The sequence below is a fragment of the Ochrobactrum sp. Q0168 genome (assembly GCF_016427605.1).
In the GTDB taxonomy this organism is placed as follows: Bacteria; Pseudomonadota; Alphaproteobacteria; order Rhizobiales; family Rhizobiaceae; genus Brucella.
Genome location: NZ_JAELXQ010000013.1, coordinates 1 through 56,055, shown reverse-complemented (window position 1 = coordinate 56,055; position 56,055 = coordinate 1). Strand labels below are relative to the sequence as shown.

Here is a 56,055-nt window from a genome sequence, read left to right as displayed (position 1 = left end):
CCAGACAGGAACCAGACCATGCCCGAAACGCCCAGCATCAGCGGCAGACTGATGCGCGCCAGCAGAAGCAGGATCGGCGTCAGGACCAGCATGACGGCGTACATTGACAGGATGTTGTTATAGCCGAGCTGATGACCCAGCGTGACCAGACCGAACAGGGCCTCGACCGGCTGCTTGAGCAGCGGCTCGATATTGATTTCCTTGAGCAGTTCGGAACGCTTCAGGAAGATCGCAGCGGAAGCGAAGATGGCGATCGTCGCCATGGTCGTCATGATGTGGGTGGTATAAAGCACGCCCGCGCGACGCCACATCTTCAATGTCAGCAGAAGACGGTTACCGGGGCCGAATTTGCTGCCATAGGCCAGTGCCACGGCCATGCCGGAAATCAGCACAAAGCCTTCCGCCGAATCGGAAAAACCGAGATTCTTGTGGGTGAAATGCTCGTAGATGGTGCCCGGCACATGGTTGATGAAAATGGTCAGCAGGGCAAGCGCACGAAACACGTCAATGCGCGTGTCGCGCACTTTTGTGGTCGGTGCGGGCATCGCCTCTTTCGCAGTCGCAATCGTCATTTACCAGCCTGTCTGTCTTGCTGGAAAGCACCGGCGCTTGGGACCGCGACACTCTCCAATCGCTGAAGTTGCAGCTCTCCGAATGGGAGATCGGATGAAAGCCACATGTTTCATCGGGGCGTTTATTGCCCGACGTTTGATGGGCCTTATATACGCAATAATCCCGGCAGAACGGGGTTGGTTCCGATCAACTTTCGTTCCAGTGGATAACATAATGCTAAGCGACTATCGGATTTCTCCGACGCTGCTGCCGCGCGCGCAGGCTTGCTCTTGGCCAGTTAGATCGCTTAGAGCCTGTTCCAAAAGTCGCCCTATGTGGCCCAAATGGCAATTTTCTCCATTCCGTGCTCACGTCCCTTAAGTACGCTCCGCTCCGGTACTCGAAAATCACCATTTTTCGCACACACATGCCGCTTTTGGATTCAGGCTCTTACGCGCAGTAGAACAATTCGATAGAGCGCGGCTTCCGTTTCGGATAAACAGAACTTCACTCTTGCCCGAATTCCATCATGTTTTTCTCGTTAGGCTTCGCCCCATGAACAAGTCCGCTCCCAAGACCGAACCCGAACGCTGCCGCATCGTGCTGGTCGCCCCGCCGATTGCCGATAGCGCGGTTTTGGCCGGGCTTTTGACGGAAGCGCTTTCCGGCGGTGATGTTGCTAGCGTGATTCTCGACACCGGCGATCTGGATGAAGCAACCTTTCAGGCTGTCGCTGCCAAGGCCGTGCCGCTCATCCAGGAAAAGGGCGCAGCAGCCCTCATCTTGAACGATACGCGCATTGCTGGCCGCGTCGGCGCCGATGGCGTGCATATTGAAGGCAAGGCAGCCGAGCTTGCCGACGCCATTGAAAAGCACACGCCGAAAATGATCATCGGCACGGGCAATCTGCGCGACCGCCACGGCGCGATGGAAATCGGCGAATTGCAGCCGGACTATATTTTCTTCGGCAAGATCGGCGCGGACAACAAGCCGGATGCGCATCCGCGCAATCTGGCACTGGCCGAATGGTGGGCGCAGATGGTCGAGATTCCTTCCATCGCACAGGCTGGGAACACGCTGGAAAGCATCATCCCCGCAGCCGAGACCGGCGCGGATTTCGTGGCGCTCGGTCGCGCCGTTTTTGAAGCGGAAGATCCGGCGAAAGCGGTTGCCGAAGCCAATCGGCTTCTCGACGAACACGCGCCGCGTTTTGAAAACTGATCCTTCAGATTTGGTTCCCAAGGTCTTGTTGATGCCCATGAAGAGCAAACTTCTTCTCGCTGCCGCTTTGACATTCGCGCTGCCGGCCCTGCCGGCGGTCGCCGCTGGCGAGCCAGCGAAGAGCCAGAGCGACAGCAGTGCCAAGGGCCCCCACAAGGACAAGAAGAGCGATAAACCTGCCAAACAGCCCGCAAAGCAGCCGGTCATGCTACCGCAGCCCGCCACAACTGCACCGATGCCGCCCATCGATCTAAGCCGTTTCGGCGACAAGCCTGCCGACGAGGCCTTCGGTGCTTTTCAGCGTGGGCTTTATCTGACTGCCTTCAATCTCGCGAAACCGCAGGCCGAGAAAGGCGATCCGGCATCACAGGCGCTGATCGCTGAAATCTATGCGCGCGGCATGGGTATCCCTGCGGATCAGAAACTTGCAGCCGAATGGTATGGCAAAGCTGCCGATAATGGCATTACGGAAGCGCAGTTCCGTTATGCGGCTCTGTTGCTCCAGGGCACTTACGTCAAGAAGGATCAGGCCAAGGCCGAATCCCTGATGGAAAAAGCGGCGGAAGGCGGTAACGCCATGGCGCAGTTCAACTGGGGCCAGATGCTGATGGTAAAGCATCCGGGAAAATCCGGCCTCGACCTCGCCTTTCCCTGGTTTGAGAAGGCCGCTGACGCCAAGCTCGCCGACGCCCAGTATGCATTGAGCCAGATCTATGCCAACGGCACAGAAAAAATCGCCCGCGACGACAAGAAGGCGCGTTTCTATCTGATCCTTGCAGCGCGCAAGGGCTATGATACCGCCCAGTTCGACCTTGGGCGCTGGCTGGTGGAAGGCCGGGGCGGCGACAAGGATTATGAACAGGGCTTCCGCTGGATGCAGCTTGCCGCCCGGCGCGGCATGGTCATGGCGCAGGTATGGCTCGCCCGGCTTTACCGCGACGGGATCGGCACGGATGGCGATACGGTGAAGGCTGCGGCATGGTATATCATTGCCCAGCGCGCCGGTTTTCGCTCTCCAGACCTCAACGATCTGATGGACGGACTGGCCGACGACCAGATCAAACAGGCCATCGAGACGGCGAACGATCTCCGCGTTCGCTAGCAATTCTGACGATTCTGCGTCTCCAAAAGATTCTCTTTTCGTGCTCAGGCTTGCACAAAGCGCCGTTTTGTGGTCTTGGAGACGCGATTATCGCGGTTCGAGTATAGACGCCTGCGCAATCCCTCGACAAAGCGGGCGATTGCCCGTTCGCTGTCATGTGACGAACCGCAATTTGTTTCAATTCATTCCGGATCAAGCTCATGAAGATCAATGGTAACGAAATCCGTCCCGGCAACGTCATCGAACATGACGGCGGGCTCTGGGTTGCCGTCAAGACCAACGCCGTCAAGCCCGGCAAGGGCGGCGCCTATAATCAGGTCGAACTGAAGAACCTCATCAACGGCACCAAGCTGAACGAACGTTTCCGCGCTGCTGAAACCGTCGAGCGCGTGCGCCTCGAGCAGAAGGACTTCTCGTTCCTCTATGAACAGGGCGAAGCGCTGATTTTCATGGATACGGAATCCTACGAACAGCTCGAACTCCAGAAGGACTTCGTCGGCGACCGCGCCGCCTTCCTTCAGGACGGCATGATGGTCACGGTTGAACTCTACGAAGAAAAGCCGATCGGCATTCGCCTGCCGGATCAGGTCACGCTGGCAATCACCGAAGCCGATCCGGTCGTCAAGGGCCAGACTGCTGCTTCGTCCTACAAGCCTGCAGTGCTCGAAAACGGCATCCGTATCCTCGTTCCGCCATTCATCGCTTCCGGTGAACGCGTGATCGTCGACACCAACGAACTGACCTACGTCAGCCGCGCTTAATCCAGCGCCCGACTTTTGCGATGCCCCAGCGGGCATCGCAGCTTGTCGCGATTGAACCGCGACTGTTCTTTCTCAGATTGCTCAATTCCTCGAAAGCCTGTGCGCCTCCATGTGTTTTGCATATGGGCCGGCTTTTCAAGGATCTGTTTAACTGCATGATCCAGGCCCCTATCCACGCTTTATCGAACAGCCGTGGGATCATGCCAAAAAGGATAAAGAAATGGCCCGCTCAGCCCTTCTTAACGTTATGGTACAGGCCGCTATGAAAGCTGGCCGTAACCTGGCCCGCGACTTCGGCGAAGTCCAGAATCTTCAGGTATCCCTCAAGGGCCCCGGCGACTATGTCAGCCAGGCGGACCGCAAGGCCGAACAGATCATCTACACGGAATTGAGCCGCGCCCGCCCGGATTTCGGCTTCCTGATGGAAGAATCCGGCGAGGTGGAAGCCAAGGACGGACAGCATCGCTGGCTGATCGATCCGCTCGACGGCACGACAAATTTCCTGCACGGCATCCCGGTTTTCGCGGTCTCCATCGCCCTTGAGCGTCAGGGGCAGATCGTGGCTGGCGTCATCTACAACCCGGCCATGGACGAGCTTTACACCGCCGAACGCGGCGGCGGTGCTTTCCTCAATGATCGCCGTCTGCGTGTTGCAGCCCGCAACAAGCTGGTCGACACCGTGATCGGCACCGGCATCCCGCATCTTGGCCGCGGCCATCATGGCCATTATCTGGTTGAACTGCGCAACGTCATGGCCGAAACAGCTGGCGTTCGCCGCCTGGGCGCTGCCGCGCTCGACCTTGCCTATGTCGCCGCCGGTCGCCTTGACGGCTTCTGGGAAGAAGGCGTCAACCCATGGGATATCGGCGCAGGCATGCTGATGATCCGCGAAGCTGGCGGTTTTGTTTCCGATAAGGATGGCGGACAGGACATGTTCGATAAGAAGAGCATCGTTGCTGGCAACGAAGCTATTCAGGCAGCACTTCTCAAGACGCTGAAGAAGCCGATCTGATCTGGATCGGATCCAGTTTTATGACAGCCCATTCAGCGCGCCATTGGCGCGCTGATGTTTTTTACAGCTCATTTTTTCCTGCTCAGGCGATTCCGCTTCCCCAATTTATGAAGTAGGCTCCCCTTCAAACAGCCGACGATGGAGCGGAACGCATGAGTGACTATAGGGAAACGAGAACACGTCTGGATGAGGGACGCGATTATGACCCCTATCGCCTGAGCAGCCCGCGTATCGTTATATTATCCATGGTAATTTTCCTCATCATCGTTGCCTTTCTGGCAGCGGTTCTGATGCGGCAGATTCATACTTTCTTCGTCACCAATCCCGGCCTTAACGGTCTCATTCTCGGCGTTCTGCTGGTCGGCATCCTTTTGGCTTTCGGGCAGGTCCTGCGCCTTTTGCCGGAAATACGCTGGGTCAATTCCTTCCGCGACGGTGATCGCGACGGCACCACACGCCCGCCGGTTCTGCTTGCACCGATGCGCGCGCTGATCGGGCGTCGCCAGTCCATGGCGCTGACCACCACGTCGATGCGCTCGATCCTCGATTCCATCGCGACCCGTCTCGATGAAAGCCGCGACATCTCGCGCTATCTCATCGGGCTCCTGGTATTCCTCGGCCTGCTCGGCACGTTCTGGGGCTTGCTGGAAACGGTTGGCTCGATCGGGCGCACCATCCAGACGCTTGATCCGAGCTCCGGCAGCACCGGCGATGTGCTGGATGCGCTGAAGGCCGGTTTGCAGGCGCCGCTGTCCGGCATGGGCACCGCCTTCTCGTCCTCGCTGTTCGGTCTGTCGGGTTCGCTCATTCTGGGCTTCCTAGATCTGCAGGCGGGCCGCGCCCAGAACCGCTTCTATACAGAGCTGGAAAACTGGCTTTCCTCCGTGACCGATCTTGGCTCCGACCTCAACGCCGAAAATGGTCAGGCAGGCGAACTCCATGCGCTGGCCGACCGCCTGAAGACACAAGGTGGTGATTCCAACCAGCGCACCACCGCAGCACTCGCCAATCTGGCCGAGGGTATTCAAGGCCTGGTGAAAAGCATGCGTAGCGAACAACAGATCATGCGCGACTGGGTGGAAAAACAAGCCGATGAGCAAAAGGCCATTCGCCAGACGCTCGACCGGCTTTCCAAGGCTATCGGCACGCCGTCCCATGAGCGTGCGCACGACCGCAAGCCGCCTCATCACGACGACAAGGCGGAGTGAGGCTCATGGCTCTTGCCCGCAACCGCCGCCAGCAAAGGCATGTCGATTACTGGCCGGGCTTCGTCGATGCGCTGACCACGCTGCTTCTCGCCATCATGTTCCTGCTGACCGTCTTCGTGCTGGCGCAGTTTCTGCTCAGCCGCGAGGTCAATAATAAGGACAGCGTGCTGGCCCGCCTCAACAGCCAGATTCAGGAACTGACGCAGCTTCTGTCGCTGGAGAAAAGCAATTCGCAGGATATGCAGGACACGATTGCCAATCTGCAAGCCTCGCTCTCCTCTGCCGAAAGCGAGCGTTCACGCCTGCAAACGCTGTTGAACGAAGGCAGCGGCGCGGGTGCCGCTGCCGAAAAACGCGCCGGAGAACTGTCCGTAAGCCTTGATGCGGAAAAACAGGTCAGCGCCCGTGCGCTCAGCCAGGTGGAACTGCTGAACCAGCAGATTTCCGCCTTGCGTCGGCAGATTGCCGCTCTCGAAGATGCGCTCAACGCATCCGAGAACCGCGACCGCGAGTCCAACGCCAAGATTGCCGATCTCGGCAAGCGTCTCAATGTGGCGCTGGCGCAGCGCGTGCAGGAACTGAACCGCTATCGCTCCGACTTCTTCGGGCGCTTGCGTGAAATTCTCTCCGACAAGGACAATATCCGCATTGTCGGCGACCGTTTCGTCTTCCAGTCGGAAGTGCTGTTCCCGACAGGATCGTCGGACATCAATCCGGCTGGCGAAGTGGAAATGAAGAAGCTCGCCGACGCCGTCATCGAGCTGAACAAGGAAATCCCGGACGATATCAACTGGGTGCTGCGTGTGGACGGCCACACCGACAATGTACCGCTCGCCGGTACGGGACGCTTCCGCGACAATTGGGAGCTTTCCTCGGCCCGCGCCACGGCGGTCGTCAAATTCCTGATCGCCAATGGCGTTCCGGCCAACCGCCTCGTTGCGGCAGGCTTCGGCGAGTACCAGCCGCTTGAAGCCTCGGATTCGCCCGATGCCCGCGCCCGAAACCGGCGTATCGAGCTGAAACTGACCGAGAGATAGAAAAGGGGCGCTAAAACGCCCCTTTCTTTCGAGCCCGGCTCAGTAGACCCCAGCCCCGGCCTCGAATTGCAGCTTGGCCAGACGCGCATAGATGCCGCCGCGTTCCACAAGGCTTTGGTGGGTACCTTCTTCGGCGATCTTGCCCTTGTCGAGCACAAGAATGCGGTCGGCCTTCAGCACCGTTGCAAGACGATGCGCGACCACCAGCGTCGTGCGTCCCTGCATCAAACCATCAAGCGCCTTCTGCACCAGCATTTCGCTTTCCGCATCGAGCGCCGAGGTGGCCTCATCCAGCAACAGGATCGGCGCGGCGCGCAGGATGGCGCGGGCAATGGCAATGCGCTGGCGCTGGCCGCCGGACAAGGTCACGCCGCGCTCACCGACCTCAGTATCGTAGCCATTGGCGAGCGCCATGATGAAATCATGCGCCAGTGCTGCTTTGGCCGCAGCCTCGATTTCCGCATCGCTTGCGCCCGGTCTGCCGAAACCGATATTGTCGCGGATCGACGTGGCAAAGATCGCCACATCCTGCGGGACCATGGCCACACGCCCGCGCACCGCTGCCGGATCTGCTTCCGGCAAGGCAACGCCGTCCATCAGCACCTTTCCGGACTGCGGATCGTAATAGCGCATCACCAGCGAAAACACCGTGCTCTTTCCTGCACCGGACGGGCCGACAATGGCGACGGTTTCGCCGGGCTTGACCGCAAAGCTCACGCCATTCAGCGACGGCGCATCGGGACGCGTCGGATAAGAGAAATAAACGTCATCGAAGACGATCTCACCACGCGCCGAGTCCGGCAAGGCGACCGGATTGCGCGGCGCGGAAATGCCGGGATCTTCATCCAGAATTTCAGCCAGACGTTCCGTTGCACCGGCAGCCTGCGCCAGTTCGCCACCAACTTCCGACAGGGCGCCGAAGGCACTGGCCGCGAACACTGCATAGAGCACGAACTGACCGAGCGTGCCGGGCGACATGGTGCCGGACAAAACATCGCGCGAACCAAACCACAGCACCGCAACCACGCTGGAAAAAATCAGGAAGATGGCGAAGGCCGTCAGCACCGCGCGCGCCTTGATGGACGAGCGCGCCGCCAGATAGGCATTTTCCACCGCACGGGCAAAACGCCCGACCACCATGTTTTCATTGGTGAAGGCCTGCAAGGTGCGCATCGCGCCAATCTGCTCGCTGGCATAGGCATTGGCATTGGCGAGCATGTCCTGCGTGAGGCGCGAACGACGCCGCACGGAGCGCCCGAAAGCGATCAGCGGCACGACGATCACCGGAATGGCTGCAATCACCAACACGGAGAGTTTCGGGCTGGTGACGACCATCATGGCCAGCGCACCGACGCCCAGAATGACATTGCGCAGCGCCACCGAGGCGGTGGCACCCACCACCGACTTGATCTGCGTCGTATCGGCGGAAAGCCGCGAGACGATTTCACCGGACTGCGAGCGGTCGAAGAATTCCGGTGAAAGCGCCGTCACATGCGCGAAGACTGCATTGCGCAGATCGGCCACGACCCGCTCACCCAGCGAGATCACGAAGAAATAGCGCAGCCCCGACGCGACAGCCAGAACCAGCGCCAGTAGCACCAGCATTCCGAAATAGTTGTTCACGAAAACGGCGTTGGCGCCGGTAAAGCCGTGATCAATCATGCGGCGCAGCGCGACAGGCACTGCAAGCGTTGTGACCGCAGCCAGAACCAGCGAAAAAAGAGCGCCGATAACCAGCAGCTTATAGCGGGCGACAAACGGAACCATGCGCCGCAGAGGCTTGAGGGAGCGGCGCTTGCGCGCCTCGTCAGCATTCGATTCCGGATTCACACCCGTTGGATTATTATGATCGGCCATTCTTGAGATTGTGCCCTTGTTATTGCCGTGCGCCTGATGTATAGGCTCGGCAACCCTTTTGGAAGCCGTCGCTTGCGGGTGATGGGTCTTCATAAATGCCATTGGGCGAAAGTGCCGCAGTTTTGACATTCAGGCTGCGCTTTTCTTCCAGACTTTCAGGCCAGACTATCAGGATTGAGAAGATGAAAGCCAATATCCATCCCGACTACCACACCATCAAGGTCGTGATGACCGATGGCACCGAATACCAGACCCGTTCGACCTGGGGCAAAGAAGGCGATACGATGAACCTCGATATCGACCCGACCACCCATCCGGCCTGGACTGGCGGTTCGCAGACCCTGCTCGATCGCGGCGGTCGCGTCACGAAGTTCAAGAACCGTTTCGGCAACCTCGGCATCTAATACCGGGTTTACCTGGAGCATTTCCAGCAAAAGTGCGAAGCGGTTTTGCGTAGGATAATGCGACAAACGAATAGAAAGCCCCGCTTCAGCGGGGTTTTTTGTTGCCTGCTTTTTGCCAGAAGCGGGCATAAAAAAACTCCCGGACAAACTTGGGGTTTGGCCGGGAGTTTCGAAAATCCATGAGCGTTGAAAATCAGGCGCTCAGCTTTTCCATCACTTCATCGCTGACTTCGAAGTTGGTGTAGACGTTCTGCACGTCGTCATCGTCTTCAAGCGTGTTGAGAAGCTTGAGAACGGAGCGGGCCTTTTCTTCGTCCAGCTCGGTATTGGTCTGTGGCTTCCAGATCGTCTTGATCGATTCGGCTTCGCCAAGGGCTGCTTCAAGCGCCTTCGACACTTCGCCGATATCTTCGAAAGCGCAGATGATGACGTGCTCTTCTTCGCCCGACTGCACATCTTCGGCGCCCGCTTCGATAGCCGCTTCCATGACCTTGTCGGCATCGCCGACCGAGGACTTGTAGACGATTTCGCCAACGCGATCGAACATGAAGGAAACCGAACCGGTTTCGCCCAGCGCGCCGCCAGACTTGGTGAAGGCTGCGCGGACGTTGGAGGCGGTGCGGTTGCGATTGTCGGTCAGCGCTTCAACGATAACCGAAACGCCACCGGGGCCGCGGCCCTCATAGCGCACTTCATCATAGTTTTCACCGTCATTGCCAGCGGCCTTCTTGATGGCGCGCTCGATATTATCCTTGGGCATCGACTGCGCCTTGGCGTTCTGGATCGCCAGACGCAGGCGCGGATTCATCGTCGGGTCAGGCAGACCCTGCTTGGCGGCGACGGTAATTTCGCGTCCGAGCTTGGAAAACATTTTCGACCGCACGGCGTCCTGACGGCCCTTGCGGTGCATGATGTTCTTAAACTGTGAATGGCCAGCCATGGCACCCCTGTTCTGTTCTAATCGACGCGCACGGAAAAGCGTTACGCATGAACAGACAATCTCACGCAGAGAGTATCACGCAGGCGGGGCCGCAAGTCCGGCCACAATGCTTTCCGTGCAGAATGGCGGCGTTATAAGGAATTGAGCCTCATTCGTCCAGCAAAAGCGCCGAACGAGGCCCTTACCTGTCAAAAAATTCAATAATGCTCGACCGGGGCGTCAAAGCAGCTTATCGATAAATTCATGAATCAACGCCCGCAAGACCCGTCCCCAAAAGCCCGGAACGAGACCATCGCTGCCCGCATCAGCCGGGTTCTGGCCGACCGTATCATCGAAGGGGAAATCGAGCCGGGCACCAAATTGCGGCAGGATCACATCGCCGAGGAGTTCCAGACCAGCCATGTGCCGGTGCGCGAAGCGTTTCGGCGGCTGGAAGCGCAAGGGCTGGCCGTTTCGGAACCGCGCCGAGGCGTGCGCGTCGCCTCCTTCGATATCAGCGAGATTCGCGAAGTGGCGGAAATGCGCGCAGCACTTGAGGTGCTGGCTTTACGGCATGCGGCTCCGCACATCACCCGCGCCACGCTTGATGCTGCCGAGCGCGCCACGCTCGACGGTGACAAGTCACGCGATGTCAGAAGCTGGGAAGACGCCAACCGGCGCTTTCACCGGCTCATTCTGGAACCATGCCGGATGCCGCGTCTGCTTGCCGCCATTGACGATCTGCATGCTGCCAGCGCGCGGTTTCTGTTTGCGACCTGGCGGTCGGAATGGGAAACGCGCACCGATCATGATCACCGGGCGATTCTGGACGCCCTGCGCAAGAACGACATCGACCACGCCGCCGCCATTCTCGCCCGCCACGTGCAATGGATCGGACACCGCCCGGTCAGAACAGCCTCCGGCAAGGTGCGCGATTCTTTTGCGATTGTGGGTTAAAGCATGTCTCCCGAAAGTGGGAACCGGTTTCGGGATAAAGACATGCGTAAAAACAAAAACTTAAAGCGTGTCGCCTGAATATAATGGACGCGATACGCCTTAACGCCAGAATTCGGGAATGGTTTCTTCCAGACGTGCACCGATGCGCAGAGGGGCTGCCTTTTCGGCAAGGCCGGTGCGGTCGGAAATTTCAATACCGACGCCGCAGATAGTCGCCGGACCGTTGGCCGCTTCGAAACGCCCCTTCGGCACCTTGGACAGAAAGCGGTTCAGCGGCTCTTCCTTGTCCATGCCGAGCGACGAATCGTAATCGCCGCACATGCCCGCATCCGACATATAGGCAGTTCCGTTGCGCAGAATCTGGCAATCGGCGGTCGGCACATGCGTATGCGTTCCGACGACAGCGCTGGCACGGCCATCGACGAAATGGCCAAAACACTGCTTCTCGCTGGTCGCTTCCGCATGGAAATCGAAGAACACGGCATCCGCCTGCTCGCCGAGCGGACAGGCTTCCAGAATCTTCTCCGCCGCGATGAACGGATCATCCAGATCGGGATGCATGAAGACGCGCCCCATGATATTGGACACGAGCACGCGGGCTCCGTTTTTGGCGATGTAAAGCCCCTCGCCCTTGCCTGCCGTTCCTTTCGGGAAATTGGCAGGACGCAGGAAGCGGTCCTCGCGCTTGGAAAAATCGAGCGCCTCGCGCTGATCCCAGACGTGATTGCCGGTGGTCACGACATCCGCGCCAGCGCGGATCGTGTCGTGGAAAATCTCTTCGGTAATGCCAAAACCGCCCGCGGCGTTCTCGCCGTTGACGATCACGAAGTCCAGCTTCAGATCGGAAATCAGCCCCGGCAGCTTTTCATAAACTGCTGTGCGCCCCGACCGGCCCACCATGTCACCAAGAAAAAGCAATCTCATGAGATGAGCCTTATAAGCCTGCGCCCAGCGAACGCAAGCCGCTCTCCGTCAGTATCTGGTTGAGTGCGATATCGTGCGGCTCGTCGGGCACATGCTCCACTTGCTGACAGTCATAGGCCATGCCGATGAGCAGCGGCTGCAGGTCGCGCTCGGCAAAGCGCGCCAGCGCGCGATCATAATGACCGGCGCCATAACCAAGGCGATGTCCGCGCCGGTCGAAGCCGGCAAGCGGCATCAGCATGATGACCGGGTCCACCAGCGGCGCACGTGCATCGGGACCCATGGTGCCAAAGCCTGTCTGCACAAGCTGCGCATCGGGTAAAAACTCACGAAAGGCAATCGTTTCCTTGTCCAGCACGACCGGCAGGCAGAGCCTTGCGCCCTTGCCGCGCAGGACGGACAGAAGCGGACGCGGATCGATTTCAGAGCGGATCGGCCAATAGCCCGCGACCAGCGTTCCCCTGGGGATGACCAGCGCCTCTTCACCATGTTTTGCCGCCGCAAGCGACGCCTCATACTGGTAACGGGGGTCGAGCGCATCGCGACGGGCAAGCACGGAACGCCTTAGCGCCTGTTTTTCCTGACTGCCATCCGGGGCCGCTGCTGCCATCCCAAAACCTCTCCGCTTGCATAATCCGACTATAACAGTGGAACCGCAATGAGACGATCCGTCAAGTGATGGATCAGACAGCCTCCGCAATCCGCTCCGATCGGTCACGGATGACCTTCAGCACAACGCCATGAAAATCGTTGAGAAACACCTTGCCCCACAGGTCGCAATAGAAGTCGATCGGCGTCGCGATGCGATAATGCGTGGTCAGCGTCAGGCGAGTGCGGCCATCGGGCAAAGGCTCCAGCCGATAGTCGCCATTGGCCAGTTGCAGATAGCTGCTGTTCACCTTGATATGGGCTTCGACGGCAGAGGGAATGGAGCCCGGCGCGAAACGGAAATCCCAGGCCAGCAGGCGGTTTTCTTCCCACTGCGTCACGATCTCCTGAAAATTCACCCCGCGCGTCCATTGCAACTGACGCACGGCGCCGACACCCTCGCCTTCAATACGCGCATCGACCGGCTGCGGGACACCCAGAACGCCGTGACTAAACGTCCAGGACAGTTCATCGGCGCGCACATTACGGATTTCGACGGTCTGCTTCCACACCACTTCCGGCGGTGCGGCAATGTCGATCACGGTCGTGACCGACCTGTCATGCGGGGCATAGGAAACGTGAAGTTCGGCTGGAAAGACGGCCAGCGGCAGGGCGACCACCAGCATTGTGGAACGGCGCGAGCGGAGCCTGCGGATGATCCAGAGCGTCAATGTCGAGCCCAGTGTCGAAAACACAATGAAGAAGGGCGCAGCCATCGCCACGCAGATGCCCGCTTCATGGAACAGCACCATGCTGACAACGACCAGCCCGCCGATGATGGCCCAGCCCATGCGGACGTGCCGCCACAGGTCTTTTTCGGCACGCGGGTCGGCCAGACTGGATGTGAGGCTCGCCACCGCCATCGGCAGCAGCATGAGACCGGCAAAGAACGGCATCGCATCGTCGGCCACGCCGGACCAGATCAGCATGTACAGAATCAGGCCATAGATGAAAGCCACCGGCACGGCGACCGACAGTCTCTCAAACGGGCGAGGTGTATGGGGAGGCGTGGCTTGGGGCGTTTCCATCAGAACATGCGAATAATTGAATGTTATCGCATGTTTACGGGCAATGCGCAGAGTAGATCAAGTCTTGGGAACTTAATTTGCATTAGCATTGCAAGATGAAAGGAAAGCGGCGACCACGACAACCGATGGTAGTGATTGATCCCGGGAACCTACAACGTAGGTGGGCACCATATGCGAAAGCCCGCAAGCCTTCACAGGGACAGTTCCCTTAGAGATCAATAAGGCCCCGGGGATGCTGTTACACCTGTCGGGAAGCGCAGTACGCCGCTGATGAATATAGTCGCTCGCAACGGGCTGCGCCAGAGGCTGCGGGGCTTTCACCGCGAAATCTTTTCAGAAAATTCAGAAAGCTCTTACGAGCTTGCCCGCGGCGCAATGCGCGATGCCACCTGTTCCAGACGCGATGCCACATCCGACAGCATGCCGGTCAGCGCCGCATCGTTGCTGTCGGCACGGCCCAGCGCTTCATCACGGGCACGGCGCAGCGTCTCGACTTCGCTCTCCAGGCCGTTGATGCGCTTCTGCATCTCGGCCATCTCGTCCATCACCATGATGCCGGCCATGACGGTCAGGCGCAGATCGCCGATCTCTCCGAAGGACGATTTGAGATGGGTGACATATTGATCGAAACGGTCGGCAAGTCCGCTGAGGTGCTCTTCCTGCCCCTCATCGCACGCCATGCGATAAGCCTTGCCATCGATGGTTACGGTAACGGTCGCTATGATAGCCTCCTATCGATCCAGAACGGCGCGGATGGTTTCCATCGCCGTGACAAGGCGCCGCGACACTTCGCGGTTGGCAGCTTCAAGCCGTTCAGCACGGGCTTCGGACTGGTCGAGTTCCTGAGCGAGACGGCTGCGGTCAGCATTCATGCGCTGCACCTCTTCCTCGGCTTCGGCGAAATCGCCTTCCTTGTCCAGCCGCAGATCAACCGCGCTTTCGAGCGTGTTGAGTGCTTTTTCCAGCCGTTCCAGAACTTGCCTGAGGGTCGCTTCGGGTGCCATCCATGTCCTTTCTGATGCCTCATTAACGGCATCGAATCGCGTCTGCCGGACAGGCCTCTTTGAAAAGATTGTAATAATCGACCGCCGGATAAGCAACAAATGAGGTGTTCATGTGAGCTTTCATGCACCGTTAATCGGTGCAAAAATGGCTTTTGAGCGATTACGACGCTGCTTTCCACAGAACTCAATCGATTAGTCGCAGACAGTTTATTACCCAAAAGTCACGCATTTATTGACTCCTCATACGCAGGTGCTATGTGTCCCGGTGCCTTCTGAAGTACGGACCCGAAAAACGCAGGACGCTTTTCGGCGCCATTCGTGCCCAGCCAAAAGGCATCGCCGCAACCCCGTTAAACCCTCCCATGGAAAGACGGCTGAGACCATGAGCAATTCCGACAAACAAAACCAGTTGGCCAACGCCATCCGCTTCCTCTCGATGGACGCGGTTGAGAAAGCCAATTCCGGCCATCCCGGCCTGCCGATGGGCGCAGCTGACATAGCGACGACGCTTTATACCCGCTTCCTTTCGCACGACCCGCAGAATCCGCATTGGCCGGATCGCGACCGTTTCGTGCTGTCCGCCGGTCACGGCTCGATGCTGCTTTATTCGCTGCTCTATCTTTCGGGCTACGAAGACATCACCATTGATGAAATCAAGAATTTCCGCCAGCTCGGCTCGCGTACCGCCGGTCACCCGGAATACGGCCATGCTGCCGGTATCGAAACGACGACCGGCCCGCTCGGTCAGGGCATTGCCAATGCCGTTGGCATGGCGCTCTCCGAACGCATCCTGAACGCACAGTTCGGCGACAGCCTCGTCAACCACTACACCTATGTCCTCGTCGGGGACGGCTGCCTCATGGAAGGCATCAGCCAGGAAGCCATCTCGCTGGCCGGTCACCTCAAGCTCAACAAGCTGATCGCCTTCTGGGACGACAACAACATTTCCATCGACGGCCCGATCTCGATTACCGACAACACCAACCAGCCTGCCCGTTTCGCCGCTTCCGGCTGGAACACGCTGGCCGTTGACGGCCACGATCAGGACGCCATCGCCAAGGCGATCGAGCTGGCCAAGGTTTCCGACAAGCCGACCCTGATCGCCTGCAAGACGACCATCGGTTTTGGCGCACCGAACAAGGCTGGCACCAACAAGGTGCATGGCTCTCCGCTCGGCGCTGAAGAAATCGCAGCCACCCGCAAGGCGCTTGGCTGGTCGGCAGAACCTTTCGTCGTTCCGGCTGAAGTTCTGGACGCATGGCGCGTGGCTGGCCTCAACGCCGCCAAGAAGCGCCAGGAATGGGAAAAGCGCTTCGCCGCCGCCGATCCGGAAACCCGCGCCGAATTCGAACGCCGCATGCGTGGCGATCTGCCTGCTGGTTTCGATGCGGCCATCGTCGAATACAAAAAGAAGCTTTCTGCTGAAAAGCCGAAGGTCGCCACCCGTAAGTCTTCGGAAATGGCGCTGGAAGTCATCAACGGCGTCGTACCGGAAACCATTGGCGGCTCTGCCGATCTCACCGGTTCGAATAACACCAAGACCAGCCAGACCAAGGCAGTGACGCCGGAAAACTACGGCGGCCGTTATGTCCATTACGGCATCCGCGAACTCGGCATGTCGGCTGCCATGAACGGTATTACGCTGCATGGCGGCCTGATCCCTTATTCCGGCACCTTCCTGACCTTCTCGGATTATGCGCGTCCGGCCATGCGTCTGTCCTCGCTGATGGGCATCCGCGTCATCTATGTCATGACGCATGATTCCATCGGTCTGGGTGAAGATGGTCCGACCCACCAGCCGGTTGAGCATCTGGCGGCACTGCGCGCCATTCCGAACCACAATGTCTTCCGCCCGGCTGACGCTGTGGAAACGGCGGAGTGCTGGCAGATCGCACTACATTCGACCAAGACCCCGTCCACGCTGGCTCTGACCCGTCAGAACCTGCCGGTGGTTCGCACCGAGCATCGTGACGAAAACCTCTCCGCCTACGGCGCTTACGAACTGGCGACCGCCAGCGACGACGCCAAGGTGACGATCTTCGCCACCGGCTCTGAAGTGGAAATCGCGCTCAAGGCCCGCGACCTTCTCGAAGGCAAGGGCATTGCCACGCGCGTCGTTTCGGTGCCGTGCTTCGAACTGTTCGAAGGCCAGAGCGACGCCTACAAGCAGGCAACCATCGGCAACGCGCCGGTCAAGCTTGCCATCGAAGCGGCAATCTCGCTCGGCTGGGAACGCTTCATCGGCGAAGACGGCATATTCATCGGCATGAAGGGCTTCGGTGCTTCCGGCGAGATCAACGATCTCTACAAGCATTTCGGCATCACGGCGGAACACGCCGCTGAAGCCGCGGAAAAGAAGCTCAACGCCGCAGCATGATTTTTGAACGCCGGCGTCTGAAAAACGCCGGCGTTTATGTTTCCAGTCTCAACTATTCAGGCCGGTAGCCCTCACCGGCTGAATTATGAAGCACTGCAAGTGCGCTATCCTATCGGGAGATTTACAGAAAATGGCAGTCCGCGTCGCAATCAACGGTTTTGGCCGCATTGGCCGCAATGTTCTCCGCGCCATCGTGGAATCGGGCCGCACCGACATTCAGGTCGTCGCGATCAACGATCTCGGCCCGGTGGAAACCAATGCGCATCTTCTGCGCTATGACAGCGTCCATGGCCGTTTCCCCAAGGAAGTCAAGGTCGCGGGCGACACTATCGATGTGGGCTATGGTCCGATCAAGGTGCACGCCGTTCGCAACCCGACCGAACTGCCGTGGAAGGAAGAAGGCGTCGACATCGCGCTCGAATGCACCGGCATCTTCACCGCGCGTGACAAGGCAGCAATGCATCTGGAAGCTGGTGCCAAGCGCGTCATCGTTTCGGCTCCTGCCGACGGCGCCGACCTGACGGTCGTTTATGGCGTCAACCACGACAAGCTCACCAAGGACCATCAGGTCATCTCCAACGCGTCATGCACCACCAACTGCCTTGCGCCGGTGGCACAGGTCCTCAACGATGCCATCGGCATCGAAAAGGGCTTCATGACCACGATCCACTCCTATACGGGCGACCAGCCGACGCTGGACACCATGCACAAGGATCTCTACCGCGCCCGCGCGGCAGCGCTCTCCATGATCCCGACCTCGACGGGCGCCGCCAAGGCTGTGGGTCTCGTTCTGCCGGAACTGAAGGGCAAGCTGGACGGCGTCGCCATCCGCGTGCCGACCCCGAATGTCTCGGTCGTTGACCTGACCTTCATTGCCAAGCGTTCGACCACCGTGCAGGAAATCAACGACGCGATCCGCGCTGCCGCCAATGGCCGCCTGAACGGCATCCTCGGCTACACGGACGAGCCGCTGGTTTCGCACGACTTCAACCACGATCCGCATTCCTCGGTCTTCCACATGGACCAGACCAAGGTCATGGACGGCACCATGGTTCGTATCCTGTCGTGGTACGACAATGAATGGGGCTTCTCCAACCGTATGGGCGACACCGCCGTCGCTCTCGGCAAGCTGATCTAAGTACGGACAACGCCTCTCCAAAGTGGAGAGGCGTTTTCATTTCCCGAGAAAAACCGAGAGAAGATACATGGCTTTCCGTACCCTTGATGATGCCGACGTCAAATCCAAACGCGTTCTGGTCCGCGTCGACCTCAATGTGCCGATGGCCGACGGACAGGTGACCGACCTCACCCGCATCGAGCGCATCGTTCCAACGATTGCCGAACTGTCGAAGAAGGGTGCCAAGGTCATTCTGCTCGCCCATTTCGGTCGTCCGAAAGGCGTTGCGTCCGACGAAAATTCGCTGAAGCATGTCGTGAAGCCGCTCGCCAAGGTGCTCGGTCACAACGTTCACTTCGCGGAAGACAGCATCGGCGATAAGGCCAAGGCCGCTGTGGATGCGCTAAACGACGGTGACGTTCTGCTGCTGGAAAACACCCGTTTCCACAAGGGCGAAGAAAAGAACGATCCGGAATTCGTCAAGGCGCTGGCCGCCAATGGCGATCTCTATGTCAATGACGCCTTCTCGGCTGCCCACCGCGCCCATGCTTCGACCGAAGGTCTGGCCCATGTGCTGCCCGCCTTTGCCGGTCGCGCCATGCAGGCTGAACTTGAAGCACTGGAAAAAGGCCTCGGCAATCCGGCCCGTCCGGTTGTCGCCATTGTCGGCGGCGCCAAGGTTTCGACCAAGCTCGACCTCCTGTCGAATCTCATCGAAAAAGTCGATGCGCTGGTGATCGGCGGCGGCATGGCCAACACCTTCCTCGCCGCACAGGGCCACGATGTCGGCAAATCGCTCTGCGAACATGATCTCGCCCATACGGCGCGTGAAATCATGGCCAAGGCCGAAACCACCAAATGCGCCATCATCCTGCCGGTCGATGCGGTTGTGGGCTGGCATTTTGCCGCCGATACGCCAAACAAGACCTATGGAGTCGATGCCGTGCCAAGCGACGGCATGATCCTTGATGCAGGCGCATTGTCGACCGATTTGATCGCTTCGGCCATCGACGATGCGGCAACGCTGATCTGGAACGGCCCGCTCGGCGCTTTCGAGCTGCGCCCGTTCGACACCGCGACAGTCAAGACCGCAAAACACGTCGCGGCCCGCACCAAGGCTGGCAAGCTTGTTTCGGTCGGCGGCGGCGGCGATACGGTCGCAGCGCTGAACCATGCCGGTGTGGCCGACGACTTCACCTATATCTCGACCGCAGGCGGCGCTTTCCTCGAATGGATGGAAGGCAAGCCACTTCCGGGCGTCGACGTGTTGAAGAAATAAATCAAAGGCCCCGGAAACGGGGCCTTTTCATTTTAAGTTTTCGGCGTCAATTTCAGAAGGCGTCCGGGATTATCATCTTCGATCAGCCAGATCGCGCCATCTGGACCAACGGCCACATCGCGGATGCGATTGCCCATATCGAAGCGCTCGGCTTCATCCGGCTGGCCTTTGCCATCGATTGTAACCCGCACCAGAGCCATGGATGAAAGACCGGCAATCAGGGCCGAACCGTTCCACTGCTTGAACAAGTCGCCCTTGTAAAACGCCAGACCGCCCGGTGAGATCACCGGCGTCCAGTAAAGCAGCGGCGCTTCGAATTCCGGGCGGGTGCTGTGGCGCGGGATCGGCCTGCCGCTATAATTGTCGCCGTTGGAAACCAGCGGCCAGCCATAACTGAGGCCGGGCTTGATCAGATTGAACTCATCGCCGCCGCGCGGCCCCATCTCGTGTTCCCACAGCTTGCCATCGGGCGCGAAGGCCAGCCCATAAGGATTGCGGTGACCGGTCGTCCAGGTCAGGCCGCGAATGCCGCCCTCATTCGCATAGGGATTGTCCTGCGGCACGGACCCATCCAGATTCATGCGCAGAATCTTGCCCATCGGGGCCTTGTCATTCTGTGCGGTCGCAGGCTGCATACGATCGCCGACCGAAAGGAACAGATGCTTGCCGTCCGGCGCAAAGGCAATCTTGCCACCCGGCTGACCGCCCTTGCCGACCACGTCCTGCTTCCACAGCATGGTCACGTCTTCAAGCGTAGCGTTGCCGCCGCTTTGCGCCAGTCTCGCCCGCGCCAGCACCACGCTGCTGCCGCCTTCTGCAGGTTCGTTATAGGTGAAATAAAGCCCCTTGCTCTTCGCGAAATCCGGCGCAGGCTCTATGTCGAGCAGACCGTTCTGTCCGCCAAAGGCAACCTTCGGCACGCCCGCCACTTCGGTCTTTTTACCTGTCTGGGTGACAATGAAAATCTCTCCGGGTTTTTCCGTCACGACGAGACGGCCATCAGATAGGAAGGCGATTGCCCATGGCGTGTTGAATTCGGCAATGCTTGTGACGGTGAAAGGCGCCTCAGCCTTGGCTTCGCGGTCGCCCGCATTAATGCTGGCGGACCAGGCGGAATGCACCGGAACAGATGCCACCGATGCGGCGAGAGCAAATAGCAGGTAGAGAGGGGCGCGCATGTCTTCTCCTCGGAGGCGTTGGGCGATGAGAACGGCAGGTTATTGTTACATGGGGTCTTGTCGCCGAGATGAAACCCCTCACCGTAAAAACAAGAACCAGCGTGTTTCGACTGGCGAGAAGAAAACTTGTTCAGTCTAAATCGTTTAAAAAAATTTCAATCGTTTCAAGCAGTTGCCCCTGCCATCTTTTTACCGGACACTTCTGCCATCGGCGATAAGTCATCAATTTCCGATGCCGACTGAGACCAACTCCAGTCGGCCGGTTCTGAAGAGGAGCTTACGAATGACCGAACGTCTTGAAGATATTGCGATTGCTCTGGTCGCTTCCGGAAAGGGCATTCTGGCGGCTGATGAAAGCTCCGGAACCATCGAGAAGCGTTTCGGTTCGATCAATCTGACGTCCACCGAAGAGACGCGCCGCGATTACCGCGAGATGCTGTTCCGCGCCGATGATGCGATGAAGAACTATATATCCGGTGTCATTCTTTACGATGAGACCATCCGTCAGAAAGCCAAGAACGGCACGCCGCTGACCGAGATCATCCGCAGTGCAGGTTCGATTCCGGGTATCAAGGTTGATGCTGGCGCGAAACCGCTTGCCGGTTTCCCCGGTGAAACCATCACCGAAGGTCTGGACGGCCTGCGCGAACGCCTGAACGAATATTACGGCCTCGGCGCACGCTTTGCCAAATGGCGCGGCGTCCTCTCAATCTCCGACACTCTGCCGTCATGGGGTGCGGTCAGGCAGAATGCACAGGCGCTGGCACGCTATGCAGCGCTTTGTCAGGAAGCTGGCATCGTGCCGATTGTCGAGCCGGAAGTTTTGATGGATGGCAAACCGGGCGATCACACCATCGACCGCTGCTATGAAGTGACCGAACTGGTGCTGAAGACGGTCTTTGCCGAGCTCTATGACGCCCGCGTCAGGCTCGAAGGCATGATCCTAAAGCCGAACATGGTCATCGACGGAAAAAATGCCCGCAAGGCTTCGGTCGAGGACGTGGCAGAAAAGACCGTGCGGTGCTTCCTGAACACCGTTCCCGCCGCAGTTCCAGGCATCGCTTTCTTGTCTGGAGGACAGACGGGCGAAGAGGCCACGGCGCATCTCTCGGCCATGAATGCCACTTATGACATGCCCTGGAAAATGACTTTCTCTTATGGACGCGCCCTGCAGGCGGCAGCCCTTGAAGCATGGGGCGGCAAGCCGGAGAATGTCGCTGCCGGTCAGCGCGCCTTCACGCACCGCGCCCGCATGAACGGCCTTGCCGCAACCGGCGGCTGGAAAAAAGAACTCGAACAAGCTGCCTGATCTGTTTCAAGACCAGCGATACAAGGAAAAGCCCGGTTTAGGCCGGGCCTTTTCATGATTCGCGGAAATGAAATCCCACGGCGAGCGCCATGACAAATATGGCGATGACGGCAATTTTCCAGAAATCGCCGCGCCGCTTCAATCCCGGCAGCCCGAGCGGTTTGATGATGTGCAGTCCCATCAATAGGACAAGCAGCACAGGCAAAATTTTGGTCACGGCGACACCTCTCTCTTGCCCTTGTGCCGCAGCCATACGCAAGCTGCAAGCCATTCCCGCTCAATTGCTGCGCCCTCAAAATGCCGCTGCTTTATGTTGCAATCTTCATCTTAAGTCCCATGGACGAAGCTTCACGGCTCGGCGTAAATTAAGGATGGAGGAGATGAAAGCGCACCGGAGACATCCGGAGGATGCTGGTCTGAGGAGGCCGGGCTCGCGCTAACATCTGATAAAAAATCGCACCATGGACGTCCGCCTTGCGGGCCGTGTCGGGTGTGTGTTTCTGGGAGGAAAAGCATGACTTCGAAATATGCCGAAACCTATGCCGCATGGCAGGCCGATCCTGAACGTTTCTGGGCGGAAGCCGCAGACGCGATCGACTGGTTCAAGCCATGGGATCAGGTTTTTGCAGGCGACGAAGGCGTCTATGGCCGCTGGTTCACCGGCGCGGAATGCAACACCTGCTACAATGCGCTCGACCGTCACGTCGCCAATGGACGCGGCAATCAGCTGGCGCTGATCTATGAAAGCCCCGTCACCGGCCAAGTGCGCAAATTCACCTATAGCGAATTGCTGGAGGAAGTGGAGGCGCTTTCCGCCGTCATGCTCGATAACGGCGTGACAAAGGGTGACCGCATCCTGATCTACATGCCTATGGTGCCCGAAGCTGCCATCGCCATGCTTGCATCGGCGCGCATCGGCGCCGTGCATTCCGTCGTCTTCGGCGGTTTCGCCGCCAACGAACTCGCAACCCGCATCGACGATGCCAAGCCGGTGATGATCATCGCCGGTTCCTGCGGCATCGAGCCGACGCGCGTGGTGCCGTATCAGGACATGCTCGACAAGGCTATTGCGACCGCCCATCACAAGGTCGGCCATTGCATCATCCTGCAGCGCGAACAATATGCGCATGCCCCAGTCGACGGGCGCGATATCGATTACAAAACCGCTGTCGACGCGGCGCGCGGTCGTCACGTGCCCTGCACGCCCGTGGCCGCGACCGATCCTCTTTATGTGCTCTATACGTCCGGCACCACCGGCGAGCCAAAGGGCGTGGTGCGCGACAATGGCGGGCACATGGTGGCGCTGGCCTGGTCGCTCAAACACGTCTTCGGCGTGGAGCCGGGACAGGTTTTCTGGGCCGCCTCGGATGTCGGCTGGGTGGTCGGTCACTCCTACATCGTCTATGCGCCGCTGCTGGCAGGCGCCACGACGATCCTGTTCGAAGGCAAGCCCATCGGCACGCCGGATGCGGGCACCTATTGGCGCATCATCGCAGAGCACGGCGTGGAGGTGATGTTTACAGCCCCCACAGCACTGCGCGCCATCAAGAAGGAAGATGCCGACGGACATTACGTCCGCAAATATGACCTCTCGAAGTTCCGCGCGCTGTTTCTGGCGGGCGAACGCGCTGATCCCGACACAATCCATTGGGCGGAAAAGCTGATCGGACGCCCGGTGCTCGATCACTGGTGGCAGACCGAAAGCGGCTGGCCCATGGTCGCCAATCCGCTCGGTCTCGGCCTTCTGGAAACGAAATATGGATCGCCAGCTGTCTGCCTTCCGGGCTACGATATCCGCGTGCTGGATGATGAAGGCCATGAGGTCGAACGCGGACAGCTCGGCAATATCCTGATCAAGCTGCCGCTGCCGCCCGGCTGCCTGCCAACGCTGTGGAACGCCGATGAGCGCTTTAAGAAAGCCTATCTCGCGGAGTTCCCCGGCTATTATAAAACCGCCGATGCCGGATATATGGATAGCGACGGCTATCTCTACATCATGAGCCGCACCGACGACATCATCAACGTCGCGGGCCATCGCCTGTCGACGGGCGCGATGGAAGAAGTTCTTTCCGGTCATCCCGATGTGGCGGAATGCGCGGTGCTGGGCATTTCCGATCCGGTCAAGGGTCAGGCGCCTTGCGGGTTTCTGGTGCTGAAATCCAACATCGACCGCGACACGCGCGAGGTCGAAAAGGAATGCGTAGCCATGATCCGCGACGCAATCGGCCCGGTCGCCGCCTTCCGGCTGGCCCTGACCGTGAAGCGTCTGCCCAAGACCCGCTCCGGCAAGATCCTGCGCTCGACGATCCAGAAGATCGCCGATGGCGAGCCGTGGAAAATGCCCGCCACCATCGAAGATCCGGCGGTTCTCGATGAAATCAGCACGATCCTGCGCGAACGTCACATCGGCATGGCCTTCGCCTGAGCTCGGGAGCGGCATCAGACCCAAACTCTTGACCGGCGGTTTTCGCCGGTCCACTCTCCGCGCGAAACGGAGAACAGACCATGCAGCTTGAAGGCAAGGTAGCCATCGTCACCGGTGCTGCCCGCGGTATCGGTTATGCCATCGCAAAACGCTTCCTCATGGACGGCGCCAGCGTCGTTCTGTCGGATATCGACAACACGGCCACCTTGCAGGCGGTCAAAGACCTCGAACAATTCGGCGATGTGCGCGCCATGGCGGCGGATGTCGGCGACAAGCTCGATATCCATAATCTGCTGACCTTTACCGTCACCAATCTTGGCGAGATCGATATTCTCGTCAACAATGCCGGTATCGTCCACAAGGCCGATTTTCTCGACCTCAAGGAAGAGGATTTCGACCGCGTCATGCGCGTCAATCTGAAGGGCGCATTCCTGTGCGGGCAGGCAGTCGCCAAACGCATGGTCGCGCGTGTGGAAGCGGGCGGCGAAGCAGGCACGATCATCAATATGTCGTCGGTCAACGCCATTTTCGGACTGCCGGACCAACTTGCCTATTCCGTCTCCAAGGGCGGGCTCAGCCAGCTGACGCGAACCATGGCCGTAGCGCTCGCGAAATGGGGCATCCGCGTCAACGCGATCGGCCCCGGCTCGATACAGACCGATATGCTGTCAGCAGTGAATACGGATGCCGAGGCGCGAAAGACGATCCTGTCGCGCACGCCGCTTGGCCGAATCGGGGAGCCGACGGAAATCGCATCCATCGCCTCGTTTCTCGCATCGCCGGACGCCAGCTATATCACCGGTCAGACCATCTATGCCGATGGCGGTCGCCTGCCGCTCAGCTATATGGCCAAACCACCCTTCAAACCGTAACCGCTTGCGGCGCTCGTGTTGCAGCAGCGAGAGCGGTTCTTGTTAAAACGGAATCTTCCAACAGCTCTAGCTCTTTTTGTTGCGCATTATCCTACGCAAAACCGCTACGCACTTTTGCTGGAAATGCTCTATATATTAGCGACATAATAATATCGCTTTGCTCCTGACAGAAAGCTGTCAGGAGGGGTGTGCGATAGTGTTTCCCCAAGGATGAGGGAGATGAACTATGGCACTCGCAATCGCACCGCTGATCGCAATCTTGAAGGAATACCGGCGCAGGCATGATGAGCGTCGCCGTTTTGTCCGCACCCAGCGCGCACTGGACGGTTTACCAAAAGATCTGCGCAAGGATTTGGGCTGGCCGGATCGCTATCTGGAACAGCGCAAGACACAATATTGCAACGGAGAGTGACACCGGAATGCGCAGAGCAGACCGTCTTTTCCAGATCGTTCAGCACCTGCGCGGCGGCAGGCTTGTCACCGCGCGCCAGCTTGCCGAACGGCTGGAAGTCTCCGAGCGAACCATTTATCGCGACATATCCGACCTGCAATCGACCGGCGTTCCGATCGATGGCGAGGCCGGTGTCGGCTATATATTGCGGCAGGGTTTCGAGCTGCCGCCCCTGATGTTCACGCGTGATGAAATCGTCGCGCTGGTGGCGGGTGCGCGCCTCATCCGCGCCTGGGGCGGCGTATCCATGGCGCGCGGCGCCGAAGAAGCGCTCGTCAAGATCGAAGCTGTGCTGCCCAAGGAAGAGCGTGCGCGCATCACCGGCACGCAGATCCATGCCCCTACGGCCAGAATCAGCATTGATGAGCGCCGCATCATCGACGCTGTGGAGCGCGCAGTGGACGAAAGCTGCGTGCTCAACATCCGCTATCGCGATCTCGAAGCCCGCGAGAGCGAACGCGATATTCGCCCGCTGGGCCTGTGGTTCTGGGGCAAGGTGTGGACTGTCATCGGCTGGTGCGAGCTGCGCAACGCCTTCCGCACTTTTCGCACGGACCGCATTGTGGAGGCAAGCGAGGCTGGCCGCCGGTTTCGGGCCGAGCGCGGCAAGACACTGGCTGATTTCTACCGCCTGATGGAAATGAGCGAATACAACGCATTTAAAGACTGAAACGCAGCTCAATAAAAAACCCGCCGGTTCGGCGGGGTTTTTGATCGTTCGTTACGAAGATTATTCTTCGTCTTCGTCGGTGTTCGACCCCTTGAGGGACGAGAGCTTGGCGAAAACCTTGTCCGCGTCGAGTTCTTCTTCCGCAGGCTGTTCGTCGCGATAGTCGAAGTTTTCCGTTGCCGAAGCTGGCAGCAAGGTGCTGTCGGATTCCGGTGCAGCCGGACGGTTGCGCGCTGCGCGTTCGACTTCGATGTCGAGATCGATCTGCGAGCAAAGGCCGAGCGTGACCGGGTCCATCGCCGTCAGATTGGCCGAGTTCCAATGCGAACGATTGCGAATCTGTTCGATGGTCGACTTGGTCGTGCCGATCAGGCGCGAAATCTGCGCATCCTTCAGCTCGGGATGATTGCGCACCAGCCAGAGAATCGCGTTCGGACGATCCTGACGCTTCGACAGCGGCGTGTAGCGTGGGCCCTTGCGCTTGGCTTCGGGAACGCGAACCTTCGGGTCAGCAAGCTTCAGACGGTAATACTGGTCTTTTTCGCCCTTCGCGATTTCCTCGCGCGAAAGCTGCCCTGTAATGACCGGATCGAGACCCTTGATACCCTGCGAGGCTTCGCCATCGGCAATCGCCTTCACTTCCAGCGGATGCAGTTTGCAGAAAGCTGCAATCTGATCAAACGACAGAGCCGTATTATCGACAAGCCAGACGGCCGTTGCCTTCGGCATAAGAAGCTGGGTGGCCATTAGATATAATCCTTCTGTTCGTCCGCTCCGGTGGCGCGGGACGTGGAAAAAACCACAATTTCCGGGAAATCACGGCCTATATATAGGTTTTTTGGCTACAGAGCAAGAATGCGCTGAAGCCGTCACAACAATCTGTGCGTGATTTCCCGATTGCGGCTATGACGAGCCGAGAATGGTGGGGTTCGAGAACCGGAGCGGAGCGTACGTTTGGGTACGTGAGCACCGGAAGCGCAGAACCACGCCATTTGCAGGCTGTCAGAGCCGAAACTCTCACGCGATGTCGAGCACGATCTTGCCGATATTTCTCCCCTCTTCCATGCGCTCATGCGCGCGCCAGGCATCCTTCAGGGAAAAGATCATGTCCATCACCGGCGCAACGCGGCGCGTTGCCAGAAGCGGCCAGACTTTTGCCTCCAGTTCGCGTGCGAGGCCCGCCTTGAATTCGACCGGGCGGGCACGCAAGGTCGAGCCGGTATGGGTCAGACGCTTGGTCATCAGCAGCGCGAAATTGGCGGTTGCCTTGGCGCCGTTCAAAAAGGCGATCTGCACGATGCGGCCATCTTCGGCGGCAACCTTATAATTGCGATCGACATAATCGCCGCCCACCATGTCGAGAATGACATCGGCGCCCTTGCCGCCAGTCAGCTCCTTGACGGCAGTAACGAAATCCTCGTCGCGGTAATTGATCGCGTGATCGGCACCAAGCTTCACGCAGGCATCGCATTTGTCCTTGGATCCGGCGGTCACAATGACCTTGGCACCAAACGCCTTGCCCAGCTGGATAGCAGTCGTGCCGATACCCGACGAACCGCCATGGATCAGCAGGGTCTCCCCCGCCGTCAGCCCACCGCGTTGAAACACATTGTGCCAGACAGTGAAGAAGGTCTCGGGGATGGCCGCAGCCTCGATATAGCCATAGCCGGAAGGCAGCGGCAGCGCATTGGTTTCATGCACCACGGCATATTCGGCATAGCCGCCGCCGGGCAGCAGCGCCACGACCTGATCGCCCTTCTTGAAGCGCTTCACGCCCGCACCGAGCGCAACGATATCGCCTGCAATCTCCAGCCCCGGAATATCGGAGGCGCCGGGCGGCGGCGCATAGCTTCCCTGACGCTGCAGGACGTCCGGGCGATTGACACCCGCAGCCCGCACACGCACCAGCACCTGCCCCTCTCCCGGTTCCGGCATGGATCGCTGAACGGGTCGCAACATATGCGGGCCACCCGGTTCGGATATCTCGATTGCAGTCATCCGGGAAGGTAAATCGGCCATCATCATCAAAACTCCTGTTCGAACGCAGCCGGAATCTTGGGCCCCGTAAACAGCTTCGTACCGTCGCAGAAATGCCTCACATAAGCTCTGATCTCGGTCCGATCTGGGACACACGCAATTCCGTTAGAGAAATCGTAATCGATTTTCCCAAATATATATGCGAAGATTCAAGGTGTTAAATCTTTTCTCGGTGACTAAGCCATCATTGACCACGGAGGAAGGCCATGAGCGGTTTCGAAGAAGATGCGATAAAGCCACGTGACAGCGCGGTGCTCAGCGAAGATGAACTGTCGCTGCTTTCAGTCGCGGAGATCGATCAGCGCATTGTCCTGCTGCAATCGGAAATCGAGCGTCTGAAAGCCCAGAGACTGAAGAAAGGCGACAGCCGCGCTGCGGCCGAAGCTTTGTTTCGCTGAAAATGCCAATGGAAGCCATGCCAGCGGCTTCCATAAATCCCCGGCATCCATGCGGGGCAATCACATAGGAATGTCGTTGTGCGCGTTTACATTCAGGTCCTGTCCCTTCTCTGTGGCACAGCCTTTCTCCTGATGGCATCGGGTCTGCATGGGTTGCTTTTGCCCTTGCGCGGCGGTGCAGAAGGTTTCTCGGTCGCATCACTCGGCATGCTGGGTACCACCTGGGCGGGCGGCTTCGTGGCAGGCTGTCTTTTCGCCCCGCGCCTTGTACGCCGTGTCGGTCATGTGCGCGCTTTCGGCTGCTTTGCCGCATCGGCGGCGGTCATCGCGCTTCTTTCCGGTATCTTCGTCGATGCGACCATATGGGTGATCCTGCGCGCCTTCACCGGCTTCTCGATGGCAGGCGCCTTCATGGTCATCGAAAGCTGGCTCAACGAGCGCGCCACCAATGAATCGCGCGGCAGGATTTTCGGCCTCTATATGATGGTCAATTACGGGGCTACGATGACGGGCCAGATGCTGGTTGCAAGCGGCGATGTGCGTTCCGACCATCTGTTCATGATCTGCGGCATCCTCTTCTGTCTGGCGCTCATACCAACCGCCATTTCAACAGCGGTCAGTCCGAGACCGCTCACTGAAGTCCAGCTCGATCTCAAGGCGCTTTACCGCAATTCCCCCGCCGCTTTCGTCGGTTGCATACTCATTGGCATCGCCAACGGCGCATGGGGCACGCTTGGCGCTGTGTTCGGTGCGAAATCGGGCATATCGACCGCTGAAATTGCCCTCATGGTCAGTGTGACCATCGCAGCAGGCGCTTTGATGCAAATACCCATCGGGCGCATTTCCGATCTGGTAGACCGCCGTTTTGTGCTAGCAGGCGTCGCGGCGCTGGCAGCCCTCGTCGGCCTCGTCGCATTCCTCGTCGGGCCGACCAGCGGATCCGTCATCATCGTCATGACGGGCTGTTATGGCGCACTTGCCTATGCGCTCTATCCGGTCGCCGTGGCACACGCCAACGACCATGCAACAGCGGAGAGCTTTGTGAAGGTCTCCAGCGGCCTGCTGCTGCTCTACGGCTTCGGCACCATGCTCGGCCCGCTTCTGGCCGCAGCCGCCATGGATATATTCTGGCCGTCGGGGCTCTTTGCCATCACCATGCTCGCGCATATTTCCATTACCGGATACGCGCTGTTCCGTTCGCGCCAGCGTGCCGCAGTGCCGAAAGAAGAAAAAGATCAGTTCAAGAGCATGCCTTCTGAACGGGGTGCAACGCCGGAAGCAATGAACCTCGATCCGAGAGCTGAGGCAGAAAGCTGATTTGATAAGTCGGGTCGCGCCAAGCGCGAAAGCGCTGTAATAAGCCAATAAAAATATATAAATCAAAATGTTCGGCGGCTGAGGCTCAGCCGCCAACTCTAGCCTCAGATGCAGCCGTTAAAGGCGCTACCGCCATTCGACCGTTCTGGCCGATATGCTCAAAGCGATATCAGGTCGCAACAACACCCGGCTTTCGCCGATCCGTTTCACGTCCGATATGAAATGACTTGAAGCGCCTTTACGGCTTCCCTGTCCATGCGCCAGATGGGCGCTCGCGTCAGTGACGCGTTACCTGAGATCTAAGCTTCTCAATCTGGTCCTTCAGCATAAGCTTCTTGCGCTTGAGAGACGCAACGTGAAGATCATCCATTGCCGGTGACGCCAAAGCATCGGAAATTTCCTGCTCCAGAGCGCCATGCTTCTTTTCAAGCGTGGCAAGATGGGACTCGATAGCCATCATCAGTTCTCCTTGGTTGATTTCCACACGATAATGGGACAGCCAGACCAACCATTTGTGGCAGGTGCTGTTGCTCCATTTGCTTCACTGCATGAACGCCCGGCACACCTCCTGTTTATCCGGGCCAGACACGCAGTCCCGGCTGCCAAGGATGCGGTTTTGATTTGTCGCCTTCGACAGCCGCCGTCCATGACAGAACCATGACAGTTTGGCACGAGTTTGGTGCAAAGTCGATTTTGTCGTGGTAGCATTTTCCAATCGCGAAAAATGTGATAAGGGCTTCGCCCGAAACGGGCTTGTGCGGTGCCTCGATCGAGGTTCGGCGCAGCCCGTAAAACTATTCAACAGAATGGGGTTCGCATGTCCGATCAGGAACAGGCCGAGATCAGGTTGGCCGTCGCACGTCTGAAACAGGAACATGCGGATTTCGATGCAGCCATCAATGCGATGATCGCTGTCGGCTGCGACCAGTTGCGCGTCCAGCGCATGAAGAAGAAAAAACTCGCGATCAAGGACAAGCTTCAGGAAATGGAAGATCAGGTCATTCCTGACATCATCGCCTGATTGCGCCTCATATCGAAAGCAAAGCCGGGGTCCGCCCGGCTTTATCATTTTTAACCACGCACTATCTCATCCGCGAACGCATGAAACGGAGCAGGACAGATCAATGAGCGTTACAGCCGACGTCGCCATTATCATGGGCAGCCAGTCTGATTGGGAAACCATGCGCCATGCCGCAGACACGCTGGAGGCGCTGGGTATCGGCTTTGACGCCCGTATCGTTTCTGCGCACCGCACCCCGGATCGGCTGGTCGCTTTCGCCAAGGGCGCGAAGGCCGAAGGCTTCAAGGTGGTGATTGCCGGTGCAGGCGGTGCCGCGCATCTCCCCGGCATGACCGCCGCCATGACGCCGCTGCCCGTCTTCGGCGTGCCGGTCCAGTCGAAGACGATGTCGGGTCAGGATTCGCTCCTGTCCATCGTGCAGATGCCGGCTGGGATCCCCGTCGGCACGCTGGCCATCGGACGCGCCGGCGCCGTCAATGCCGCCCTGCTCGCCGCTGCAGTTCTCGCGCTCCACGACGACGCCCTTGCAGCGCGTCTCGACGAGTGGCGCAGGGCCCAGACCGAGAGCGTGGCTGAACGTCCTACCAATGAGGTCTGATATGGAAAAATCCGCACTTCAATCCAGGGCAACGATCGGCATTATCGGCGGCGGACAATTGGGCCGCATGCTTGCCATGGCCGCAGCGCGCCTCGGCTTCCAGACGGTCATTCTCGAGCCGCAGGCAGATTGCCCGGCGGCACAGGTTGCAAACCGCCAGATCGTCGCCGCCTATGACGATCCGAAAGCGCTGGCAGACCTCGCCGCTGCTTCCGATGTCATAACCTATGAATTCGAAAACGTGCCGGTCAGCGCCGCAGACAAGCTGGCCGAGACCGCAATCGTCCTGCCGCCGCCAGCAGCGCTGGAAATTTCGCAGGATCGCTTCAACGAAAAGCAGTTCCTCAATGAAAGCGGCATTGAAACCGCGCCCTGGCGTCTGGTCGATGACGAGGAAACGCTGATTGCAGCGCTCGGTGCGCTTGGCGAACGCGGCATCCTCAAGACGCGCCGCCTCGGCTATGACGGCAAGGGACAGGTGCGCCTGACGTCACTGGACGAAAGGGCAGCCCATGACGCACTGACCGCCATCAACAAAGCCCCGGCCATCCTCGAAGGCTTTGTCGATTTCGAGCGTGAAGTTTCGGTCATCGCCGCGCGTGACCGCAGCGGCAACGTCGCTATCTACGATATCGCCGAAAACGTGCACAAGGACGGCATTCTCTCGACCTCGACCGTTCCGGCTCGCGTCACGCCACAGACAGCCGATGCGGCGCGGCAGGCCGCAGAGAAGCTTTTGCACGCGCTGGATTATGTCGGCGTTTTGGGGCTGGAATTCTTCGTCCTCAAGGATGGTTCGCTGCTCGCCAATGAATTTGCGCCGCGTGTGCACAATTCCGGCCACTGGACGGAAGCCGCCTGCGCGATCTCGCAGTTTGAACAGCATATCCGCGCCGTGGCCGGACTACCGCTTGGCAATACGGGCAGGCATTCCGATTGCGTGATGGAAAACCTGATCGGCAACGATGTCGACAAGGTGCCAGCGATTCTCTCAGAACCCAATGCCGTGCTGCATCTCTACGGCAAAAAGGAAGCTCGCGAAGGCCGGAAAATGGGGCATGTGACCCATATCAAGCCCCGCGCCAGCTAGGCTTTGTCGGGAATCTTGACGATTCCTGAAGACTCCGCTCGCTGCGACAAGATTTTCGGCCCCTCGCCCGTGAATCTGCCGCGCAGGAGTTGACATTTACCCGAAACCTTGTGTATTTCGGCCAACCCTTCAGGCACATATCCCGTGTCTGTAATCAATTGGCGCCTTGGGCGCTGTTTTTATGAAGCCCGGCGGCGTTATTCATGTCGATGGGCCAACCAGACCGGTGATTGACATGAAGATCAAGAACTCGCTTAAAGCGCTTAAGGGCCGTCATCGCGACTGCCAGCTGGTCCGCCGCAAGGGCCGCGTTTACATCATCAATAAGACCGCGCCGCGCTACAAGGCTCGTCAGGGCTAATCTTATTTTTGATTTTGCATTTGACGTTCCGCATTGCATAGGGAAATCTGTGCATATGCGGAACGTTTTTGCATGTCTGAAGATTTTTGCGACGGTTGCTGCATTCAGCGCGGCGACCTTGACCATTCACGGCGCGCGCGCCGAGATAACGCCCGATAAGGCGCCCCGGAACGCCCCGTTGATCGCTCCGCTCACGCCCGTACAGATTGGCGCAGACAGCGAGCAGAAGCCTTCCGCAGAGCAACAGGCTCCTGCCAAAGCCGCCGAGCCCCAGACGCCGGAAGAGCGCCTCGACAAGCTGTTTGCGGAATTGCGCAAAACGACGGACGAGGCCAAGGCGCGGCGCATCGCATCGCAGATCAATACGCTCTGGTCGCAATCCGGCAGCGCCACCATCGACCTTCTGGTGCAATGGGCGAATGCCGCCATGCTGGAGCACCGCTATGCGGCGGCGCTCGATTTCCTGAATGAAGCCATCGCGCTCAATCCGGATTATGCGGAAGCATGGAACCGCCGCGCGACCGTCTATTTCCTGCAAAAAGACTATGCCCATGCCATGGTCGACATTAATCACACGCTGGAGCTGGAACCACGCCATTACGGCGCCCTGACGGGCATGGCAGCAATTCTGCGCGCCCGAGGCCTCAAGGAGCAGGCGATGAAGGCTTATGAGCAGGCGCTGATCGTTTATCCGATGATGCGCGACGCCCAGAAGAATTTCAGCGAACTGGCCGATGAGCTGGCCGATACGCGCACTTAACACTCCAGTTGCAAATTCGTGATGCCGGTCTGCAACGAGCAATTTCCTGCGCTCCGGTGCTCACGTACGTTCAAGTACGCTTCGCTCCGGTGCTCGAAAATCACTCGTTTCGCCGCGGCCTGACGAATTTGCAGCTGCAGTGCTGATCTCCAAACAAAACTATCCCGCAAAGCAAAACGCGCCCCGAGAGGAGCGCGTTTTTCTAACTTATGCGGATGAGCACCCAAAACTGGATGAGATTCGGGATGATGGTGTGCCGAAAATGGTGGGGCTTTGAGACCCGGAGCGGAATGTACTTAAGGGTACATGAGCACCGGAAGCTCAAAGACGTGCCATTTGCAGGCCACCAGAGCCCGAATATCGCCAGTTTAGACGCCGGACTTTCCGTCGGCGCCTATATAGGCGATGCGCAGCATGTTGGTCGCACCTGGCGTACCGAAAGGCACACCGGCGGTGATGATGATGCGCGAGCCGACCTTGCCGAACTCTTCTTCGAAGACGATCTGGCAGGCGTGATCGACCATATCTTCCAGATCGTGGGCATCGGCAGTCACGACGCAATGCAGGCCCCAGACGAGCGAGAGCTTGCGGGCAGTATCGACAACCGGCGACAGCGCAATGATCGGCGTGCGCGGACGCTCGCGGGCGGCACGCAGGCCGGTGGTGCCGGAAGCGGTGTAGGTGACGATGGCCGAGAGCTTCAGCGTTTCGGCAATCTGGCGGGCCGCAAGCGAAATCGCATCGGCGCCGGTTGGCTCAGGTGCTGCGCGCTGCGCATCAATGATGGTCGAATAGGTCTGTTCCTGCTCAACCTGTTCGGCAATGCGGTTCATGGTGGCGACGGCTTCGACCGGATACTGGCCCGATGCCGATTCAGCCGACAGCATGATGGCGTCCGCACCTTCGAACACAGCCGTTGCAACGTCCGACACTTCGGCGCGGGTCGGCACCGGCGCGGTGATCATCGATTCGAGCATCTGGGTCGCCACGACGACCGGCTTGCCAGCGCGGCGCGCGCGGCGGGTGATCTGCTTTTGAATGCCAGGAACGCTTTCAAGCGGCATTTCCACGCCGAGATCGCCGCGGGCAACCATCAGGGCATCGGAAAGCTCGATGATCTCATCGAGACGCGTGACGGCCTGCGGCTTTTCGATCTTCGACATGATGCCGACCTTGCCGCGCGATACCTTGCGCACTTCGGCTAGATCTTCCGGGCGCTGGATAAACGACAGCGCAACCCAGTCGATTTCTTCCTTCAGCACGGCATCGAGGTCCTTGCGGTCCTTTTCGGTCAGCGCGCCGACACCGAGCGTGGTGTCCGGCAGGCTGACGCCCTTGCGGTCGGAAATACGGGTGCCGGAAACGACCTTGCAGCGGATGGACTTGCCGTCGGTCGCTTCCGCGACCAGATGCAGCTTGCCGTCATCGATGAGCAGGCGGTGACCCGGCTCGACCGCTTCCAGAATTTCCGGATGCGGGAGGAAGACACGGGTTTCGTCGCCGGGCGCTTCGTTATTGTCGAGCGTGAAGGTCTGGCCGGGAACGAGATCGACCTTTCCGTCCTTGAACTTGCCGACACGCAGCTTCGGTCCCTGAAGGTCGGCGAGAATGCCGATCGGGCGGCCAAGGGCCTTTTCCACATTGCGGATGCGCTTCACGAGGGTGCGCATCAGGTCATGGTCGGCATGGCTCATATTGATGCGGAAAACATCGGCACCGGCTTCAAAGAGCTTGCGGATGACGGCTTCCTCGCCAGACGCCGGACCCAGCGTTGCGAGAATCTTGACCTTGCGGTTGCGCTTCATTGACTATTCGTTCCTGTAACAGTGGGGGTTTCCGGCGGTGTTTCGTCTGCAAGCTGAACCATCCAGCTCGATTGTTCCCCGGTATCATATTCCTGGAAGCCGTTGCGCTGGAAGCCACGCGCATAGCAATCCTGCACGCCCGAGATGCGGAATTCCTTTTCCGCGACGCACATATTCACATTGCCCTGCCAGCGGCCATCGCCCTGGGCATCCTCGGCATAGAGATAATAATAGCGCGACGTCAGCGGGCCTTCGATCAGCGTTTTGCAGGTCGAGCCTTCGATATGCCACCAGCCTTCCGTTACCCAGCCGGTCTTGGCGCGGTATCCGATGGAGACACCAACAAGATTCTGCGTCGAATTACATACGCGGAAATCGGCCCGCGCCTCCACAGATGTCATGCCGAGTGCGCCAAGCAATACAGCGGAAAATACAGCTAGAAAGTGTGGAAGTCGCATCCGCCGAACCCCTTCAGCCCGCAATCGCTTTTGTTTCACGTCTGGAAATCCCATTTCGGTCGCTCTCTTTTCGGCAGTTTCGCCGGTGATGTCAACGCAGTCCCACCGATAAGAAAGCACATGACGAAAGAATGATCGTTGCAATCCCGGCTTTCTCATGACAGACCTGAAACAGCTTCCCGCGCCCGATGAAAATCAATCCCGAATTGTTCCTGGGAATTCACTCCGTGTCGTTCGCCAAATCGTCAGCTACTTCATTCTCGCCCGTTTACAGGATCGAAGGCGATTTTCGCCTCGGCCTGCTTCTGACCGCCGACCATGCACGGCGCGACGTGCCTGCCGAATACGGTAGTTTGGGTCTGGAAGAAAGCGAATTCGACCGTCATATCGCTTATGACATCGGTGTCGAAGCCCTGACGCGGGCGCTCGCGGCCCGCCTTCAGGCGCCGGCGGTGCAGGGCGGCTTTTCCCGTCTGCTGATCGATCCCAATCGCGGCGAGGATGACCCGACGCTCATCATGCAGTTATCGGACGGCGCGGTCGTTACCGGCAATTATCCGATGTCGGCAGGCGAGCGAGAAGATCGACTGACCCGTTTCTACCGTCCCTATCATGAGGCTGTGACGGAAATGAGTACTCGCGTGGAACGCGAAAGCAGGCACGCGCCTTTCATCGTCTCGATCCATTCATTCACACCGCGCTGGAAGGACAAGGCCCGCCCCTGGCAGATCGGCCTGCTGTGGGACAAGGACGACCGCGCCGTCGTGCCGCTTCTGACGCTGCTGCGCGCCGAGCCGGGTCTGGTGGTCGGTGACAATGAGCCCTATGACGGCGCATTGCGCAACGACGCCATGTATCGTCATGCCACTGCCAAGGGCTTTGCCCATGTGCTGATCGAAGTGCGGCAGGACCTGATCGCCGACGAGGCCGGAGCAGTGGAATGGGCGGAACGGCTTGCGCCGATGCTGCGGCAGATCAACACGCTCGACGGCATGCACGAGGTCCGGCACTTCGGCTCGCGTACCGACACTGTGGCGTGAACCGACGCTTTTCCACAGTGTTCCACACCCTTCCACAGGGTTTGACCCCATAAATCGTGCCGGGCGTCTAAAAGCCTCTTAATTTTGCCCGCGACTCGCGGGAAAACCGGTTCAGAATTTCAGACATGCGACACCGTGCCTTGGCGCCGTTCGCACCCATCAAGAGAAGAATTGGAGAAGCCGCGTGAGCGACGACATTACCAGCGAAGCCCAAACCATTGCTGTCGGCCAGTTGCGTGCCTTCATCGAGCGCATCGAACGCCTCGAGGAAGAAAAAAAGACCATAGCCGACGATATCAAGGAAGTTTACGCGGAATTGAAGGGTTCAGGGTTTGACAGCAAGGTCGTGAGGACCATTATTCGTCTGCGTAAAAAAGAAGACCATGAACGTCAGGAAGAAGAAGCGATGCTCCAGCTCTATATGGACGCGCTTGGCATGGGCTGACCCAAAGCTCTAACCGGAGCTTTTACCCCTTCTTCCTGAAATCGGAACCCGGCGGATCAAACCTGATTCGCATTCAGAGGAAGGGGATTGGGTCCATGGAATATAAGAAGCTCGGACGTACCGAACTGAAAGTTTCGCCGCTTTGTTTCGGCGGCAATGTATTTGGATGGACGGTCGATGAAGCGACTTCGTTTTCGCTGCTCGACCGTTTTGTCGATGCTGGCCTGAATTTCATCGATACGGCGGATGTCTATTCCGCCTGGGCCAACGGCAATGTCGGCGGCGAATCCGAAACCATCATCGGCAACTGGCTGAAATCCCGCGGCCTGCGCGACAGGGTGGTTATCGCGACCAAGGTGGGCTCGGAAATGGGGCCCGACGAAAAAGGCCTTTCCCCCGCCTATATCCGCAAAGCCGTCGACGCCTCCCTCAAGCGGCTGCAAACCGACTATATCGATCTTTACCAGTCGCATTGGGATGATCCCGAAACACCGTTCGAAGATACGCTCGGCACTTATAAAGAGCTGATTGAGGCCGGAAAAGTGCGCGCTATTGGCGCTTCCAATCTGACGCCGGAGCGGCTGACGGAAGCGCTGGACGTCGCGAAGAAACACAACCTCCCGCGCTATGAAACCTTGCAGCCGCTTTATAATCTCTATGACCGGGCCGGTTTCGAGGATGGGCTGGAAGCGAACTGCCGCGACAACGAAATTGGCGTCATTCCCTATTACGCACTGGCCGCCGGTTTTCTGACGGGCAAATACCGCTCTGCCGACGATCTGGGCCAGAGTGCGCGCGGCAAGTCGGTTGAGAAATATCTGACGGATCGCGGTTCGCGGATCATCGCCGCACTGGACGAAGTGGCCCGCAGTGTCGACGCCACGCAGGCCCAGGTGGCCATTGCCTGGCTGATCGCCCACCCGTCAATCACCGCCCCGATTGCCAGCGCCACGCGCCTGACCCAGTTGGGAGAACTGATCGGCGCGGCGGAACTGAAGCTCAGCAAAAATGACATTGCCTTGCTCAATAAGGCAAGCGCCTAAAAAGCCTATCCAGCGGGCGCATATGTCGGCCAGGATGAGGCGAAAATGGTGATTTCCGAGGCCCGGAGCGCAGCGTACTCAATGTACGTGAGCACCGGAAGTGTAGGAAATTGCCATTGCAGACCATCCTCGTCGACATATCGGTGGGTTCGATTAGCCTTCGATTTCTTCGCGCAGCATTTCGAGTTCCAGCCACTCTTCTTCCATGGCGGCGTTTTCTGCGCGCTTCTTCTCCAGAAGATCGGCGGTCTTGGCGAAAAGCGTCGGGTCCTTGGCATAAAGCTGCGGATCGGCGAGCTTGCCTTCAAGGACGTGGATTTCCTTGCCCAGAGCGTCCATCTTGCCCGGCAGTGTTTCGAGCGCGAATTTCTGCTTGTAGGAAAGCTTGCGCTTTTCCTCACGCTTCGGCTGCGACCCCTCGTCACCGCTGTAGTCGCTCTTGTCACCGGCGCGGGCAGTCGCCGTCTTGACGTTGCGACGCTCCAGCGCCTGTTCCTTGCGCTGCGCCATCATGTCGGCATAGCCGCCCGCATATTCCAGCCAGCGCCCGTCGCCTTCCGGCGCGATCACCGATGTCACCGTGCGGTCGAGGAAATCGCGGTCGTGGCTGACGAGAATGACGGTGCCCGGAAAACCTGCAACCAGCTCCTGCAACAGATCCAGCGTTTCCATGTCGAGATCGTTGGTCGGCTCGTCGAGAATCAGCAGATTGGCAGGGCGTGCCAGCACACGGGCCAGCATCAGACGCGCCCTTTCGCCGCCGGAAAGCTCGCGAATTGGCGTACGGGCCTGTTCCGGCTGGAACAGAAAATCCTTCATATAGGAAACGACATGGCGCTGCTCGCCGTTGATGACGAGGTTTTCGCCGCGCCCATCGGTCAGATAATGCGCCAGCGTATCGTCCAGATTGAGACTGTCACGCTTCTGGTCAAGCTCGGCCATTTCCAGATTGACGCCAAGCCGAAGCGTTCCGGAATCCGGTTCCAACTTGCCCGTCAGGAGCGAGAGCAGCGTGGTTTTTCCAGCACCATTCGGGCCGACCAGACCAATCCGGTCGCCACGCTGCACGCGGGTCGAAAAATCCTTGACCAGCACGCGGTCGCCATAAGCTTTGTTCAGCAACTTGGCTTCGATCACCAGCTTGCCGGATTCCTTTGAATCGCTGGCGGTCAGAACCGCCGTGCCTTGCGCCTTGCGATGATTGCGAAAATCGGCGCGCATGGAATGTAGCTCACCGAGGCGGCGCATGTTGCGCTTGCGGCGTGCCGTCACGCCATAGCGCAACCAATGCTCCTCGCGGGCAATCTGGCGGCCCAGCTTGTGATGATCGCGCTCTTCTTCTTCCAGAACCTTGTCGCGCCATTCCTCGAAATGGCCAAATCCCTGTTCCAGACGGCGCGTGATGCCGCGGTCGAGCCAGACGGTCGCGCGGCTGACATTTTCAAGAAAGCGACGGTCATGCGAGATCAGCACGATGGCTGAGCGAATCTGGCGCAGTTCGCCTTCCAGCCATTCGATGGTCGTCAGATCGAGATGGTTCGTCGGCTCGTCCAGCAACAGCACATCGGGCTGCGGCGCGATCACGCGCGCCAGCGCGGCGCGGCGCGCTTCGCCGCCCGAAAGATGATCCGGGTTTTCATCGCCGGTGAGGCCAAGATGCTCCAAAAGATAGGTCACGCGATGCGGATCGTCGGTAGGCCCCAACCCTGCTTCAACATAGGCGCGCACGCTGGCAAAGCCGTCCATATCCGGCACCTGCGGCAGATAGCGAACGGTCGCGGCCGGATGCTTGAACACTTCGCCCGAGGTCGGCTCGACCATGCCTGCGGCGATCTTCAAAAGCGTGGATTTGCCAGAACCATTGCGCCCGACCAGCGCAATACGGTCGCCTTCGCTCACCGAAAGGCTCGCATCCTCCAGAAGCGGCGTACCGCCGAAGGTGAGCTTGATCTGGTCTAGACGAAGGAGCGGTGGTGCCATGGTGTCTTCTGAGGCTTTCTGGGCGGTTCTTGGTAAGAGCTTTGAAATTCCGCCCTGCTTGTCCGCGACAAAAGCCATTCTGTCAAATGGATCGATAGGAATGACGCATGAAAAACAAACAGGCCGGGTTTCCCCGGCCTGCCGCGATGTGATTTCAAGCCTTAAGCTGGCTGAAGTTTACTGGCAACGCGCTTCGTAGATGCGGCCATAATTGTCGCGATAGCGGCAATACTGCACGCCATTACGCGTCTGGGCAGCGCCAACCAGCGTACCGGCAACAGCGCCGATAGCAGCACCCGTAAGAGCACCACGGCCATTACCGCCGATTGCACCGCCGGCGAGAGCGCCGATTGCTGCACCGCCAACACCGTAACCAGCCGTGCGCTGTTCGTTGGTCGTGCATGCTGCTGTCGACAATGCGAGCAACCCGGCAACCGCAATCATGGAAAGACGTGATTTCATCAAACAATCTCCTGTCAAAGTTGACACTTCAGGTGCCGATTTTGCGTCCCCAATTTCGGCGCGAACTAATTAACCCGCTTACCGCATTTGAAATACGTTTCGCTGTCGAGCGTCAAGCCTTTTCAATCGGTAAGGTTAGCGACACGCCGTCAGCATGCTCTGAATTAAGATTTGCAACAAGTATCGCTAGGCCAGAACGCACAATAATACGAAGTGTTCCACGCACTATATTGGAAACTGTCCACGAAGAACCAAAAGGCAAGGTCACGTTGTCTAACGGCCACTCAGCATTTGTGATTGAAAGCCCCTCCAAAGCGGAGAAACTAATGACGCTGAACAGTGTGCCATCTGGAAAATCATAGGCAAATTCGCCGGATGTCACCGGCCAGGCTTCTTCCGCACCGCTGGAAAGAAAGACGCTGCGGCCCTTTTCCGCCTGCGCCGTCGCCATTGTGAGATGCAGCAGCGTGTGATCCGTGCGCTGACCGCCGAAAGCACCGCATAAAATGGCGCGTGTCGCGCCACGGGCAAAAGCTTCCTCGAAAGCCAGTTCGCCGTCCGTCATGTCCTTAGCGCGGGGAAATGTCTTTCGCGGCACATGGGCATATTGCTGGCGCAGGATTTCAGGCGTCGAATCGAAATCGCCAAGCCACAGCTCAGGCTCGACGCCCAGCGCGGCTGCATGGCGAATACCGCCATCGGCGGCAAGAATGCGCGCGCCGGCTATCTGCTGCCGCAGCCGTTCGGTTACGACGAGATCGCCGCCGAGGAGGATGACGAATGTGCTCATAAGCTGCTCATATCATGGGCAAATCCCAGCTGGAAGTCTGCTCTGTCCCAGTTTGTATCGCTTTTGCCTCTCTTGCCCTTCATGGCCTGACATATTAATGTCGCAACGCTCTAACGGGGTGCCATCGGCGCAAGCAGATGGCTGAGAGGCTTTTTAAAAAGCCAACCCGCTGAACCTGATCCGGTTTGCACCGGCGGAGGGATTAGATGCTGCTCTGCGGCGCGATCCCGGAAGTTGCAGCATTAAGTTCCAACTTTTCGGGCATGATTGTGTTCCAGACCCCAAGCGGCGCTATATCCTTTTAACTTGATGAAAGGACGTGCCGTTATGCGGCTGTTATCTTTGCTGGCCCTCTCTTTCGCGGCAGCGGTAAGCCTTGCGCCGGAAGCGCAGGCGAAAGACAAACTCACCATCTACACCTATGACAGTTTCGTTTCCGAATGGGGCCCCGGCCCCAAGGTGAAGGAAAACTTCGAGAAGGAATGCGACTGCGAGATCAACTGGGTCGCTTCCGCCGATGGCGTGGCGCTGCTCAACCGGCTGAAGCTCGAAGGCGGCAACACCAAGGCCGATATCGTGCTTGGCCTCGACACCAATCTGACCACCGAAGCGCGCGCCAGCGGCTACTTCGCACCAAGCGGCATCGATCTTGGCAATGTCAGCGTGCCGGGCGGCTTCAAGGACGATATTTTCGTGCCCTATGACTATGGCTATTTCGCCATCGTCTATGATTCCGAAAAGCTGCCCAATCCGCCCAAGAGCCTGAAGGAACTGGTCGAAGGCGACCCGTCGCAGAAGATCGTGCTTCAGGACTCGCGCACCTCGACGCCTGGCCTTGGTATGCTCTTGTGGATGAAGGCCGTCTATGGCGATCAGGCGGGCGACGCATGGCAGAAATTGCAGAAGCGCATTCTCACCGTCACGCCGGGCTGGTCGGAAGCCTATGGGCTTTTCACCAAGGGTGAAGCGCCGATGGTGCTCTCCTATACGAGTTCGCCCGCCTATCATGTGATTGCGGAGAAGACGGATCGCTATAAGGCGCTGGCCTATCCGGAAGGCAATTATCTCCAGATCGAACTTGCCGCCCAGACGACCACCGGCGCCAGGAACCCGCTGGCGCAGAAATTCCTGTCCTTCATGACCGGCCCCGGCTTTCAGGATGTTATACCGGAAACCAACTGGATGTTCCCGGCAGGCAAGACATCGACGCCGCTTCCAACCGCATTCGACGCTTTGCCGAAGCCGGAAAAGACCTTGCTCATTCCATCCGACGAGGTTGCGAAGAACCGCAAGGCCTGGGTCGATGAATGGCTGGCAGCCACCAGCAAATGATCCACGCTGCGGCAGGCAAAGGCACTCACTCCACCCCCGCGATGAAACCAGTCGCGGGGGCTTTGGCGCTGGTCTTCCTTGCCGTGCTGGCCGGTGGTGCGCTCGTCGCACTGGCCTTTGAAGCCAGCGGCGGCTTCAATGCTGCCGCAAATTTCGATGCCTATCTCTGGCGAACCGCCCGTTTCACCATAGCGCAAGCCATCGCATCGAGCCTGCTTTCGGTCGCCTTTGCTATTCCCGTTGCCCGCGCCTTGCATTCGGAAGCGCATTTCCCCGGACGTGGCCTGATCCTGCGGCTGTTCGCTTTGCCGCTCGCGCTGCCTGCCCTTGTGGCCGTGCTGGGCGTCACCAGCATTTATGGTCGAAACGGCCTCATCGCCCATATATCGGGCGCTTTAGGGCATCCGTTCCAGCCGGATATCTATGGCATTACCGGCATTTTGATCGCGCATGTGTTCTTCAACATGCCGTTGGCGGTGCGGCTCATCCTCGCCGCCTATGAATCGATACCCGCCGATTACTGGAAACTCGCAGCCCAGCTTGGCATGGGTAACCGCGCCCGTTTCCGGCTGATCGAATGGCCGGTTATCCGCCGCAGCCTGCCCGGCGTGGCGGGGCTGACCTTCATGCTTTGCGTGACGAGCTTCACCACCGTGCTGACGCTCGGCGGCGGTCCCCGCGCGACAACGCTGGAAGTGGCGATCTATCAAAGCCTGCATTTCGATTTCGACCCGGCGCGCGCCGTGGCGCTCACCGTCACCCAGCTCGGGCTGACCCTGCTGATCCTGCTGGCCCTGCGCCTGACCGGGCGCCCCTCAGAAGAAGGCTTTACCCACACAGCAACACCGCGCCACTACGGCAGCCCTTCCCGGGGCGAACGCCTGTTCAACATCGTCGCCATTCTCATCGGCTTTCTTTATGTCGCCTTGCCGATTGCGGGCGTGGTCGTGTCTGGCCTCGCCGCCGACCTTGCCCGCCTGCTCAGAGAAACGACAGTCTGGCGCGCTATTGGCACCAGCCTTGCGCTCGGCTTTTCTGCCGCCACTTTGTCGGTCATCCTTTCGCTGGCGCTGGTTTCGGCGCGGGAAGCGGTCCAGAGCAACAAAATAGCCAGCCTGTTCGATACGGGCGCGAGCCTCATTCTCGTCATGCCGCCCATCGTGATCGGTGCGGGATGGTTCATTCTGCTGCGCCACTTCACCGATCCTTTCACAATAGCACCTGTCATGGTGGTGACGGTCAATGCAGCCATGGCCATGCCGTTTGCGGTCCGGCTGCTGCGCCCGGCCTGGGACACGGCAGCGGCACGTCACAACCGGCTTTGCGCCCAGCTTGGCATCCATGGCCTCAACCGGCTGCGGCTCATCGACTGGGCGTCGATCCGAAGACCTTTCGGCATGGCCTTCGCCTTTGCCATGGCGCTTTCCATTGGCGATCTTGGCACAATCGCGCTGTTCGGCAGCGATGCGCTTCTGACCCTGCCCTATCTTCTCTTGCAGCGCATGGGCAGTTACCGCACATTCGATGCTGCCGGTCTGGCACTCATACTGGGGCTTCTCTGCCTTGGTTTGATGATGCTTGCCGACCGCGCCGCCACATCCCGGAAAGAGAATTCCGCTTCATGACTGCATCCGCCGACATCCGCCTCACCGACGTGCGCTTCAGCTATGGCGAAACCGCGATGCGCTTCGACCTGACGATTGCGGGCGGCGCCATCGCCGCCATTGTCGGCCCGAGCGGCTCGGGCAAATCCACGCTTTTGAACCTGATTGCCGGATTCGAGACGCCCTCATCCGGCACCATTGCCATCGGCGGTATTGATGTGACACACCTGCCGCCGCCGGAACGGCCAGTTTCGATGGTGTTTCAGGAAAACAATCTGTTTGCCCATCTGACAGTGGCGCAAAATGTGGGCCTCGGTCGCGCGCCAAACCTCAAACTGATGGATAGCGACCGCGCCGCCATCGCCGAGGCGCTCACCCGCGTCGGCCTCAAGGACAAGGAACAGCGCAAGCCGGAGGCCCTGTCCGGCGGCGAACGTCAGCGTGTGGCGATTGCCCGTGCGCTTGTTCGCCAACGCCCCGTGCTCCTGCTGGACGAAGCCTTCGCCTCGCTTGGTCCGGCCTTGCGGCATCAGATGCTCGATCTCGTCAACGAACTGCGCCGCGAAACCGGCATGACCGTGTTGATGGTCACCCATACGCCGGAAGATGCGCTCTATCTCGATGCGCAATTGCTGTTCATCGAAAATGGAGCGGTTGCGGCACAAGGCCGCGCGCGCGACCTTCTGTCGGAGACTGGACCTGAAGCGCTCCGGCGCTATATCGGCGAGAAGCGGGGGTAATCTCAAATAGAGTTACGGTTGCGGACATATTTTGTTCGCAATCCGCCCGGAAGAACCGTATGCAACTCTACTGGGCCGCTTGTACGTCTGCTGGTCTGTGACTAGATTTGCGGACGACCTGATGATCTATGAATCGCGAGGATAAAATACTGTTCCGTCACAAGACCCGTATCCGGGCCTCCCTGTGTCTTCCAGTCTCCCTGCCAGAACGGACGCAGCGCAATTGGCGGAAAGCAGCCGTGGGTTTTGGCTTGTTTGCCGTCGCCCTGATTTCCGGGTGCCAGTCGATCAATTCCAGCAAAGATCTCGGCTTGCAGCCATCGGACAATCCGGTGACGGTCGATAATGTGACGCGCAACGACAAGCTGGCGCAGATCGGCGCGCAACAGCATCCGCGCATCCTCGCCACCTATGGCGGCGAATACAAGGACCAGCGGCTGGAGCGCATGGTCGCGAAGATCGTCGGCAAGCTCACGACGGTCTCCGACAAGCCGGACCAGACCTATCGCATCACCATTCTCGATTCACCCAACATCAACGCTTTCGCGCTGCCCGGCGGCTATCTCTATGTGACGCGCGGCCTGCTTGCGCTCGCCAATGATTCCTCGGAAGTCGCTGCCGTGATCGCCCATGAAATGGGCCACGTCGTCGCCAATCACGGCATTCTGCGGCAGGAGAAGGAAGCGGAGACCGAAATTGCCGGTCGTGTGGCCAGCGAAGTGCTGCATAATGAATCCGCCAGCCGTGAAGCGCTTATTCGCGGCAAGCTGCGTCTTGCCCAATTCTCGCGCAATCAAGAACTGCAAGCCGATGCCATCGGCATCAAGATGATCGGCGAGGCAGGTTACGATCCATTCGCCTCGGCGCGTTTCCTGCAATCGATGGAGGCCTATACCGGGTTCCGTTCTGTGTCAGGTGCGACCGATGCCAGCCTCGACTTCCTCGCGAGCCATCCGGCAACGCCGCAACGCATCGAACTGGCGCTTGGTCATGCCCGCCGCATCGGCGCGCCGGGTGTGGGCACAACCGACCGCGATTCGTTCCTCGATGGCATTGACGGACTGCTCTACGGCGACTCGCCCAATGAGGGCTATATCCGCGAACAGACCTTCATTCATCCCAAGCTCGGCGTCACGTTCCGCGCGCCTGACGGTTTCAGCATCGACAATTCCGCTACCGCCGTCATGGCGAGCGGCCCTGGCGAAGTGGCGATCCGCTTCGACGGCGCTTCCCTGCCTTCCGGCTCCAGCCTCACCGATTATATCAAGTCGGGCTGGGTCACGGGTCTAGACGAAAGCTCCATTCAGGCAACCACCATCAACGGATTGCCCGCCGCAACCGCGCGCGCTGCAGCGGACCGCTGGCAGTTCGACATCGTGGTGATTGGCGCCAACGACAAAGTCTATCGTTTCCTGACGGCAGCGCCAAAAGGCAGCAACGCCCTGCTTCCGGCATCGCAGGCCGTGACGCGATCCTTCAGGCTTCTCACGCCTGCCGAGCAGAACGCCATCAAGCCGCTGCGCATCCGCGTCGTGACGGCGAAGCCGGGCGACACCATGGCAAGCCTTTCTGCCCGTGTTCAGGGCACCACGCGCAAGCTGGAACTGTTCCGCCTGCTTAACGCCATGCCAGCGGGCGCCACCGTCTCGGTCGGCGACCGTGTGAAGATCATCAGTGAATAATATGGAAACTCGTATCGATGCATTGCTTGCAGGCCAGATCGCTCCGCTCGGTCCGCGGAATGCGCCGAGCGCCATCGACAAGCGCCCCGTCACTGGTAAGGTCCGCGTCACATCGGTCGGGCTTGATTGTGACGAGCAAGGCGACCGCAAGGTGCATGGCGGGCCCGAAAAGGCCCTACATCATTATCCTCGCGATCATTATGAGCTGTGGCGCAAGGACATCGGCAACAATCATCGGCTTGGCGCAGCGGGCGCTTTCGGCGAAAACATTTCCACCACCGGGCTTGATGAGCACAATGTCGCTGTCGGCGACCGTTTCCGATTTGGAACCGCGCTGATCGAAGTGTCGCAAGGCCGCCAGCCGTGCTGGAAGCTCAATGCGCGTTTCGAAACGCCGGATATGGCAATCCGCGTCCAGAAGACCGGACGCACCGGTTGGTATTATCGCGTGCTGGAAGAAGGGGAAGCAGAGGCAGGCGACAGCATGGCGCTCGTTGACCGTCTTTCACCGGAATGGTCGCTGCATCGCGTCTGGCACCTGCTTTATGTCGATATGCTGAATTACGACGAACTGGCGCTCATGGCCGAAGTCCCGCATCTGGCCGATGGCTGGAAGCGCTATGCCGTCCGCCGGCTGGAAAACCGCAAGGTGGAAGATTGGTCAAACCGTCTGGAAGGCGACAAGTCCTGAGCTTCGCTCCCTGGACAATATAACAGAACGCGGCACGTTATAACGTCATCGGACGCGACCAAAGAAGAAAGGGCGGTCCGACCGCCCTTTTCTTACGTTGCCTGATTTATCCGCTTCTCAAGCCTGATAAGCCGCCAGTTCGTGCTGGCTCAGCAGCGCGATCTTGAGCTTTTCCAGTGCCCGGCTTTCGATCTGGCGCACGCGTTCTTTGGAAATACCGAGCTTTTCACCCAGCGCCTCCAATGTCACGCCATCATCGTCCAGGCGCCGCTCGCGGATGATGTGCAGCTCGCGCTCATTAAGCGAGTGCAGCGCCACATGCAGCCACTGGTTCCGGCGCTCCATATCAATGGAGCTTTCGGCGACTTCATCCTGAAGCGGATGATCATCGACCAGAAAGTCCATGCGCCGCGAAGCCCCGGTCTCATCATTGTTGACCGGAGCGGACAGGGAACTGTCAGGCCCGGACAGGCGACTGTCCATGAACTCCACATCGGTCGCCGAAACGCCAAGCTGATCTGAAATCTCGCGATAGATTTCGGCCTTGCTCATGGTGTCGTCAGCCTGAGCAAGCTTGGAGCGCAGACGGCGAAGGTTGAAGAACAAGGCTTTCTGGGCCGAGCTCGTGCCACCGCGAACGATGGACCAGTTGCGCAGAATATAATCCTGCATGGACGCGCGGATCCACCAGGAGGCATAGGTCGAGAAACGGACCTCACGGTCCGGGTCGAAACGCGCCGCTGCCTCCAGAAGGCCGACATAGCCTTCCTGAATGAGATCGTTCATCGGCAGCTTGAACTTGCGAAAGCGCCCGGCCATGGAAATCACAAGGCGCATATGCGCCGAGGTGATGCGATGCAGGGCATCCTGATCCTTCAATTCCTTCCAGCGAATGGCGAGGGCCCGCTCCTCTTCGCGCTCCAGATAAGGAGCCGACATTGCGCTGCGGATCATGGATTGGGAGGACGAGGCTGGAGTTGGGAGATTGCGCGCAGCCGGAAGCATGCGATGTGCGGGAACTGCGGAAGAACTGCTTATTGATGACGGCTTCATCTGGTTCTCCTGTTCTGAACTGACATCCTTCTGGACGCCAGGCTGAAGGATATGCCAGTTACGCGAAGAACAATTGAACACTAACAAAAGTCGTTCAGAACGCCCTCTCGGAACAGTCTTGAGGCACACGTTCAGACGCCGCAAAACAGACCCATTACGAACTGGTATCTTTTCACAACGCACGAAAAGCGATCTGGTTCCCTTCGAAAAGTATAAATCTCTGACAACGCTGACAAAAGCCGGGTGCAGCAAACAATTACTTTAGCAAACAATTCAATTTTGAAGCAAATATCCCCCATCGACAGCACAAATAAAAAACCCGGCTTTCGCCGGGCTTTTTAAAATATCGAGAAAAGTGAAACTTATGCAGCTTCAACTTCATCGTCTTCAAGGTCGGCTTCAGCATCGGCCTTGCCGCGCTTCGGACCCTTGGCGAGATTGGCTTCGATCAGACGAACAGCTTCGGTATCCGAAAGCTTGTTGACGGCTGCGATTTCGCGAGCCATGCGGTCGAGTGCAGCTTCATAAAGCTGGCGTTCCGAATAGGACTGTTCCGGCTGGTTTTCCGCACGGAAAAGATCGCGCACGACTTCCGAAATCGAGATTAGATCGCCGGAATTGATCTTCGCATCATACTCCTGCGCGCGGCGCGACCACATGGTACGCTTCACACGGGCACGACCTTGCACCACCTTCAGAGCACGCTCCACATAATCCGTTTCCGACAGCTTGCGCATACCGATGGTTGCGGCCTTGGCGACCGGGACCTTCAGACGCATCTTGTCTTTTTCGAAATCGATCACGAAAAGTTCAAGCTTGTGACCAGCCACTTCCTGCTCTTCGATCGCTACGATCTGACCAACGCCGTGAGCCGGATACACAATCGACTCACCGGTCTTGAAACCACCACGGATTGCGGATTTTTTCTGCTGGGATGACATACGCTTCAATACTCCCTGTTGTGCCCGGCGCGACCCGCCGGTTGACACATGATATCCGACCGCACTCCTGAAAAGCGCGGAAGCTGTTATCGGCCCCAGAGCATGTCGATCTCATACAAGCAGATCGGCACTCTGAGCCGCTGTTTAGGCGCATTTATGCGGCGCCAGATGCTTCCATCTGGGTGCAACATGCGATGAACCGGAAACGCCTCTAACGGCAGATTTTTCCAGCGGGCAAGAAAAGGAGCAGTTGCGGAATAGTGTTGCGGCGCATAAAACCATCCTGAGAAGCCAACAACTTTTCAGGACTTTGCGTTTGATCGCAATCATCCACTCCGGTGCCAATTTTAGCCCGGTAAAAAACATCAGCCTTTCTGAGAAAAACGCATTTGCGCCACGAATTGACGTCCAGTCACCGAAATTATTGGTGCAAGCTAACACAATTTCGCGAAAGAATCAACAAATTGCCAGATATGTCCCGTCTGGCAACCCAATACACCTGTTTTGCCGGTGCTTTCCCGTGATTTTATTCGTCTCTGGCCGCCTTCACGTAGAAAAAGAAAGTGCAAGGCAATGCTAATCTACATGCGATGACAAGACGATAGGCGGCTTGATAGACGCGCGCGACATTAGTCGCCGCTGCCGGGCTCCGGCGAGAAATACTGCTCGAGTTTGCCCGCAACGCCGTCCATTTCCTTGGCTTCCGGCAAGGCTTCTTTCTTGACGGTGATGTTGGGCCACTTCGCCGCATATTCCGTATTGAGCTCCAGCCACTTGTCGAGACCAGGCTCGGTGTCGGGGCTGATGGCCTCGGCAGGGCATTCAGGCTCACATACGCCGCAGTCGATGCACTCGTCAGGATTGATGACGAGCATGTTCTCGCCTTCATAGAAGCAATCGACCGGACAGACCTCGACGCAGTCCGTATATTTGCAGCGAATGCAATTATCGGTCACGACATAGGTCATCGTCGAACTCCTGTTACCGCCCCTCTTCCCGAGAGGAGGCTTGTCTATCCTGTTTATTTGCGCCGATATTTCGACAGATCCACGGAAATGGCTGTGCCAAGGAATATCTCGCTACGACGTCACGATCCACGAGCAATGCCGGATCGCCCGACCCGATTGATCGCCCTGTCCTTCGTGACACAGCGTGAGGTAACGATTTTATTGCGCTCTGACAAGGGTGCAATCGCCGCATTGTCAGCATCGCGCAAACTGCGGAAACCGCATTTCGCCTCAACCGGAAAGTGTAGAAAACACTTTCGTCAAAATGCTTTAGGGCGCAATTTCCATCGCAGCCGCTTCTCTGACTGCGGCAACACGTCCGGATCAGATCCCGCGCAAGCGATCCGTATCACGACGTTCTTTCTTGGTGGGGCGTCCCGCGCCGCTCTCGCGCTGCGGGAGGGCAGCAGCCCCCGGCTCACTCGACGTGGCTGGCGCTGGCGACAGATCTTCATAGAGAAGCTGGGCTTCCGGTGCGGGGCCGCGCCGTTCGCCGGGCAGAAGCACCTTGTAAACGAGGATACGGCGATCAAGCGTGATGGTCAGCACATCGCCGACTTTTACCTGATACGCAGCCTGCTCGATCTTGTCGCGGTTGACCCGGACCTTGCCGCCGACGGCGAGTTTCGCCGCCAGCGATCTTGATTTGACCACGCGCGCGAAAAACAGCCACTTGTCGATCCGCTGTCTTCCGCTTTGTTCGCCGGTCATCTTACTTCTTCATCTGCTCCTTGAGAGCCAGCAGCTTGGCAAATGGCGAATCAGGATCGATCCGTGCGGGGCGTTCCTGTTCGAAACGCTTGTTGCCTTGCGGGGCAGCGTGATCGCGCTTCGGCTGGCGATCACGACCGCCCCCATCACGCGGCTTCCCCTTGAAGCCTTCGCGTTTGCCCTGACCGTCGCCATCATGGTTGTGACGCTTGTTCTTGTCGAAACGCTTGCCGCCACGCGCATTCTGCTCGTCGCCGCCTTCGGACTTGCGTGCCTCGCCCTGCTGGCCGCGCTGGCCACCATGACGCTGACGGTTGTTCTGGTCCTGATTGCGGTTGCGACCCTCGAAACGGCCCTGACGCCACAAAAGAACCGGCTTCGGCTCTTCGGCAACCGCTTCACCTGCAGGTGCAGCGGCTTCAGCAACTGGTGCTTCCGCCACAGGTGCAGGCTCTTCGGCCTTCACTTCAACAGCGACAACCGGTGCAGGCACTGGTTCCGCCGCAGGAACGGCAGGCTTTTCAGCTTCCGCTGCAACAGCGGAAACGGCAACGCCTGCATCCTTGGCGGCAGCTTCGGCAGCGAAGGCATCGAGTTCTGCAAGCTTGGCAGCAACATCGGAAGCTTCCATCGCCTCATGGCGATAGCCCAGGCTTTTCAGAATTTCTTCCATGTCTTCGGTGGTCGCACCGAGGATCGACATCATGGCAGGCGTGACGATGAACCGTCCGCCGTCATAAGCGCCATCCGGACGCGTACCCGAACCCGGACGCCAGGCCAGAGCCGGGCGGATGAGATCGGCAAGACGTTCCAGAATGTCGATGCGAACCGCACGGCGGCCAAGCACGCGATAGCCCGCCAGACGATAGAACATCGGATCGAAAGTCGGATCGACCACAACCGACGTGCGACCGGCAGCCAGAACATTGACCACGTCGCCATAACCGGCGCGCTCGCGACCATCGTTCTTCAAGGCCCAGAGCAGCGTGATGAGACCGGCAGGAGCCGGCTTCAGCAGCATGGGCATGAAGACGTGATAGGCGCCAAAGCGCACGCCGAGGCGACGGAGCGCCGCACGCGAATCCTGATCGAGACCACGCACTTCCTCCACCACCTCACGGCGTTGGAGGATGCCGAGATTCTCGACGATCTGGAAAGCGAGCCCACGCGTCATGCCGGTCAGCGCATCGGCACCGGCCAGATCGGTTAGAGGCTTCAGAACGGTTTCGATGTGATGCGCGACGAAACGGTCGATGCGCGCAGCAACCTTGTCCCGTGCGGGACCGGTCAGCTGTTCGTCGGCAAGGATCACCGTGCGCGGCTTCAAAATGTCGTCGCCTGCAACCAAAGTTGCGACGGTCGCGCCGACCCAGCGCAAGACACCGTCCGAACCAAGCGCGAAGTCTCCGTTGGGAGCTGCCGCAAAGCGCTCCGCACGGCGATCGAACTCGGCGGCCAGCGCCTTTTGCGCAGCCGTCTTCACCGCCTTGGCGTCCGGCCCCTCGGCCTGGACGTCGGCGGTGAAACGGAATCCTTCCAGTTGCCCAACATTGTGGCCTTCGACACTCACGTCTCCGGCCGGGCTGATTTCTGCTTCAAGCATGGCATTCTCTCTCAGGCGCCTCATAAGCACGCTTGTCCTGCGGTCTACAAAGCGTTTCGTCAACCTTTCATGCAGCGCATCGGACAATCTGTCCTCTATTTCGCGCGTCTTTTCCTGCCAGTGTGTCGGATCGGCAAGCCATCCGGGCCTGTGCGACACAAAAGTCCAGGTTCGAATTTGCGCCACGCGGTGCGACAGAGTGTCGATTTCCCCCTCTGTACTGTCGGCGCGGCGCACCTGTTCGCTCATATAATCTTCATCGACGCTCCCTCGGCGCACTAGATCCTGATAGATAGACGCAATGATATCGGCATGTTGGGCCGGTGCGATCTTACGATAATCCGGGAGTGCACAGGCATCCCACAAAAGTTCAATCCGCGCCGGTGTTGTCGCGAGGCGCATAATCTCTTCGTCTTTCGACAGATTTTCAAGCGCCTGCTGGTCGACAGCCGGCAAAGCCTTGGCCAAGCCTTCCACCGGGGCTGGTGTTTCCAGTGAGCGGCGCAGTGCGTCAATCGACGAAAAGTCGAAACGCTCGGTGCGCCATTGCAGCACTTTTACCGGATCGAAATTATGCGCTTCAACGCGCTCGACCAGTTCTTCGTCGAAGGGCTGTACCTGTCCCGTCACGCCGAATGTGCCGTCACGCAGATGGCGACCCGCGCGACCCGCGATCTGCCCCACTTCGGCTGGCGTGAGATCACGGAACTGATAGCCGTCAAACTTGCGGTTCTGCGCGAAGGCCACATGATCGACATCGAGATTGAGCCCCATGCCGATAGCATCGGTCGCCACCAGAAAATCCACATCGCCCGACTGATAAAGCTCGACCTGCGCATTGCGTGTGCGCGGCGACAAGGCCCCCATGACCACCGCAGCTCCGCCGCGCTGGCGACGGATCAACTCGGCAATGGCGTAAACCTCATCGGCGGAAAAAGCGACAATCGCCGAACGGTTCGGCAGGCGCGTAATTTTCTTGGAACCAGCATAGGCCAGATGGGACAGGCGCGGGCGCGTCACCACATTGATGCCGCGCAGAAGCTTTTCCAGAATGGCGCGCATGGTGGCGGCGCCAAGCAGAAGCGTTTCCTGCCGCCCGCGCAGATGCAAAATGCGGTCTGTGAAAATATGTCCGCGTTCCAGATCGCCCGCGAGCTGCACTTCGTCAATGGCGACGAAGGCCACATCCGTGCGGCGTGGCATGGCTTCCACGGTGCAGACGGAATAGCGCGCGGTGGGCGGGACGATCTTTTCCTCGCCGGTGACCAGCGCGACATTGGCGACGCCCACCCGTTCCACGACACGATTATAGACCTCCCGCGCCAGAAGGCGCAAAGGCAGGCCGATCATGCCGCTGCCATGCGACAGCATGCGCTCGATGGCGAGATGGGTTTTGCCTGTATTGGTGGGCCCCAGCACCGCAGTCACGTCGCGACCGCTCAAGCTCAGCGGCAAATCATGGGCAGGGCGTTGGTTCATGCCAATAATTGATTCCCGGTACAAGCACCCCAACATGCAACTGGGGTGCCGATTGTCGTGTGTTGCGATAGCACTATACGACCTTGGCCGAAAGCGCTCCTGTTAAGTTTGAGCCGCCCGACTTTTTACATAGGCAGCCAGACGGTTTTACCAAACACCCGATTTAAACAAAGGGTCCAATTTAACGAATAGAACGACTCTGGAACGAATCGGCTACGAATCGCTGACTCTGATTCCTTCGCCTTTTGTTCACGGCAACATATGGTAACCGGATTGTCGATAGCCACCATATGCTGAATCTCCCATACGCAACGTCCTGACATAAACAGAACAAAACGCCATCGCCGTTAACTTTTGCCCGAAGCGCGTCAAGAGCATCCGATGACAGTTTGAGCAGCTTAAAGAAAACTTAACAATTCCTAATAGTTGGTTATCGAAAATCAAGCCGCCAAAGGCAGTTTCGTTAACCTTCAGGCCAAAGCCGGAACGAATCGGCGACGAATCGGTGATCGGTCAATTTTCTCTCTTTGTTCTCACCACATCTGGTAGGCATTCGTCGAACCGCACCATATTGGAACATTAGCTGACACAGCGATACAGCTGAAACCGAACAGAGAAGCCGCCTGGCGTTAACCTTTGAGCGTCTCCGGCCACTCCAGTCGACATCAAACCGGTCATTGCGGACATAAAAAGGCAGGCTGCGGAAACCCCACAGCCTGCCCCTGAAGATAAAGCCTGATTGGAAGCGGATCAGTCGCGCTCCACGCACATGGCGACGCCCATGCCGCCGCCGATGCAAAGCGTCGCAAGGCCTCGCTTGGCATCACGACGCTTCATTTCATAAAGCAGCGTGGTCAGCACGCGCGCGCCCGACGCGCCGATCGGATGGCCGATGGCAATGGCGCCGCCATTGACGTTGACGATTTCCGGGTTCAGGCCAAGATCGCGCACCACGGCGCAGGATTGCGCCGCGAAAGCTTCATTAGCTTCCACCAGTTCCAGATCGTCAATCGTCCAGCCAGCCTTTTCCAGCGCCTTGCGCGTGGCCGGAATCGGCCCCGTGCCCATGATCGATGGATCGACGCCAGCCGTTGCCCAGGAAACGATGCGCGCCAGCGGCTTGACGCCGCGCTTATCAGCTTCTTCAGCCTCCATCAGCACGACAGCCGCAGCGCCGTCATTGAGGCCGGATGCATTGCCCGCCGTCACCGTGCCTTCCTTGTCGAAGGCAGGTTTCAGCTTGGTCAGCGCTTCGATAGTCGCGCCTGGACGAATATATTCGTCGGACGAAACGA

55 protein-coding genes, 1 other RNA gene and 1 riboswitch (1 of these 57 only partly in view) are annotated in these 56,055 nt (G+C 58.8%); of the genes, 31 read left to right on the top strand and 25 right to left on the bottom strand.

Annotation, left to right across the window (positions count from 1 at the left end):
- Positions 1 to 572, bottom strand: partial view of an OpgC family protein gene (locus JAU75_RS18375; protein ID WP_371836204.1) — the 5' end (the start) only. Its footprint begins 643 nt before the window's first position; the window shows 572 of its 1,215 coding nt (coding positions 1-572); its start codon is at positions 570 to 572; its stop codon lies beyond the left edge, outside the window.
- Positions 573 to 1,107: 535 nt separating this feature from the next.
- Between JAU75_RS18375 and JAU75_RS18370 the strand changes: the two genes are divergently transcribed.
- From JAU75_RS18370 to JAU75_RS18345, 6 genes are all read left to right on the top strand, one after another.
- Positions 1,108 to 1,773 carry a thiamine phosphate synthase gene (locus JAU75_RS18370; RefSeq protein ID WP_199057909.1) on the top strand — a complete coding sequence of 222 codons (666 nt, stop codon included), beginning with the start codon at positions 1,108 to 1,110 and terminating at the stop codon, positions 1,771 to 1,773.
- Positions 1,774 to 1,810: 37 nt separating this feature from the next.
- The gene (locus JAU75_RS18365; RefSeq protein WP_199057908.1) at positions 1,811 to 2,875 is read left to right on the top strand and encodes a tetratricopeptide repeat protein; all 1,065 of its coding nucleotides are present in this window, start codon (positions 1,811 to 1,813) and stop codon (positions 2,873 to 2,875) included.
- Between the two features lie 200 nt (positions 2,876 to 3,075).
- On the top strand, positions 3,076 to 3,636 hold the full coding sequence (gene efp / locus JAU75_RS18360; RefSeq protein WP_199057907.1) for an elongation factor P: 561 nt from the start codon (positions 3,076 to 3,078) through the stop codon (positions 3,634 to 3,636).
- 220 nt (positions 3,637 to 3,856) lie between these two features.
- A complete protein-coding gene (locus tag JAU75_RS18355) occupies positions 3,857 to 4,648 on the top strand; it encodes an inositol monophosphatase family protein (protein ID WP_199057906.1) in 792 nt (263 codons plus the stop codon).
- A gap of 152 nt (positions 4,649 to 4,800) precedes the next feature.
- Positions 4,801 to 5,856 (top strand): MotA/TolQ/ExbB proton channel family protein, encoded by a 1,056-nt coding sequence (locus JAU75_RS18350; protein WP_199057905.1) that lies wholly within the window; start codon positions 4,801 to 4,803, stop codon positions 5,854 to 5,856.
- A 5-nt stretch (positions 5,857 to 5,861) separates the two neighbouring features.
- Positions 5,862 to 6,893, top strand: coding sequence for a peptidoglycan -binding protein (locus JAU75_RS18345; RefSeq protein WP_199057904.1), 1,032 nt, complete (start codon positions 5,862 to 5,864; stop codon positions 6,891 to 6,893).
- A 39-nt stretch (positions 6,894 to 6,932) separates the two neighbouring features.
- Here JAU75_RS18345 and JAU75_RS18340 read toward each other — a convergent pair whose 3' ends face one another.
- Positions 6,933 to 8,852, bottom strand: a complete 1,920-nt coding sequence (locus JAU75_RS18340) for an ABC transporter transmembrane domain-containing protein (protein WP_199057903.1) — start codon at positions 8,850 to 8,852, stop codon at positions 6,933 to 6,935.
- A gap of 80 nt (positions 8,853 to 8,932) precedes the next feature.
- Here JAU75_RS18340 and rpmE point away from each other — a divergent pair, with 80 nt between their 5' ends.
- Entirely contained in the window at positions 8,933 to 9,154 is a 222-nt protein-coding gene (rpmE, locus tag JAU75_RS18335; protein WP_078339491.1) for a 50S ribosomal protein L31, read from the top strand.
- 193 nt (positions 9,155 to 9,347) lie between these two features.
- Here the strand turns inward: rpmE and JAU75_RS18330 are convergent, their stop codons facing one another.
- Positions 9,348 to 10,094 (bottom strand): YebC/PmpR family DNA-binding transcriptional regulator, encoded by a 747-nt coding sequence (locus JAU75_RS18330; protein WP_078339492.1) that lies wholly within the window; start codon positions 10,092 to 10,094, stop codon positions 9,348 to 9,350.
- A 243-nt stretch (positions 10,095 to 10,337) separates the two neighbouring features.
- Between JAU75_RS18330 and JAU75_RS18325 the strand changes: the two genes are divergently transcribed.
- Complete coding sequence (locus JAU75_RS18325; protein WP_199057902.1) at positions 10,338 to 11,030, top strand: GntR family transcriptional regulator; 693 nt, start codon at positions 10,338 to 10,340, stop codon at positions 11,028 to 11,030.
- A gap of 99 nt (positions 11,031 to 11,129) precedes the next feature.
- On the opposite strand, the gene JAU75_RS18320 is transcribed toward JAU75_RS18325, so the two are convergent.
- From JAU75_RS18320 to JAU75_RS18295, 6 genes are all read right to left on the bottom strand, one after another.
- Positions 11,130 to 11,954, bottom strand: coding sequence for a TIGR00282 family metallophosphoesterase (locus JAU75_RS18320; RefSeq protein WP_199057901.1), 825 nt, complete (start codon positions 11,952 to 11,954; stop codon positions 11,130 to 11,132).
- A 10-nt stretch (positions 11,955 to 11,964) separates the two neighbouring features.
- Positions 11,965 to 12,564 carry a 5-formyltetrahydrofolate cyclo-ligase gene (locus JAU75_RS18315; protein ID WP_199057900.1) on the bottom strand — a complete coding sequence of 200 codons (600 nt, stop codon included), beginning with the start codon at positions 12,562 to 12,564 and terminating at the stop codon, positions 11,965 to 11,967.
- A 73-nt stretch (positions 12,565 to 12,637) separates the two neighbouring features.
- Positions 12,638 to 13,630, bottom strand: a complete 993-nt coding sequence (locus JAU75_RS18310) for an SRPBCC family protein (RefSeq protein WP_199057899.1) — start codon at positions 13,628 to 13,630, stop codon at positions 12,638 to 12,640.
- A 107-nt stretch (positions 13,631 to 13,737) separates the two neighbouring features.
- Positions 13,738 to 13,896: non-coding RNA, 6S RNA (ssrS, locus tag JAU75_RS18305), on the bottom strand.
- A gap of 87 nt (positions 13,897 to 13,983) precedes the next feature.
- Positions 13,984 to 14,352 carry a cell division protein ZapA gene (locus tag JAU75_RS18300; RefSeq protein WP_199057964.1) on the bottom strand — a complete coding sequence of 123 codons (369 nt, stop codon included), beginning with the start codon at positions 14,350 to 14,352 and terminating at the stop codon, positions 13,984 to 13,986.
- Between the two features lie 9 nt (positions 14,353 to 14,361).
- Positions 14,362 to 14,634, bottom strand: a complete 273-nt coding sequence (locus JAU75_RS18295) for a DUF4164 domain-containing protein (RefSeq protein ID WP_199057898.1) — start codon at positions 14,632 to 14,634, stop codon at positions 14,362 to 14,364.
- 382 nt (positions 14,635 to 15,016) lie between these two features.
- Here JAU75_RS18295 and tkt point away from each other — a divergent pair, with 382 nt between their 5' ends.
- From tkt to pgk, 3 genes are all read left to right on the top strand, one after another.
- Entirely contained in the window at positions 15,017 to 17,011 is a 1,995-nt protein-coding gene (gene tkt, locus JAU75_RS18290) for a transketolase (protein ID WP_199057897.1), read from the top strand.
- Between the two features lie 130 nt (positions 17,012 to 17,141).
- Complete coding sequence (gene gap / locus JAU75_RS18285) at positions 17,142 to 18,149, top strand: type I glyceraldehyde-3-phosphate dehydrogenase (RefSeq protein ID WP_199057896.1); 1,008 nt, start codon at positions 17,142 to 17,144, stop codon at positions 18,147 to 18,149.
- A 67-nt stretch (positions 18,150 to 18,216) separates the two neighbouring features.
- On the top strand, positions 18,217 to 19,407 hold the full coding sequence (gene pgk, locus JAU75_RS18280) for a phosphoglycerate kinase (RefSeq protein WP_199057895.1): 1,191 nt from the start codon (positions 18,217 to 18,219) through the stop codon (positions 19,405 to 19,407).
- 32 nt (positions 19,408 to 19,439) lie between these two features.
- On the opposite strand, the gene JAU75_RS18275 is transcribed toward pgk, so the two are convergent.
- Positions 19,440 to 20,585 carry a PQQ-dependent sugar dehydrogenase gene (locus JAU75_RS18275; protein ID WP_199057894.1) on the bottom strand — a complete coding sequence of 382 codons (1,146 nt, stop codon included), beginning with the start codon at positions 20,583 to 20,585 and terminating at the stop codon, positions 19,440 to 19,442.
- 283 nt (positions 20,586 to 20,868) lie between these two features.
- Between JAU75_RS18275 and JAU75_RS18270 the strand changes: the two genes are divergently transcribed.
- Positions 20,869 to 21,894 carry a class I fructose-bisphosphate aldolase gene (locus JAU75_RS18270; RefSeq protein WP_199057893.1) on the top strand — a complete coding sequence of 342 codons (1,026 nt, stop codon included), beginning with the start codon at positions 20,869 to 20,871 and terminating at the stop codon, positions 21,892 to 21,894.
- Positions 21,895 to 21,946: 52 nt separating this feature from the next.
- Here the strand turns inward: JAU75_RS18270 and JAU75_RS18265 are convergent, their stop codons facing one another.
- Positions 21,947 to 22,147, bottom strand: a complete 201-nt coding sequence (locus tag JAU75_RS18265; protein ID WP_247880538.1) for a hypothetical protein — start codon at positions 22,145 to 22,147, stop codon at positions 21,947 to 21,949.
- Positions 22,148 to 22,408: 261 nt separating this feature from the next.
- On the opposite strand from JAU75_RS18265, the gene JAU75_RS18260 reads away from it, so the two are divergent.
- The 4 genes from JAU75_RS18260 (at position 22,409) to JAU75_RS18245 (ending at position 26,312) form a co-directional block, all read left to right on the top strand.
- On the top strand, positions 22,409 to 24,319 hold the full coding sequence (locus JAU75_RS18260; protein WP_199057891.1) for a propionyl-CoA synthetase: 1,911 nt from the start codon (positions 22,409 to 22,411) through the stop codon (positions 24,317 to 24,319).
- Between the two features lie 80 nt (positions 24,320 to 24,399).
- Positions 24,400 to 25,191 (top strand): 3-oxoacyl-ACP reductase family protein, encoded by a 792-nt coding sequence (locus tag JAU75_RS18255; RefSeq protein WP_199057890.1) that lies wholly within the window; start codon positions 24,400 to 24,402, stop codon positions 25,189 to 25,191.
- Positions 25,192 to 25,417: 226 nt separating this feature from the next.
- A complete protein-coding gene (locus JAU75_RS18250) occupies positions 25,418 to 25,603 on the top strand; it encodes a hypothetical protein (protein ID WP_199057889.1) in 186 nt (61 codons plus the stop codon).
- Positions 25,604 to 25,610: 7 nt separating this feature from the next.
- Positions 25,611 to 26,312 (top strand): YafY family protein, encoded by a 702-nt coding sequence (locus tag JAU75_RS18245; protein WP_138786421.1) that lies wholly within the window; start codon positions 25,611 to 25,613, stop codon positions 26,310 to 26,312.
- Positions 26,313 to 26,372: 60 nt separating this feature from the next.
- On the opposite strand, the gene JAU75_RS18240 is transcribed toward JAU75_RS18245, so the two are convergent.
- Positions 26,373 to 27,059, bottom strand: a complete 687-nt coding sequence (locus tag JAU75_RS18240) for a DUF1013 domain-containing protein (RefSeq protein ID WP_199057888.1) — start codon at positions 27,057 to 27,059, stop codon at positions 26,373 to 26,375.
- Between the two features lie 270 nt (positions 27,060 to 27,329).
- A complete protein-coding gene (locus tag JAU75_RS18235) occupies positions 27,330 to 28,334 on the bottom strand; it encodes an NAD(P)H-quinone oxidoreductase (protein ID WP_199057887.1) in 1,005 nt (334 codons plus the stop codon).
- 221 nt (positions 28,335 to 28,555) lie between these two features.
- Between JAU75_RS18235 and JAU75_RS18230 the strand changes: the two genes are divergently transcribed.
- Entirely contained in the window at positions 28,556 to 28,747 is a 192-nt protein-coding gene (locus tag JAU75_RS18230; protein ID WP_199057886.1) for a DUF1192 domain-containing protein, read from the top strand.
- 78 nt (positions 28,748 to 28,825) lie between these two features.
- Entirely contained in the window at positions 28,826 to 30,064 is a 1,239-nt protein-coding gene (locus JAU75_RS18225; protein ID WP_199057885.1) for an MFS transporter, read from the top strand.
- 277 nt (positions 30,065 to 30,341) lie between these two features.
- Here the strand turns inward: JAU75_RS18225 and JAU75_RS18220 are convergent, their stop codons facing one another.
- Entirely contained in the window at positions 30,342 to 30,524 is a 183-nt protein-coding gene (locus tag JAU75_RS18220; RefSeq protein ID WP_171058804.1) for a YdcH family protein, read from the bottom strand.
- A gap of 357 nt (positions 30,525 to 30,881) precedes the next feature.
- Between JAU75_RS18220 and JAU75_RS18215 the strand changes: the two genes are divergently transcribed.
- The 5 genes from JAU75_RS18215 (at position 30,882) to JAU75_RS18195 (ending at position 33,894) form a co-directional block, all read left to right on the top strand.
- Positions 30,882 to 31,085, top strand: coding sequence for a YdcH family protein (locus JAU75_RS18215; protein ID WP_078339590.1), 204 nt, complete (start codon positions 30,882 to 30,884; stop codon positions 31,083 to 31,085).
- A 103-nt stretch (positions 31,086 to 31,188) separates the two neighbouring features.
- Entirely contained in the window at positions 31,189 to 31,683 is a 495-nt protein-coding gene (gene purE, locus JAU75_RS18210) for a 5-(carboxyamino)imidazole ribonucleotide mutase (RefSeq protein WP_199057884.1), read from the top strand.
- A 1-nt stretch (position 31,684) separates the two neighbouring features.
- Positions 31,685 to 32,773, top strand: coding sequence for a 5-(carboxyamino)imidazole ribonucleotide synthase (locus JAU75_RS18205; RefSeq protein WP_199057883.1), 1,089 nt, complete (start codon positions 31,685 to 31,687; stop codon positions 32,771 to 32,773).
- 235 nt (positions 32,774 to 33,008) lie between these two features.
- A complete protein-coding gene (ykgO, locus tag JAU75_RS18200) occupies positions 33,009 to 33,134 on the top strand; it encodes a type B 50S ribosomal protein L36 (RefSeq protein ID WP_010661422.1) in 126 nt (41 codons plus the stop codon).
- Between the two features lie 49 nt (positions 33,135 to 33,183).
- On the top strand, positions 33,184 to 33,894 hold the full coding sequence (locus JAU75_RS18195) for a 2-hydroxy-6-oxo-2,4-heptadienoate hydrolase (protein ID WP_371836203.1): 711 nt from the start codon (positions 33,184 to 33,186) through the stop codon (positions 33,892 to 33,894).
- A gap of 368 nt (positions 33,895 to 34,262) precedes the next feature.
- Here the strand turns inward: JAU75_RS18195 and pyk are convergent, their stop codons facing one another.
- Both pyk and JAU75_RS18185 read right to left on the bottom strand, forming a co-directional pair.
- Positions 34,263 to 35,699 carry a pyruvate kinase gene (gene pyk / locus JAU75_RS18190; RefSeq protein ID WP_199057882.1) on the bottom strand — a complete coding sequence of 479 codons (1,437 nt, stop codon included), beginning with the start codon at positions 35,697 to 35,699 and terminating at the stop codon, positions 34,263 to 34,265.
- Positions 35,696 to 36,157, bottom strand: a complete 462-nt coding sequence (locus JAU75_RS18185) for a DUF1036 domain-containing protein (protein ID WP_109369779.1) — start codon at positions 36,155 to 36,157, stop codon at positions 35,696 to 35,698. Before JAU75_RS18185 ends, pyk begins: the two co-directional genes overlap by 4 nt.
- Before the next feature lie 188 nt (positions 36,158 to 36,345).
- On the opposite strand from JAU75_RS18185, the gene JAU75_RS18180 reads away from it, so the two are divergent.
- From JAU75_RS18180 to JAU75_RS18170, 3 genes are all read left to right on the top strand, one after another.
- Positions 36,346 to 37,197, top strand: a complete 852-nt coding sequence (locus JAU75_RS18180; RefSeq protein ID WP_199057881.1) for an N-formylglutamate amidohydrolase — start codon at positions 36,346 to 36,348, stop codon at positions 37,195 to 37,197.
- A 184-nt stretch (positions 37,198 to 37,381) separates the two neighbouring features.
- Entirely contained in the window at positions 37,382 to 37,642 is a 261-nt protein-coding gene (locus JAU75_RS18175; protein WP_061348000.1) for a DUF2312 domain-containing protein, read from the top strand.
- 95 nt (positions 37,643 to 37,737) lie between these two features.
- Positions 37,738 to 38,685, top strand: coding sequence for an aldo/keto reductase (locus JAU75_RS18170; RefSeq protein WP_199057880.1), 948 nt, complete (start codon positions 37,738 to 37,740; stop codon positions 38,683 to 38,685).
- Positions 38,686 to 38,838: 153 nt separating this feature from the next.
- On the opposite strand, the gene JAU75_RS18165 is transcribed toward JAU75_RS18170, so the two are convergent.
- From JAU75_RS18165 to JAU75_RS18155, 3 genes are all read right to left on the bottom strand, one after another.
- A complete protein-coding gene (locus tag JAU75_RS18165; protein ID WP_199057879.1) occupies positions 38,839 to 40,665 on the bottom strand; it encodes an ABC-F family ATP-binding cassette domain-containing protein in 1,827 nt (608 codons plus the stop codon).
- Between the two features lie 177 nt (positions 40,666 to 40,842).
- Positions 40,843 to 41,127, bottom strand: coding sequence for a glycine zipper domain-containing protein (locus JAU75_RS18160; RefSeq protein WP_199057878.1), 285 nt, complete (start codon positions 41,125 to 41,127; stop codon positions 40,843 to 40,845).
- Positions 41,128 to 41,239: 112 nt separating this feature from the next.
- Positions 41,240 to 41,917 (bottom strand): thiamine diphosphokinase, encoded by a 678-nt coding sequence (locus JAU75_RS18155; RefSeq protein ID WP_199057877.1) that lies wholly within the window; start codon positions 41,915 to 41,917, stop codon positions 41,240 to 41,242.
- Between the two features lie 104 nt (positions 41,918 to 42,021).
- A riboswitch (TPP riboswitch) is annotated at positions 42,022 to 42,136 on the top strand.
- Between the two features lie 108 nt (positions 42,137 to 42,244).
- Here JAU75_RS18155 and thiB point away from each other — a divergent pair.
- The 5 genes from thiB (at position 42,245) to JAU75_RS18130 (ending at position 47,966) form a co-directional block, all read left to right on the top strand.
- Positions 42,245 to 43,249 (top strand): thiamine ABC transporter substrate binding subunit, encoded by a 1,005-nt coding sequence (gene thiB, locus JAU75_RS18150; RefSeq protein ID WP_199057876.1) that lies wholly within the window; start codon positions 42,245 to 42,247, stop codon positions 43,247 to 43,249.
- On the top strand, positions 43,225 to 44,874 hold the full coding sequence (gene thiP, locus JAU75_RS18145) for a thiamine/thiamine pyrophosphate ABC transporter permease ThiP (RefSeq protein ID WP_199057875.1): 1,650 nt from the start codon (positions 43,225 to 43,227) through the stop codon (positions 44,872 to 44,874). Before thiB ends, thiP begins: the two co-directional genes overlap by 25 nt.
- Positions 44,871 to 45,593 (top strand): thiamine ABC transporter ATP-binding protein, encoded by a 723-nt coding sequence (gene thiQ, locus JAU75_RS18140; protein WP_199057874.1) that lies wholly within the window; start codon positions 44,871 to 44,873, stop codon positions 45,591 to 45,593. Before thiP ends, thiQ begins: the two co-directional genes overlap by 4 nt.
- Positions 45,594 to 45,793: 200 nt before the next feature.
- The gene (gene cdlP, locus JAU75_RS18135) at positions 45,794 to 47,275 is read left to right on the top strand and encodes a cell division protease CdlP (protein ID WP_199057962.1); all 1,482 of its coding nucleotides are present in this window, start codon (positions 45,794 to 45,796) and stop codon (positions 47,273 to 47,275) included.
- 1 nt (position 47,276) lies between these two features.
- Positions 47,277 to 47,966: an MOSC domain-containing protein gene (locus tag JAU75_RS18130; RefSeq protein ID WP_199057873.1), complete on the top strand. Its 690-nt coding sequence runs from the start codon at positions 47,277 to 47,279 to the stop codon at positions 47,964 to 47,966.
- A 117-nt stretch (positions 47,967 to 48,083) separates the two neighbouring features.
- Here the strand turns inward: JAU75_RS18130 and JAU75_RS18125 are convergent, their stop codons facing one another.
- The 6 genes from JAU75_RS18125 to JAU75_RS18100 all read right to left on the bottom strand — a co-directional run.
- Positions 48,084 to 49,019: an RNA polymerase factor sigma-32 gene (locus tag JAU75_RS18125; protein ID WP_199057872.1), complete on the bottom strand. Its 936-nt coding sequence runs from the start codon at positions 49,017 to 49,019 to the stop codon at positions 48,084 to 48,086.
- A gap of 362 nt (positions 49,020 to 49,381) precedes the next feature.
- A complete protein-coding gene (locus tag JAU75_RS18120) occupies positions 49,382 to 49,960 on the bottom strand; it encodes a CarD family transcriptional regulator (RefSeq protein WP_109369790.1) in 579 nt (192 codons plus the stop codon).
- A gap of 629 nt (positions 49,961 to 50,589) precedes the next feature.
- Positions 50,590 to 50,928 (bottom strand): ferredoxin FdxA, encoded by a 339-nt coding sequence (gene fdxA / locus JAU75_RS18115; RefSeq protein ID WP_199057871.1) that lies wholly within the window; start codon positions 50,926 to 50,928, stop codon positions 50,590 to 50,592.
- A 363-nt stretch (positions 50,929 to 51,291) separates the two neighbouring features.
- Positions 51,292 to 51,678, bottom strand: a complete 387-nt coding sequence (locus tag JAU75_RS18110; RefSeq protein ID WP_199057870.1) for an RNA-binding S4 domain-containing protein — start codon at positions 51,676 to 51,678, stop codon at positions 51,292 to 51,294.
- A gap of 1 nt (position 51,679) precedes the next feature.
- Positions 51,680 to 54,760 carry a helicase-related protein gene (locus JAU75_RS18105; RefSeq protein ID WP_199057869.1) on the bottom strand — a complete coding sequence of 1,027 codons (3,081 nt, stop codon included), beginning with the start codon at positions 54,758 to 54,760 and terminating at the stop codon, positions 51,680 to 51,682.
- A 750-nt stretch (positions 54,761 to 55,510) separates the two neighbouring features.
- Positions 55,511 to 56,055 (bottom strand): acetyl-CoA C-acyltransferase (locus tag JAU75_RS18100; protein WP_199057868.1); only part of this gene is annotated, 545 nt, incomplete at its 5' end.

What these genes read in the sequence shown, in the direction of transcription:
- JAU75_RS18250 (WP_199057889.1), top strand. Translation starts at nt 25,418, where the DNA reads ATGGCACTCGCAATCGCACCGCTGATCGCAATCTTGAAGGAATACCGG.
- JAU75_RS18320 (WP_199057901.1), bottom strand. Translation starts at nt 11,954, where the DNA reads ATGAGATTGCTTTTTCTTGGTGACATGGTGGGCCGGTCGGGGCGCACA.
- JAU75_RS18215 (WP_078339590.1), top strand. Translation starts at nt 30,882, where the DNA reads ATGTCCGATCAGGAACAGGCCGAGATCAGGTTGGCCGTCGCACGTCTG.
- JAU75_RS18315 (WP_199057900.1), bottom strand. Translation starts at nt 12,564, where the DNA reads ATGGCAGCAGCGGCCCCGGATGGCAGTCAGGAAAAACAGGCGCTAAGG.
- JAU75_RS18365 (WP_199057908.1), top strand. Translation starts at nt 1,811, where the DNA reads ATGAAGAGCAAACTTCTTCTCGCTGCCGCTTTGACATTCGCGCTGCCG.
- JAU75_RS18235 (WP_199057887.1), bottom strand. Translation starts at nt 28,334, where the DNA reads ATGATGGCCGATTTACCTTCCCGGATGACTGCAATCGAGATATCCGAA.
- thiQ (WP_199057874.1), top strand. Translation starts at nt 44,871, where the DNA reads ATGACTGCATCCGCCGACATCCGCCTCACCGACGTGCGCTTCAGCTAT.
- JAU75_RS18155 (WP_199057877.1), bottom strand. Translation starts at nt 41,917, where the DNA reads ATGAGCACATTCGTCATCCTCCTCGGCGGCGATCTCGTCGTAACCGAA.
- JAU75_RS18310 (WP_199057899.1), bottom strand. Translation starts at nt 13,630, where the DNA reads ATGGAAACGCCCCAAGCCACGCCTCCCCATACACCTCGCCCGTTTGAG.
- JAU75_RS18125 (WP_199057872.1), bottom strand. Translation starts at nt 49,019, where the DNA reads ATGAAGCCGTCATCAATAAGCAGTTCTTCCGCAGTTCCCGCACATCGC.
- JAU75_RS18295 (WP_199057898.1), bottom strand. Translation starts at nt 14,634, where the DNA reads ATGGCACCCGAAGCGACCCTCAGGCAAGTTCTGGAACGGCTGGAAAAA.
- JAU75_RS18240 (WP_199057888.1), bottom strand. Translation starts at nt 27,059, where the DNA reads ATGGCCACCCAGCTTCTTATGCCGAAGGCAACGGCCGTCTGGCTTGTC.
- pyk (WP_199057882.1), bottom strand. Translation starts at nt 35,699, where the DNA reads ATGAAGCGCAACCGCAAGGTCAAGATTCTCGCAACGCTGGGTCCGGCG.
- JAU75_RS18245 (WP_138786421.1), top strand. Translation starts at nt 25,611, where the DNA reads ATGCGCAGAGCAGACCGTCTTTTCCAGATCGTTCAGCACCTGCGCGGC.
- efp (WP_199057907.1), top strand. Translation starts at nt 3,076, where the DNA reads ATGAAGATCAATGGTAACGAAATCCGTCCCGGCAACGTCATCGAACAT.
- JAU75_RS18270 (WP_199057893.1), top strand. Translation starts at nt 20,869, where the DNA reads ATGACCGAACGTCTTGAAGATATTGCGATTGCTCTGGTCGCTTCCGGA.
- JAU75_RS18205 (WP_199057883.1), top strand. Translation starts at nt 31,685, where the DNA reads ATGGAAAAATCCGCACTTCAATCCAGGGCAACGATCGGCATTATCGGC.
- JAU75_RS18120 (WP_109369790.1), bottom strand. Translation starts at nt 49,960, where the DNA reads ATGTCATCCCAGCAGAAAAAATCCGCAATCCGTGGTGGTTTCAAGACC.
- JAU75_RS18265 (WP_247880538.1), bottom strand. Translation starts at nt 22,147, where the DNA reads ATGGCTGCGGCACAAGGGCAAGAGAGAGGTGTCGCCGTGACCAAAATT.
- tkt (WP_199057897.1), top strand. Translation starts at nt 15,017, where the DNA reads ATGAGCAATTCCGACAAACAAAACCAGTTGGCCAACGCCATCCGCTTC.
- JAU75_RS18255 (WP_199057890.1), top strand. Translation starts at nt 24,400, where the DNA reads ATGCAGCTTGAAGGCAAGGTAGCCATCGTCACCGGTGCTGCCCGCGGT.
- JAU75_RS18230 (WP_199057886.1), top strand. Translation starts at nt 28,556, where the DNA reads ATGAGCGGTTTCGAAGAAGATGCGATAAAGCCACGTGACAGCGCGGTG.
- JAU75_RS18105 (WP_199057869.1), bottom strand. Translation starts at nt 54,760, where the DNA reads ATGAACCAACGCCCTGCCCATGATTTGCCGCTGAGCTTGAGCGGTCGC.
- rpmE (WP_078339491.1), top strand. Translation starts at nt 8,933, where the DNA reads ATGAAAGCCAATATCCATCCCGACTACCACACCATCAAGGTCGTGATG.
- JAU75_RS18350 (WP_199057905.1), top strand. Translation starts at nt 4,801, where the DNA reads ATGAGTGACTATAGGGAAACGAGAACACGTCTGGATGAGGGACGCGAT.
- JAU75_RS18160 (WP_199057878.1), bottom strand. Translation starts at nt 41,127, where the DNA reads ATGAAATCACGTCTTTCCATGATTGCGGTTGCCGGGTTGCTCGCATTG.
- pgk (WP_199057895.1), top strand. Translation starts at nt 18,217, where the DNA reads ATGGCTTTCCGTACCCTTGATGATGCCGACGTCAAATCCAAACGCGTT.
- JAU75_RS18345 (WP_199057904.1), top strand. Translation starts at nt 5,862, where the DNA reads ATGGCTCTTGCCCGCAACCGCCGCCAGCAAAGGCATGTCGATTACTGG.
- fdxA (WP_199057871.1), bottom strand. Translation starts at nt 50,928, where the DNA reads ATGACCTATGTCGTGACCGATAATTGCATTCGCTGCAAATATACGGAC.
- gap (WP_199057896.1), top strand. Translation starts at nt 17,142, where the DNA reads ATGGCAGTCCGCGTCGCAATCAACGGTTTTGGCCGCATTGGCCGCAAT.
- JAU75_RS18275 (WP_199057894.1), bottom strand. Translation starts at nt 20,585, where the DNA reads ATGCGCGCCCCTCTCTACCTGCTATTTGCTCTCGCCGCATCGGTGGCA.
- JAU75_RS18110 (WP_199057870.1), bottom strand. Translation starts at nt 51,678, where the DNA reads ATGACCGGCGAACAAAGCGGAAGACAGCGGATCGACAAGTGGCTGTTT.
- JAU75_RS18165 (WP_199057879.1), bottom strand. Translation starts at nt 40,665, where the DNA reads ATGGCACCACCGCTCCTTCGTCTAGACCAGATCAAGCTCACCTTCGGC.
- thiB (WP_199057876.1), top strand. Translation starts at nt 42,245, where the DNA reads ATGCGGCTGTTATCTTTGCTGGCCCTCTCTTTCGCGGCAGCGGTAAGC.
- thiP (WP_199057875.1), top strand. Translation starts at nt 43,225, where the DNA reads ATGGCTGGCAGCCACCAGCAAATGATCCACGCTGCGGCAGGCAAAGGC.
- JAU75_RS18340 (WP_199057903.1), bottom strand. Translation starts at nt 8,852, where the DNA reads ATGGCATTTATGAAGACCCATCACCCGCAAGCGACGGCTTCCAAAAGG.
- JAU75_RS18220 (WP_171058804.1), bottom strand. Translation starts at nt 30,524, where the DNA reads ATGATGGCTATCGAGTCCCATCTTGCCACGCTTGAAAAGAAGCATGGC.
- purE (WP_199057884.1), top strand. Translation starts at nt 31,189, where the DNA reads ATGAGCGTTACAGCCGACGTCGCCATTATCATGGGCAGCCAGTCTGAT.
- JAU75_RS18330 (WP_078339492.1), bottom strand. Translation starts at nt 10,094, where the DNA reads ATGGCTGGCCATTCACAGTTTAAGAACATCATGCACCGCAAGGGCCGT.
- ykgO (WP_010661422.1), top strand. Translation starts at nt 33,009, where the DNA reads ATGAAGATCAAGAACTCGCTTAAAGCGCTTAAGGGCCGTCATCGCGAC.
- JAU75_RS18170 (WP_199057880.1), top strand. Translation starts at nt 37,738, where the DNA reads ATGGAATATAAGAAGCTCGGACGTACCGAACTGAAAGTTTCGCCGCTT.
- JAU75_RS18325 (WP_199057902.1), top strand. Translation starts at nt 10,338, where the DNA reads ATGAATCAACGCCCGCAAGACCCGTCCCCAAAAGCCCGGAACGAGACC.
- JAU75_RS18180 (WP_199057881.1), top strand. Translation starts at nt 36,346, where the DNA reads ATGAAAATCAATCCCGAATTGTTCCTGGGAATTCACTCCGTGTCGTTC.
- JAU75_RS18260 (WP_199057891.1), top strand. Translation starts at nt 22,409, where the DNA reads ATGACTTCGAAATATGCCGAAACCTATGCCGCATGGCAGGCCGATCCT.
- JAU75_RS18130 (WP_199057873.1), top strand. Translation starts at nt 47,277, where the DNA reads ATGGAAACTCGTATCGATGCATTGCTTGCAGGCCAGATCGCTCCGCTC.
- JAU75_RS18185 (WP_109369779.1), bottom strand. Translation starts at nt 36,157, where the DNA reads ATGCGACTTCCACACTTTCTAGCTGTATTTTCCGCTGTATTGCTTGGC.
- JAU75_RS18355 (WP_199057906.1), top strand. Translation starts at nt 3,857, where the DNA reads ATGGCCCGCTCAGCCCTTCTTAACGTTATGGTACAGGCCGCTATGAAA.
- JAU75_RS18370 (WP_199057909.1), top strand. Translation starts at nt 1,108, where the DNA reads ATGAACAAGTCCGCTCCCAAGACCGAACCCGAACGCTGCCGCATCGTG.